This is a genomic window from Microcoleus sp. D3_18_C2 (assembly GCF_036702395.1).
GTDB lineage: Bacteria > Cyanobacteriota > Cyanobacteriia > Cyanobacteriales > Microcoleaceae > Microcoleus.
Genome location: NZ_JAUBTG010000028.1, coordinates 1 through 41,564, shown reverse-complemented (window position 1 = coordinate 41,564; position 41,564 = coordinate 1). Strand labels below are relative to the sequence as shown.

Below are 41,564 nucleotides of genomic sequence, written 5' to 3'. Positions count from 1 at the left end.
AGAAGAAAAATTTTCAATTCATGAGTCGTCTTTAGACGACTTTCGCTATTAGACAGGGAATTCATTCCCTGGCGGACTAGCTGGATGGTGAGAGGAATGGCGGACTGACAGCTTTCTCCTGAAACAAGCCTAAAGAACAAATAATCATTGGTTCCCGTTTGTCTTCGTCTTCATTGACTATACACAAACGGTCGTCCATCCGCAAACCCACGACTAATTCGGCTAATTGTCGATCGCCAATCCCGCTTTTTAACTGCCGATTTAACGTGTCAATTGCCGACTGGCGCAGGGGATAGCGGTAAATTTCATCGATTGCTTTTGACAATTCATCGGATGCAAATATTGTACCATTCATTTCCTTAAAGTAACTCTTCAAACGTTCGTATGTTCGGAACCTGGCCCCGGAAGGCCTGCCCAATTGTCCGCCCGCAGTTAACTCTTCTTCTGCTATCAACTCTGCACCTTTTGTGACTAATTCGTGATGCTGTTTGTCTCTGGGAATTGCTGGTGTCGCTTCCTCGCAGGCTGCAATTCTGAGGATGCCGAGTTGCGATTGACTAACGCTATTGCCATCGCGATCGACCCAAATTAACGAATCATTTCCCTCGGCGGTTTTCATGTACAATAAAACGCCTTCTGGTTGCAAGGGTGCGGGAGTATGATTGCGAGTTGAATAAACTACATTTGGCATTGACTCAATGGTTTTTTTCAAAATTGGGTTGTTGTCCGTGGCATTTTTCCAAATTTGAAAAGCTTCGGATGTTAAGTCAACTTCGGCATCTTCTTCGCCATCTAAAATTCCTGATTTTTCATTGTAAATATCGAGAATGACTTGAGGTGAGTCATCCTCAAAAAATGTCTCATCAGTTCCGACGACTTCGGCATTTTCTTGCAAGCGTCGGCGCAGTCTTTCGCGCAGATTGATAATGCGATCGACTCCTTCGTCTGGCAAAAACGAATAGCACAAAATGCGATCGGCTTTTTGACCGATTCTGTCCACTCTTCCCGCCCGCTGAATTAACCGAATAATTGCCCAAGGTAAGTCATAATTAACGATAATCGCACTGTCTTGTAAGTTGTGACCTTCACTCAGGATATCGGTGGCAATTAAGATTCGCAATTCTCGTTCTGGGGAGATTTTGTCACGCTTACCGTTGCTAGTCGGACTAAACCGAAATGTGAGTTCGGTGGGGTCTTTTGATTTACCTGTCACCGATGCGGCGCCCGCAATATTTAGCTTAGTTAAATTATCAGTTATATAGCGGACTGTATCGGCAAACTGAGTAAAAATTAATACTTTCTCATGGGGGTGAGTTTCTGTGAGCAATTTCACCAAAGCAGCTAACTTTTCATCGGGTTGAGAATGCCATTTACCGCAAGTTTGCAAGACTTCTATCAGACAGCGGGCATCTTCTAGCAAATCCCGTCTTAACTTCTTGGTATCAAAAAAGTCTGATTTGAGCCATTTAAACCTGCGTTGATAGCGCGTTTTATATTCTTGATAAACTACTTCGGCCCGCTGTTTAAAACTCTTTTCGCTTGACAGCAATTCTGCTTCAATATCTAAATTTTCGCCCGCATCATCTTCGATTTCTTCGCTTTCAAAACTGCTAACCACCACTGAATCAGCATCTTCATCGCTGTTGCGGGTATCCAACAATTCTGCATCCTGGGTGCCGATCGGAATATCGAAGTTTTGGTCGATCGCATATAAGTAGATAAAATTCCGCAGGATGTGGCGCTCGATCGACTGAATAAAGGCACTACCGCTGCTTTCTAGCCGTTTAAACAGGTTTGTCCGCGAAAATCCCATTAATCGGCGACCCCCACGGAATAAGGCATTTAACTGCCGCTGTTCTGCTTCAGTCGGCTGTTGTTTGGGTTTTTTGGCGATGTAATTTCCCAGCCCGTAACGCGGCAGATTTAGGGCATTGATGACTTCGACAATTTCCTCAAAGTCAAGCTGGGAGTTAGCTGCGGAGGTTTCCGAGGAAAACTTAATGGTTTTGGGAAGGCGATCGGGAAAATACGATCGCGTGCGATCTACAAATTCTAAATATTTGCGCTTCTTCTCTGCGTCAGTTTCCGCATAATTTTCTTTGATAAACGAGCGAGTGCGCCTCACCATGTAGTGCTTCATCAAATCTCGCCAATCATCAGGATGTTCGCTTTTTTCAAAAGCAGCCAAAGAGCGCACGGAACATTGATGCCGCTTAATAAATTCTAACTCTCCTTGACTGCCTCCGCCCAATTGATTGAGCAAAGCTTCGGGCCGCAATCCTAAATTTTGGTCTTCAGGAATAAACAGCCGCAACTGAGAAGATAAATCTAAATAGGTTTTGTTGTAGGGAGTTGCTGAAAGCAAAATACATTTACTTTCGTTGATTGCAATATATTCTTGAATCGCTCGATATCGCTTGCCTTCGCGGTTTCTGAGGTTGTGACTTTCATCAATTAACACAACTCGATAGCGGCGCAATTCTGGCAATTCTTGCTGTACCAGACTGATGGATAAGACTTTTGCCAGCAGGCGATATTTGTCTGCATACTCTTGCCACATTTTTACCAAGTTTTTGGGACAAATAATCAGGGTGTCAAAGAAACAGTCTTCTTGTAAAATTTTGGCGATCGCAGTTCCGACTAAAGTTTTACCCAACCCTACAACGTCGCCAATAATCACGCCTCCCCGTCTGGTAATGTGACGGGCGGCTAACTTAACGGCTTCTTCTTGAAATTTAAATAAACCCTTAAAATCGCGGGGAATCTGAAACTCAGCAATACCTGCGATCGCCTCGCGGGACAAATGATAGACTATGTTGAGATAGATGTGATAAGGTGGAATTAGTTCGGATCTCGCCCAACTGCGATCGATAATTTCTGCAAGTTCTTTAGAAATATCAACACAGCCGTATTCTTCCCAGCGATCGTCAAACCATTTTTGCAACTTATTACAAGCATCTGAATCTAAAATATCAATATTCAATTCCCCTTGTTTTGACAATCCCGATAAAGTCAGATTGCTGCTGCCCAAAAAACCGACGATCGGAGTGTTGGGATCGTGACGGTGAACGAGATAAAGCTTAGCGTGTAGGTGATAAGCTAAGAATAATTTAACAACAACTTTTCCAGTTTTAATCTGATAGCTTAACCTGCGTAATCCCTGCTCATCAATATCACTGGGAGCCCCTATCGTCAACTGGTGGCGGAATTCCTCAGCCATCCGTTTTTTGAGACGAATAATGGCATTATTGTCAATCCCCCCGTGATGGGAAATCAGGCTAAAACTAGCATTCAATTCATCGGCCGGCAAACTTTGCATTCCCACCAAAAGGCGACAGCAGGCTCCTTGGTTTCCCACATAAGCTTCGATTAAATCGCCAATTCTCCGCCATCCCCGAAGATTGAAATAGCCCACACAAAAATCTGCCCGATAGGAGAGTTTAATGGTGTCTCGCAATGCTGGTAGCAGCCGCAGTTCAATGTTGTCAAAAATGCGTGGCACTTGGTTTCCTCTGTGATGATTATTAGATCCCCGACTTCTTTAGGACTTACGAAAAAAACCCGGTTTCTTCCAAAAATTGTCGATTATTTCTACAAATATTCACGCAGAAACCGGGTTTTTTGCCCCCGCGCCCTTCCCAAATTGAGATGCACTCCAATTCACAATTCCGGTTCAATTCCAGCCGATCGCAATTGAGCGCGCAATTGCTCTAATTGGTCTTCGGCGCGATCGGCTCTTTCAGCCCCGGTTAACAACAGATTCCCTTGACTATCCCACCAGCGCAGCCAAGGTAACTCAACATTTTGATACCTTCCTTGCCAAATTCCCAATTCCACTCCTAACGGTGCGATCGGATAATGACCGCGATCGTTTGCAGCAACTAATTGATACCTATCTTCGATCAGGTGATAGACTTCAACGCTAGCCTTAGTTACTTCATAAATTCCGTAAAATGCCGGATGGATGACATTTTCATAAATCCAGAATTTACCCGGCTTAGTTTCCTGTTGACCCGATCGCAATAAAGGCGTTCTGTCCCGTTCTTCCGCACCATTCCCCGATACAAACTCTAACACAATTAACGGTGCTACAAATTCTTGCCACATCACATAAGAACGGCGCAATTGACCGTCAATAGTTGGCGGGACATTAGGCACATAAAACCAGTCTGGCGCTTCTGCACCCTTTTCTAACGGGTCAGTTAATCGCCAGTAAATGCCGCTATCTTGACCGATACAATAGTTACCGTCAGCGTGGATTCTCTGCAAAACGGGAGTAATTGAATCTGTTAACAGAATGCTTTGGGGATGTTCTTGAAAGTTTTTCACAAAAGTGCCGTCGGATTCTGGTAGTTGAGTATGATCCGGCCAGCCTGTGGGATTGTTTTCTACATCTAAGGTGAATTTCATAGTTTTATTGCGATTGCAGGCATTGTTGGAGCGAGATTGTGATTGTAGGCGAACTCGATACATCTAATACCAAATTCATAAAATAGCGCTACATATCTACCCCCCCCAACCCCCCCCTTATTAAGGGGGGGAGTAAAACTTTCTATGTAGCATAACTTTATGAAATTGGTATAACTCAGACCTCTATCTCCCAATCTTCCAGACGCAAACCCTCAACACGGCTGAACTCGCGGGTATTGTGAGTTACAAGAATTAGGTTGTTGGCGAGAGCAATAGAGGCAATCAAAAGGTCATTAGGGCCGATAGGTGTCCCAGATGCAGCTAATTGAGTGCGAATTTGACCGTAAATTAGGGCAGACTGGTCATCAAAAGGCAAACTTACAAACTCATTGAAAAAACGTTCTAGTCTAGCTAGATTGCTATCTTGACGAGAACTTTTAAAAGCACCCCAGTAAAGTTCTGCTTTAACTACAGAGCATATTGCTACATCACCTGACCGAATCATTGCTAGTCGGCGAGATACCGATGAGTTGCGGTCTGGATTTAACAAACGGATGCAAGTATTGGTGTCTAAAAGATAAATCACAGCAATTCTTCCCGGATTTCATATTCCAACTGATCGGGACGAACAAGCGGTTCTCCCTCCCAACTTCCTATTACCGTTTCAAAAAAACCGGGCGACCAGCCTAAATCTTCCGGTGTTTTAGCTTCAGTTGCCGGTGTTATGCGCTGGAAAACTACAATAACTTCTAAATCTGTATCTTTTATCCCAACCGGGACTTGCAAATGCAACATCCCGTCTGATCCGACGCGCGATCGTACTTTAATACTTTGCATAACTCTTGCCTCCTTAAGTTTGTAGTGAAATTCAATCTTGTCAGGAATTACTCATCTATGCCCAAGAAACCGGGTTTTTTACCGAATCTGTGGGTGAGTGCGAAAGATTTTCGTAAAAAAACCCGGTTTCTGACCACCCGTGCGTAATTCCTACTTGTAATAACCTCAATCTTCATCCCACTTATCTTTAACTTCTTTGCCTTTTATCTTGAGAAACTCAACTGACTGCAATACTTCTAATCCGGTCATTCAGGCTACCTCTATGTTAATGATAGCTATAACTTTTGCTCTCCATTCTAACTGATATCTTGCACCATTCTCAATTAGCTATTTATGAACAGGCTTTCCGGCCTGTTCCACAAGAACATTGAATTTTTGTGGAACAGGCCGGAAAGCCTGTTCTTGAGAATGGTGCAAGATATGAGTTCTAATCAATTTGCTCCTCGGTTGCTGCGCCAAACCGTATGGAAAAAAGGTCGATCGCACCCAGCCAACCCCAGCAACCTGAACCGCAGGTGAGGCAATCCCCCCGCAGCCCCCGCTTCTCGACGCGGTACAATAAATGCAATCATACTTAACGCTTATATTGAAAAAGTTACACACAACGCCACAGGAGACAACTGACGCATGGGTAAAGTAGTTGGCATTGACCTCGGAACAACAAACTCAGTAGTAGCCGTCATGGAAGGCGGCAAACCGGTTGTGATTGCCAATGCAGAAGGGATGCGGACAACTCCCTCGGTAGTCGCTTTCACAAAGGAAGGAGAACGCCTGGTGGGACAGATGGCCAGACGCCAGACTGTTCTCAATCCGCAAAACACCTTTTACGCCGTCAAGCGGTACATCGGACGCAAATATACCGAACTGACTCCAGAATCAAAGCGCGTCCCTTACACAACTCGCCGCGACGAAAACGGGAACATCAAAATCAAGTGTCCCCGCCTGAAAAAAGATTTTGCCCCAGAGGAAATTTCGGCGATGGTTTTGCGGAAACTGGCCGATGAAGCCAGCCGCTATCTGGGACAAGAGGTGACGGGGGCTGTAATTACTGTTCCCGCTTATTTCAACGACTCGCAGCGACAGGCGACGCGGGATGCTGGACGAATTGCCGGACTTGAAGTCAAACGGATTTTAAATGAGCCGACAGCGGCTTCTTTAGCTTACGGTTTGGAGAGGCGAGAAAGTCAAACTATTTTAGTGTTTGATTTGGGCGGCGGTACTTTTGATGTCTCTATCTTAGACGTGGGAGACGGAGTATTTGAAGTTAAAGCAACTAGCGGCGATACTCAATTAGGTGGCAATGATTTTGACTCCAAAATTGTTGATTGGTTGGCAGAACAATTCTTAGAAAAAGAAGGCATCGATCTGCGGAAAAATCGCCAAGCTTTGCAGCGCTTGATCGAAGCGGCAGAAAAAGCCAAGATTGAGCTGTCGGGAGTCGGTGTCACCGAGATTAATTTGCCGTTTATCGATGCGAACGAAGACGGGCCTTTGCATCTGGAAACGCGACTAACTCGTGGTCAATTTGAGGGGCTGTGCACAGATTTGGTGCAGCGGCTACGGCGTCCAGTCAAACAAGCTTTGGCTGATGCAAGTTTGAGTCCTTCTCGCATTGATGAAGTTGTGCTAGTCGGCGGTTCGACTCGCATTCCTTTGGTGCAGGAAGTTGTTCGCAACTTGATTGATAAAGAGCCGAATCAAAATGTCAATCCCGATGAAGTTGTGGCGGTGGGTGCGGCAATTCAGGCGGGTATTTTGGGTGGCGATGTCCGCGATGTGCTGCTGTTGGATGTGACGCCGCTGTCGCTGGGTTTGGAAACGATCGGCGGGGTGATGAAAAAACTGATTCCGAGGAATACTACTATTCCCGTCAGGCGATCGGACATTTTTTCGACTGCTGAAAACAACCAAACTGTGGTAGAAATTCACGTCATCCAAGGGGAACGGGAATTAGGCAGAGATAATAAGTCTTTGGGACGGTTTAAACTAACTGGAATTCCGCCGGCACCGCGAGGGATTCCGCAGGTGCAAGTAGCTTTTGATATTGATGCTAACGGGATGCTGTTGGTGACTGCTTTGGACAAAACTACCGGCAGGGAACAAAGCATTACTGTGCAAGGTGCTTCGACGCTGAGTCAGCAGGAAGTGAATCAAATGATTCGCGATGCGGAACAGTTTGCTCAAGCTGATAAGTTGCAGCGGGAAAGGGTAGAAAAACGCAATCGCGCTGAAGCTTTAGCTTATCAAGCCGAGCGGCAGTTGCGGGAAGTTGCGCTCGATCGCGGAATGCAGTTTGCTCAAAGAAGCCGCCAGCGAATTGAAACTTTAATTCGGGAATTGCGAGACAGTTTGGAACGCAATGATGAGCGGGGAGTTGACCAAGTTGGTTCGGATTTGCAGGATGCTCTTTACGATTTGAGCCGGGAAGTTTCGGCGTTTGCGATGGATGACGATGATGATGATTTCTTTGAGTCTGTGAAGCGGACTTTTACGGGCGACGGTACGAAGCGGCGCAGCGATGATAGCAGCTATTATACCAATGCTAAACCGTACAGGCGATCGACTGTCGATCCAATTCCCGATCGCCCCTACGATCGTATGGGCGATCGTATGGGCGATCGTATGGGCGATCGAATGGGCGATCGTATGGGCGATCGTAGAAGCAGTGCTAATCGCCCCACTCGCCCTTATCAAAATCAAAGCGACGATTGGGATGATGACGACGATTGGCTCTAATTAGTGGTTAGTCATTAGTCCCTAGTCATTAGTCCCTAGTTTGAAGCAGGGAAGCAGCATGACTAATGACTAATGACTAATAATTAATAACTCATGACTAATAACTAATGACTAATGACTAACTATGCAGAATTTTCGCAATTACTATCTAATTTTGGGAGTACCCAAAGATGCCACGGCTGATGAGATAAAAAAAGCCTATCGACGGCTAGCCAGACAGTTGCACCCTGACGTAAATCCAGGGGATAAATCTGCTGAAGATAGGTTTAAGGATATTAATGAAGCTTACGATATTCTTTCCGATATTGAGAAGCGAACTCAATACGATCAGTTTAGTAAATTCTGGAAACAAAAGGGATTTCAAGGCAAGCAAGGGGTGCGACTTCCCAATTTCAAAACTTGGGGAAACACTAAAACTACCCGGAAAAAACCGACCGAAGATGTCGATTTTAGTGATTACTCGGATTTTAATAAATTTCTCGATCAAGTGCTCGGAAGACGCCGGGAAGTGAGGATGGCGACAGCGAATGATACACAGGGAGTAGCCTCCTCTGAACCGTGGAATACGGCTTCTAAGAAAACGAGTTATGTGGCTAATTCTCGCCCACCTAGAAGGGATTTTGACGATCGCGAAATGCGACGGGAAACAGTCGATCGCGAAATGCGACGAGAAACAGTCGATCGCGAAATGCGACGAGAAACAGTCGATCGCGAAACCAGAAGGGATGTGGACGATCGCGAAATGCGACGAGAAACAGTCGATCGCGAAACGAGAAGGGACATTGAGGCCAGGCTAACTCTGCCTTTGGAAAGGGCTTATTCGGGCGGTACCGAGCGAATTCGTCTGGAAGATGGGCGAGCGATCGAGGTGACTCTGCCTCCTGCTATGGTATCAGGCCAGCGGATTCGCTTGCGAAATCAAGGTATGGGCGGCGGAGATTTATATTTGAAAATCACGGTTTCTCCCCATCCATTTTTTCGCTTGGAAATGTCGGATATTTGCTGCGAATTGCCACTGACTCCCAGCGAAGCGGTGTTGGGAGGAGATATTGAAGTACCGACGCTGGACGGCTTGGTAAAGATGAAATTGCCACCGGGAGTAACCTCTGGAAAGCGGTTGCGGCTGGCTAACAAAGGCTATCCAACAGGAAATGGCGATCGGGGCGATCAGTTGGTAGAAATTCAGGTGTTAATTCCCAAAGAAATTAGTGAAGAGGAACGAGAATTGTACGAGAAGTTGCGACAGGTTGAGTCTTTTAAACCGCGTCAGGATTTATCGGTTTAATATAGAGTACGCAATGCGCCAGTTTAATTTTGTAGGGGCGCAATAATGCGCGCCTTACTACTAATCGTGTACGAAAAATTAGGAGATGCTTGGCTAAATTTTACGGACATATCAGATTTAGCCACTTGGCTGTAAATAGACGATATCAAATGCGTGGGTATAGCAATTATTCATCTCTCTCTTCTCTTCCTCTGCGCCCTCTGCGGCCTCTGCGGTTTAATAATTCCGAAACAACCGTAAACGATAGGATTTGTCGCCAGAATAGCCGTTAGCGCAGCCCTCGAAGAGGATCGCACTTTCAGCCATCCTGGATCGCATAAGTAAAATTACTGTTGTGATTATTCCTGAACTAGCAGAGAATTAACAATAAGGTAATTTTCCCAAAATCAGGAGCAGTCTGCCGCCATGACTCAAATGCCCCCTCAATGCAACAATCTGCAAGAGCAAGTTGACTCCTTACTGCAACTGCTGCGTCAGGAATCTTCTTTGCGACAACAAGATATCACGGCGGTACAAGCTTCTCTGAAAAAGGCAATTTCTCCTGAGTTTGAAATTGTGTTTGCTGGCGCTTTCAGTGCGGGAAAATCCATGCTAATTAATGCTTTGCTGGAGCGAGAATTGCTCTACAGTGCAGAAGGACACGCGACAGGTACGGAATGTTATATCGCCTTTGCTGAGCCGGAAAAAGAGCGCGTTGTTCTCACTTTTTTGAGCGAGTTTGAGATTAGCCAGCAAGCTTCTGTGCTGTGCCATCAGTTAGGTTTAGCTACTGAACTTAATATTAATCAAACAGATGTAGTGTCGCTGTTGTCTCAGGGATGTAACATAATTATTGAAACGGAAGGCGGCGAAAATAAATCCGAGTTAGCCAAAAAAGCTAAGGCTTTGATGCTGCTGTTAGAAGGTTTTGAGGCAAATCGCGATCGCATCCAAACTCTCGAAAACGCTACCTACTCGATGGAACAGTTTAACTTTTCCAATCTCAAGGAAGCTGCTAGTTATGCCCGTCGCGGTAGTAACAGTGCTGTACTCAAGCGAGTTGAATATTACTGTTATCATCCGCTGCTGCAAGATGGCAATATTATTATCGATACGCCGGGAATTGATGCACCCGTGCAACGGGATGCAGAATTGACTTATGATAAGATTGAAAGCCCCGATACTTCGGCGGTTGTCTGCGTTTTGAAAGCAGCTTCGTCTGGGGAAATGACGACGGAAGAAACCGAGTTGATGGAAAAAACACGGGGAAATCCGGGAATTCGCGATCGACTGTTTTACATTTTCAACCGCATTGACGAAACTTGGTACAACACGCAACTGCGGCAGCGCTTAGAAAATCTGATTAATTCCGACTTTCGCGATACTGCGAGAGTTTATAAAACTAGCGGATTGTTGGGGTTTTACGGGAGTTTGATTCGAGGGACAACAGGGCGCGATCGCTTTGGTTTAAATACAATCTTTGCCACCAGTAAAGGGCGAGTTTTTGGAGATGATAAATTAGATTCAGATTTTTTTAGTAATAGTGAAGAGACTCCGCAATTTGTTAGTGAATTTAATCGCTACTGTGCGAATTCCGGCAAGCTATCTCCGAGCAAATTTCGGATTTCAGTTAACAGCTACGAAACACCAAATGAAAACTACGTGCGGATTCTTGCAGAGCAAGGACAACCATTAATTACTCAATTAATTCAAGATAGCGGCATCGAAGATTTTCGCACAGCCATCACCCGTTACCTCACAGAAGAAAAACGCCCGCAACTGTTCAAAAATCTCGCTGACGACTTAGAAGATTTGTGCATTCAACTGCGGAAACATTACCAAACAATTCAGCGGAATTTGGACAGCCAGCCCCGTGAAATTGAAGCAATGAAAGCACAGGAACTTTTGCGACTAAATCAAGAGTTGCAGCAAGTCGGACAGGATTTTCGGGAACATATCGCCGAAGAAGTCAATGAAATGATTATGAACAGATGCGATATTTTCGATATAGACTTTCGGCAACTGCAATCTCGGATGATCCGGCGCTTGGATGAATTGTTAGACGGATTTTCTGTTGAGGCGGCTTACGGACGTACTTTACGGAATCATCCCCGCAATGCTACAGCACCTTTAATTGCTGTTTTAGTTGAAGCACTTTATTATTTAGCGAATCAGTTGGAAGATATTTTAGTAGAGGCTACTAAATCACTGGTTGATAATTATTTCCAGTATTTGAAAGATAGCGTTCGCAAGTCAGAATACTATCGATTACTTTATCGGTTGTTGGGGAATGATGGGGGAATTGAACAGCAGTTAGAGGAGTTATCAAAGCGGGTTTCTGATGCTTTGGTAAATGCGGCGGGCGTTGAGTGCGATCGCTACGTGCGAGAAAGTCCCCGTTTTTACGACGAAGGCACATTTTCAATTTATCAATTCCGGGAAACATTGCAGCAAACTTCTCAAGGTTTCGACTGCGAAAACATGGTGGACGCCCAACCTGCAATTCGGCAATTATTGCGGCTAGATTTCGAGCCAAAAGTCTCTAGAACTATTCGGCAAACTTTCCGCCAAACTGTCAACCAAACCCTGAAAGAGCATTTGTTGCCGCTGGCCCAAAAGCAAGCTGATGATATTTTGCAGAAATACAGTCAAGCTCGCGATTATTTGGAGCAAACTTTGGCACAGGAGGCGGAGGAAAAGATTGCTGGGAATCTGCGGCGGCAAGCTGAGAATGAAGAAAAGATCAAAGAGTACGATCGGGCGGTTTCTGGGATTAATAGTTGTTTGCAGGCGATGAAGTTGCACGAGCATTTGTTGCCTGTAATTGGACAAAATGATAGTGTTTCGGTGGAGGGTGAATAATTGAAATCCGGGTGAATTATATTCACCTGGTTTCTTTACTGTGTTTATTGTGATATAATAGCCAACAAAGAGCGAGTTTAATTCTATGAACATTCGCCAAAAACTTCTAACAATAATCGAGCAACTTTCCGAGGATAAGTTAGCAACACTTCTCAACCTAGCCGTGTTCTTGACAAAAGGGAAAGAATCTGTTCCACCGCTGCTTGCATCCCAAGCTTATCAGGATTGGCTGAGTGCGGAAAATGACATTTATGACGAAATATTTGCAGACTGAGCCATCAAACATCCGCGTTCATTCGCGTTCATCTGCGGTTAAAATTCATGGCTAAAAAACCTATTAGGTTAGATATCAATATGGAAGATAAATTTGATTTTCACAACTGCGGTAATGAGGATGCTTTATCTTTCGGTAAGGCAATGCTTAAAGTAGAACAACTCAAGGAAACAGTAAATCGAGCTTTGCCTGAATATGTGTTAGGAGAGAGACTTAGTGAGACGTTAAGGCAACAGAATCTAAATATTGATATAGGTTTAACTACTAACCAACTACGTACTGCTTATGAGAAATGGTTTGGTGAAGGTATAGATTGTGAAATTCTCAGAGTGGGTGCTCAGGGCTGGAAGAAAGGAAAGATGAAGCTCAAACTCAATGTCACTATAGAATTTTGCCCAGATGAACCAGAAGTTGAAGAAACACCAGAAAACAACGAGTCAGAAGCTAGCCAACCAGAATCCCCCCTCGATGATTTGCGCCGCCAACTTCTCAATCAAGAAAACTCACCCAGCTAATCCATCAAACATCCGCGTTCATTCGCGTTCATCTGCGGTTAAAAATCATTATGTCTAAAACCCCTAGAATCCCCATTCCCCCAGAAGTCAGAAAATATGTATTTACTCGCAATAAATACCAGTGCCAAAGCTGCGGCCAAACCAAGCTAGAAACCCAACTGACGATCGATCATATCATCCCCCTAGCGCGCGGCGGCAGCAACGACATCAGCAACTTGCAAACCCTCTGCGGCACCTGCAACCAAAAGAAAACAGACAAACTAGACCCCCGCTTCCGCCGTCACTTTGACCTTTGATATTTAACAGTATTAGGACTTATGAACCGGACTCCAGAAACCGGGTTTTTTTACGAAAATACTTCGTTGCAAACCACAGATTTAGTAAAAAACCCGGTTTCTTCGATCGAAATGCGTCCCGGACTAAATTATTCATCTCTCTCTTCTCTTCCTCTGCGTCCTCTGTGCCCTCTGCGGTTAAAAAATCCTACCATCGATAATACCGATAAGGATCATCCCCCTTCTCAAAATCCGTTCTGTAATCCCAGTGATAAAACTCCAGACTCGAACCGTTAAACACAGATTCATCCGCCTTAAAACTAGCCCCTAAATTAGCCAAAATCTGAGCATTTGCCCTCGTTTGCCGCCAGCGAGTAAAACGCAAATAAGTCTTAGTATCAGCATTCAAACTGTCGGGTTCAATCTGAGAAAAAATCGCCACACCCTTGCCAACTTTTACCCGACTTAACAAACCGTCAGCACCGACTTCTCCCCCAGACTTAATCAACCAAGTATCATAAAAAGAGCGCGATCGCAAATCTGAAGCACTAACCCCCTTCACCTCATCCCAACTCGGAACCGCCAGCGAACCCCCAAAATCCTGCGCTTGCTGCAAACCCACGCCCAAACCCGCAGCAGGCACTTGACGCGGCAAGAAAAACGCCTTCCCACCAGCATTCAAATAAGCGCGTAAATCTGCATCTTTCAGATTCACTTCTCTCCCCACAATCACCAAACCAACATCATTAGAAAGCGAACTAGCGCGCTGATAAATTACCCCCAAACTGTCCAACTTTTGGGCATCTTCATCTCCCCCAATTAAAACCACTTGATCCGGCTTTCCAACCACCGGAGAATTCATCCCGTAACTCACAATTTGTTGCACTAGCTGCGCCGCCCCAGCATCTACAGAATAATGGTCTTCCAAATCCAACTCGTTTAAAATCAGCCGCCCTTTTCCGTAATCCAATTCCATCAGCGGCGAATAAGCTAAATCAAACTCAGATTCCAAAATTGGGCGCCAACCGCTGCGGTGCGGTTTCTCAATTGAAGCGCTGCTGACACCGCCACGATTTCCCCAACGCCAGCCGTACCAAGGTTTATTTGCCGGACTCAAATTAGGGCCAGTTTGGATCGTATCTGGATAAGCTTCAAGCAACGTGCTTTCCCCCACCCAATCCCGCAAATCTTCACTGTCTAAACCGCTAATTGCGGGATGGTTGCTGTCAACTGGATAAGCGCGGCGGCTGACGTGGGCAGCAACTCGGAAACCTGTATTTTCCAGCCATTCCCTGCGTTGAGGAAACACAATTGCTTTGCCGCCGTTTCGCACAAAACTTTCTAAACTTCCCGGCCAATTTTCCCCGCTAGAAAATGCTTCCCTACCGATAATTAATAGCGATGAAACTTGCGAACCATTCCACGGTACAAGCTGATAACCTAATTGTTTTAACATGGCCGATGTTTTGCCCGCTGGGTCGAAAATTGTCACCGCATCTTTGATGTTGGATTGTTTGGGAAAAACGCGGAAAGCAAATGTATCAGAATGCGATCGATCGCCCACTCGCGCAGTCAAGCGAATTTCGCCGTCAGCCTTGCTAGAAATGGTATTTGGCAATTTTACGTCAATTGGGAAAAACAGCGTTCCTGCCTGCTCAATCGTCCCTTTTTGCTCGCCTTTTTTAACTTCTTCCCCCCCCACCAAAACTCGCCAATTAAACGCAAATTCTTGCGGCGTCCGCGTATCGTTAATTAACACTACTTGCTTTGCCAGTTTTCCGCCCACAAACAAATTGTGATCTTTCGCAGTAAAAACCGGGCTAGCACCAGCAATCCAAGCCAAAGTCGAGCTATTATTCTTCATAATTGCCTCGCCCCCAGGATGAACAGTGTAAGCTTCTGGCTGCAAATAATTCAAAAGATTATTCGAGACTTGCTTCAAATAAACTCCCCGGCTACCCGGTTGAAATGCCCCAATATCCACCTTTTTTCTGCCCGCATCGGAAACTTCCCAACCATGTCCGTCATTCCAAGGAATCATCCCCCCAGAAATTCCCCAAGTCCGCCAACTCCGCCAAGTATTTGTACTGAATAAATGCTGCAACTTTTGAAAAGCTGGGGCAAAATCCAACTCTTTTTTACCATGCCAGCTTTGATACTCCTGACCCTTGACAAATTGCTCGCGAATTTTAGCTTTATAAGCGGCAGTTTCCAAATCGTAAGCCTGCTTGCCAAAATAAATTGCCGCAAACTCAGTCATCCAAGGTTCGCTGATAATTGCCTGACCAAAACCTTTGCGGGCCCGCATCATCGTTGCGTGCAGAGGAGTCCCCAACTCGACTGCCATGTAGGGCCTTTCCCCGGTTTTGCTCCACTCAGAAATCCACTCTTCTCGTTCTTGCAAGGGAATCAGATTTAAATAAGAATTCAGCGCATAAACATCGCCGAAGTGTGCGCCTTGGTGTACCATCACAGGTCTGGTTCGGTCGGCAGATTTAATCGTCGCTAAAGCGTCATTTCCTAGGGGAGTGTTGACCCGCAAACGCTGGTTTTCCGAGGGACTGAGAGTTCCTTCTACTTTGCTTTTGCCGATGCGACGGGGATTTAAATCGTCAGCGTTGCCGAAAAAATTAGGACTTGTCGCCCACATTAATACTGATGGATGATTGCGGTAGCGGCGCATTTCAATCACCATTCGGTCTTTCCAGCGGTTTTTCCACAGGGGGTTCTTCCACTTGCCGTTCCAAGCGATAGGACTAATGTCTAAAGCGGGAGCCATAATGGGAAAACCTTTGAGGTCTGCTCTTTCGGAAAATAACTCTCGGAAGTGCCATCTACCCCGTTCGTCGTGATTCCAAGGCCACATTTCTGTTATGTTAAAACCTGCTTTTACGTAGCCATCAATTAGGCTATCAGCAACTTCTACTGTGCCGCCTTGCCAAGTATCGGAGTGCAAGTTTGGTCGCAGCCGAAATTCAGTTCCGTTTAAGAAAAATTTGCGCCCTTCTATCCAAAATTCGCGGAAGCCAAAAGGTTGGTCGTATTGCGTGTCAATGCCGCTGCCTTTTACTTCTAATTGTAGGGTGTAAAGGTTTGGTTGCCCGACATCCCAAAGACGGGGATTTGGCCAATTCCACTGAACTTGGACGGTTTGAATAGGTTTAGCTTGAACCTTGGCCGTGCCAGTAAATTTTTGTTCTATTTTGCCTTTTTCGTCCAGCATTTGCGCTATTATTTCTACTTGACCGCTTTGGGCAACGTCTTTGAGTTCAATATCTAATTTAACTTGCTTTTTTCGGGTGGAAGTTTGGACGAATACGTCCCTAATTAACGGGCCTGGGGGAAGGCTCAGAAGCCTTACCTCGCCGATGATTCCCCGCGATTCCAATTTGGATTTTTCTGTGTAGATTTCTGTGGGGCCCATGATGACGGCTTTTTCCTTTTCATCGGATACTGCCACGACTAAAATAGATAGGGTGTTTTGACCTGGTTTTGCTGCTTTGGTAATTTCAATAGTGCCGTAGGGCCAGGGGATTTGACCGCAGTTAATGCCGTTGGCAAAGATGACTGCATCGGTGCTGACTCTGGCTAAGTCGAGAAAAATTCGGCGGTTTGTCCAGTCGCCGGGAATGTCTATTTTTCTCTGATACCAAGCTTTTGATAGTTGTTTACTGTTGAAGTTTTCCCAATCTTTGCCGCTGCCGCGAGTGATGATTCCAGGTACGGATTGGTTGTTTTCTTTTTGCCAGTCTCCGGGTACTTGGATGGATCCCCAATTTGGCGAGACGGGGGGGTTTTGGGGGTTGCCAACTGCGGGGACAAATTGCCAATTTCCGTTGAGATAGATTTGGGATCGTTTGTTGTCGATCGCCCCGGCGGCCGCGATGGTAAGATTGGGGAAGCCGATCGACATCGCTGAGCTGCTGGCGAAGTTGGGATTTTGAAGCGCATAACCGACGAATCCAAAGAGGGTGGCGGCTGCGAAAAATAATCCGATAATTTTGGCCAGCTTGTGATTCACTCGCTTATTTCTCCCAGAAATTAGATAATCTCATTTGTCCCTCGATCTATGATAGCAGTTGCTTCAGCAGCAATCCCGCAGCCAATCTATCTCTGGGAAGATGGCAAAGAGCCGACAAATGTGGTTTTGTATATAAAAAATAAATACTTAGTTTTAACTAAGTTTTAACAAGGTTGTTTCATCGACATAAGCAATAGTGCTATCGGCTAAACACTAAACAACACTGGACAACCCGTGCATTTGGTGAGAGATAGCCAGTCTCAGCAAATAGCTACGTTACTCCGGTCAAGACACCAAAAAGTGCTTTCCAGCTTTTTGCTCTGTCGTTCAACTTTAAACATCTGTATTTAGCTAAGGAAGTGAGTTGAGCCAAACAAGCCGGAGTAACTTTGACGAGGAAAAAATTACCTGAGCAATCAGAGTTTTAAATAAGATGTCCAACTTTGTCTTTGTTATTGACACCAACAAACGCCCCCTTAATCCTGTTCATCCAGGGTTAGCTCGTTTACTTCTTACCCAAAGAAAAGCTGCCGTTTTTCGTCACTTTCCTTTTACGATCATCTTAAAAACTGTATCAGCAGAAATAACTCAGCCTATCCAGTTAAAAATAGACCCGGGATCTAAAACTACTGGCCTAGCATTACTCTCGAATGATGCGGTTATCTGGGGTGCTGAATTAACCCATCGTGGGCAAGCGATCAAAGATTCATTGGAATCCCGCAGAGCCATTCGTCGTAATCGGCGGCATCGTAAAACTCGTTATCGTCAACCACGATTGCTCAATAGAACCCGTAAAAAAGGCTGGTTAGCTCCGACGCTAGATCATCGAGTGAAAACTACTCTAACTTGGGTGAATAGGCTCATAAAGTGGGCGCTTATTACGGGTATTTCTCAGGAGTTAGTACGGTTTGATACGCAAGCTTTGATGAACCCGGAAATCAGTGGTACAGAGTATCAAAGAGGCGAGTTAGCAGGGTTTGAAGTCAAGGAATATTTGTTGGCAAAATGGGGAAGGAAATGCGCTTACTGTGGAGTAGAAAATACTCGGTTAGAAATTGAGCATATTTTGGCGTCGAGCAAAGGGGGGACAAATCGGGTTAGCAACCTTACCTTGGCTTGCCATGATTGCAACCAGAAAAAAGGAAATGACCCAATTGAGAAATTCCTAAGTAAGAAACCTGATGTTCTCAGGCGGATTTTAGCCGCTTCAAAATTACCATTAAAAGATGCTGCTGCTGTTAACTCTACCCGATGGGCATTGTACCAAAGGCTTAAAGAAACTGGATTGCCAGTCGATCTTGGGACTGGTGGCCGAACCAAATTCAATCGCGTCAAATTAGGTGTTCAAAAGCGTCACTACTTAGACGCTGCTTGTGTTGGCGTGGTGGAAAAGTTGTCGATAAAAATTACCAAGCCCTTGCTGATAACTGCAAAAGGATGGGGAACTCGCCGAATGTGCACGACTAACAAATATGGGTTTCCCATCAGACATCGTACTAGACAGAAAGCTTTTTTTGGCTTTCAAACTGGCGATATAATTCATGCTATTTTGCCTACTGGGAAATTTGCCGGAACTCATGTTGGGCGCTTAAGTGTTCGCGCAACGGGGGTGTTTGAAATGGTTACACAGGTGGGCAAGGTTAGCCCCGTTAGGGCTAAATATTGCCTTGGGGTTCATAGAGTCGATGGATACAGTTATGCCGCATAATCCACTTTTGTCCACTGAATAAGCGATTAGATTTGATCCGATCGCGCCATCGCTACAGGTCAACCAAAATGAGTCGGTTTCAGGTCTTGCCCTTACCCATTAAATCTTACAGTATTGCTACATTTAGTGCCGGCACGGCTTTACTGCTGACAACTCTGTTACTTTTTTTCTTCGAGGAAGTTCCTGCAATCTTACTTTTTGCCGCTGCGGTTATCGCTTGGTATGCTGGCTTAAAGTTCGCAGAACCAGAAATAGAAATTGAACGTAATATTATTTCCAAAGTAATTGACACGACGGCTTGCTTAATTGTAGTCCTAGACAACCAAGGACGGATTGTGCGCTTTAACCAAGCTTGCGAAAAAATTACAGGCTACTCGACAGCAGAAGTGCTCAATAAATGTGTTTGGGATGTGTTCTTAATCTCCGAAGAAGTAGAGCCAGTTAAAACTGTTTTTACCAAGCTCAATGTCGAAAACTTTAACAGCGAGTATCAAAATTATTGGCGCACTAAAAATGGGGACAAGCGCTTAATTTCTTGGTCGAATACTGTGACCATAGATGGCGATGGTTTGGTAGAATATGTGATAGGAACTGGTATTGATATTACCGATCGCAAAGAAGCAGAAATAGCCCTAGCATTATCCTACACTAACCTAGAAACTCGCGTCAAAGAACGCACAGCAGAACTGACAGTAGCTAAAGAAGCGCTGCAAGCTCAAGAAGAACGATTTCGCTGTTTAAGTTCCTGTTCGCCTGTCGGCATTTTTATGGCCGATTCCCAGGGGCGCTACACCTATGCAAACCCACGCTGTCAGGCTATTTGCGGCTTGAGTTTGACAGAACTTTTAGGAGACGGTTGGGAGAAGTGCATTCACCCGGAAGACAGCGATCGCGTATTGAGCCGATGGCTGGATTATACTCGGCAAGGTGGGGAATATGCGATCGAGTATCGCCTGCAAACACCAGAGGGGATTGTGCGCTGGATTAACGTTTGTTCATCGCCGATGTTCTGCGACTCCGGCGAACTCATCGGATACGTGGGCACGGTGAGAGATGTCACGGAAAGACAACAAGCGCAAGCAGCTTTGGCAAATAGCGAACAGCAACTGAGAACACTGCTAGAAAATACGCCAGATATAATTATCCGCACTGACAAAGAGCTGCGTTATATTTATGTCAATCAAGCCGTTGAAAGAAGCCAAGGAAAACCAATTTCATTCTTCCTGGGTAAAACCAGTCAAGAAATAGGAATGCCGCCGGAAGTGTGCCAGATGTGGGATGAAACCCTGCACAAAGTGTTAGAAACAGGTCAAGAAGAAATTGTAGAATTTCAGGCTTTCTCAATCAACGGCATCCGAAGTTATCAATCCCGCGTAGTTCCAGAATTTGACAAAAATGGCGTACCAGAATCAGCCTTAATTGTCGCCCGCGATATCACAGAAATAAAACTTGCGGAAACTCAAAGATTGCAGTTAACAATTGAGCAAACAGCAAGGGAAAAAGCGGAAATAGAACAGCAGCGGTCGGCATTTTTAGCAGAAGTCAGCAAAATGCTGGCTGATGCGTTTGACGGGGAAACGGTGCTGCAAAAGGTAGCCGAATTAGCAATAAATTCGATCGCGGATGGGTGCTGCATTCATTTGACCGAAACGGGGTCAAAAGTGCGTCTAGTCGCTGTGGCTCACGCAGAACCCTCCACAGTTGAGACTATTAATAACTTCAGCATCCGCAGTTCGATCGCCGAAAATGCTGTTAACGGCTATCCGCTGGTAATCCGCTGCGGCAAATCCGAACTAATTGCCGAAGTGGATGAGGAGATTTTAGCAGCAGGAGCCGAAAATGCAGCAGAATTGGAAATATTGCGATCGCTCAATATCGGATCTCACGCTTGCGTACCGCTGAGAGCTCGCGGGCGGGTAATGGGTTCCATCACTTGCTTTACCTCAAAGTTTGGCCGCCGCTACAGTGCAGAAGACATGGCAATGCTAGAAGATTTAGCATACCGCGTGGCGATCGCCCTAGACAACGCCAGACTTTACGCAGAAGCGCAACAAGCACTATCTCAAACATCGCAATCCTTTGCCTTAATTGACGCGCTGTTAGAAGCATCTCCCCTAGCCATTTGCTTTCTGGATCGCGAAATGCGCTTCATCCGTATCAATAAAGTCTTAGCAGAACTCCACGGTTTGCCCGCCGAACAGCATATCGGCCAAGATTTCCGGCAATTGTTGCCAGAATCCGCCGCCAAATTTGCCCCGATTATTCAGCAAGTTTTAGACACCGGTCAGCCTGTTTTAAACATAGAATTTAGCGGCGAACCTGATGGAAAACCAGGATATTTCGGCTACTGGGTAGCCAACTACTACCCAGTGAAAAATGAAATGGGAGAAATAATCGGAGTTGGCCTAATTATCACAGATATTACCGCAGCAAAACAAACAGAATTAGCTTTGCGGGAAAGCGAAATGCGCTTCCGCAGTGTGGTAGAATCTAACATGATAGGCATCGGTTTCTGGGATGGCAACGGGGAAGTTACTGACGCTAACGACGCCTTGCTGGAAATGATCGGATATACGAGGGAAGACTTAGTTTCGGGACAGATCCGCTGGTTAGAACTAACGGCGCCAGAATATCTAGAACTCGATCGCATTGCCCTCGCGCAAGTCGAAGCATCAGGAAGTTGCGCGCCTTTTGAAAAAGAATACATCCGCAAAGACGGCACGCGGTTCCCAGTTTTAGTCGGCGGCGGAAACTTCCAAGGATGCACAGACAAAGGAGCATTCTTCGTACTAGATATCACCGATCGCAAACAAGCCCAAAATCAACTTCGAGAAAACGAAATACGCATTCGCCGCCAACTAGCAGAACTCGACTTAGTTTACAAAACCACACCAGTCGGACTGTGCTTTGTCGATACAAATTTGCGCTACATCCGCCTGAACGAATGCCTCGCTGCGATCAACGGTCGATCGATCGCAGAGCACATCGGGCGCACCGTTAGAGAAGTAATTCCCGAAATGGCAGATATGGTAGAGCGAATTTACCGCCAAGTGCTGGGGACACAAACCCCCGTGCTCGACTTGGAAATTAAGGCCGCAACCAAGCAACAGCCGGGAGTTTTGCGGGATTGGCAAATCAGCTTTTACCCCGTGAGTGATGAATCAGGAACACTGCTGGGAGTCAGCACCGTGATTGCCGAAATTACCGATCGCAAACAAGCAAAACGGGTAATGCAGCAAAGCGAAGCCATATTCCGGCGGCTGTTCGAGTCAAATATTTTTGGAGTCGCGATCGGCGATTTTAGCGGCCGCATCGCCTACGCCAACCAATCCCTGCTCAACATGGTCGGCTACACCCGCTCAGAGTTGCTCTCCGGTCAAATACGGTGGGACAAGATGACCCCCCCCGAATACCTGCACCTCGACGCCTTAGCGGCCCAAGAACTGCGGGCTCAGGGAGTCGCCACTCCTTTCAAGAAAGAGTACATCCGCAAAGATGGCAGCCGCGTGCCGATTCTGATAGGCGGAACCACTCTGTGCGCGGACAACCGCGAACCAGAGACGATCGTCGCATTCTACATCGACTTGACCGAGATATCGCGGGTGGAAGCAGAACTCAAACACAATCAACAACGGCTGCAAATCGCTCAGCAAGCAGGCAAAATCGGAAGTTTTGAATTGAACATCCAAACCAACGAGGTCGCCTGTACGCCGGAGTTAGAGGCTTTGTACGGGCTGCCTGCAGGCGGTATCGACAGCTATCAAACTTGGGTGGAAATGGTGCATCCAGACGATCGCACTGTTACCGAACAGCAGGTGCAAGCTGCGACAGCTTCCGGGGAGGAATTAAACATAGAGTTCCGCATTTGCCGCCCGGACAAAAGCGTGGGCTGGATTGCTTGCAGGGCTAAGGTGTTTCAGGACGATCGCGGTTTGCCTTTGCGGATGATCGGGGTGAACGTCGATATCAGCGATCGCAAAGAAGCAGAAGCAGCGCGATCGCACATCCATCAAACTTTAGAAGCCTTGATTCAGGCTTGTCCCCTAGCAATTACCGTTTTGGACTGCGACGACGGCACTGTGAAAATGTGGAACCCAGCCGCCGAGAGGATTTTTGGCTGGAATGAATCAGAAGCGGTAGGTCAATTTGTGCCCTGCGTTCCCGCAGACAAGCGGGAGGAATTCACGGCTAATTTGAAAAGAATTCGCGCTGGAAAGGCGATCGCGGGCATGGAAACCTACCGCCAAAGGAAAGACGGCAGCTCGATCGACATCAGTTTGTGGGCAACTCCAGTCCGCGACAGCAACGGCAATATCAACTGTATGTCGATCGTCGCCGACATCAGCGATCGCAAGCAAGTCGAGGCCGGGCGCGCTCAGTTGCTCGAGCGCGAACAAGCCGCGCGGGCGGAAGCAGAAGCTATCAGCCGCCGGAAAGACGAGTTTCTAGACTCTCTTTCCCACGAATTGCGAACGCCTTTAAATGTGATTCAGGGGTGGGCACAGATCCTGCGCGCCCACCCCAACAACCAAGATAAATTAGCTTCGGGTTTGGAAGCCATTGAGCGTCAGTCGAAGGTGCAGATCCAGCTAGTGGAAGATTTGCTCGATGTTTCCCGGATTATTCAAGGCAAACTGGTTCTGAAACCCGGCTGGTTCTACATGGTAAGGACGATCGAGGCGGCTAATAATTCAGTTCGTTTGGCAGCCGATGCCAAGTCTGTCACCGTTTCGTTAGAACTTGACCCCGCAGTCAGCTTGATGTGGGGCGACGCCCAGAGGTTGCAGCAGGTAGTGTGGAATTTGCTGACTAACGCCGTCAAGTTTACGCCTTCGGGGGGAAATGTGCAAGTGCGCTTGTCTGCGGTGGCTGTTAGCGATTCTTCATCACCCAATTACGTGCAAATTACTGTCAGCGATACCGGAAAGGGCATTCCTGCTGAGTTTCTGCCCTACGTGTTCGATCGCTTCCGACAAGCAGACGCCTCGAAAACTAGGGCTGACAGCGGTTTGGGACTGGGATTGGCGATCGTCGAGCACTTGGTGCAACTCCACGGGGGCACTGTGACTGCGGAAAGTCCCGGTAAAGACAAGGGTGCGACATTTACGGTGACACTGCCACTCAAACAGCCTCGGAGTAAGAAGGGGCAGTTGAGAGGAGTCGCCGCCGGATATTTTAGTCCGTGATATCGCTATGCTGGTTGAGGACGGCTACTCGCCGATCCGCACAGTGCGATCGTCCGCATCCGACAAAATCAAGCGCTTGCCGGCCGTGGCGCTGACAGCTTATGCTAGCGAACAAGACCGCGATCGGGCGATCGCCGCTGGTTACAACGAACACTTAACAAAGCCGATCGAACCCGCTCTCTTCGCCACCGTTTTAGCTGACATCTTGCAACAATATCAATAAGAGGATTTTTCGTGGGGTTGGGCGGGTTTATAGAACCTATTTGCAAGCTTTAAGGCTGTTGGCGAACCCGCCCCTACGGCTAATTGAGAATGGTGCAAGATATCAGTTTTAGCCAAGTTAACAAATTTGCATTAGGGCGATCGGGTGCGACGAACACACAAATAATATCATTTCCGTTTGATTCCGATTTGTATGATGTTAAATCTTGTAGGGGCGGGTTCACCAATAATAATTGCCCATAATCTACAATCTCATAAACCCGTCCCCGCTGGCTATCTGAGATGTTGCACCGGCCGTCAATAAAGGGTTTTTGGGTAGGTTGGGGTGGGTTTATTTAACCTGTCTGCAACTTTTCAAGCTATTGGCTCACGGGCCCCTACAGGTTCCACAGGAATGGTGCGACATCATAGATGCTACCGGACATAATATAACCTGTACATTTTGATTCGGATTTGTATGATATTAAATCTTGTAGTTATGTAGGGTGCGGATCTGCTCATGTTTAATGAAACTTGCAGATTGACTGGTGGCGACGCACCGATGCTTACGACAAGATTGTGTGTACCGCATATACATGGAATATGCTGTAATTGCCCAAAACCCACAATCTCGTAAACCCGCCCCCGCGCCACCATCAATCCCAATCTACGTCTTTTAAGATATAGCCTTTCTCAAAAAAAGTGAGGTATGCCCTATGCCCATGAGTACCTCCTATGAGAACTCAAAAGGCTATACTTCAACCACTAGAATAAATCCCTCTTTCTTGCAGTTGCTGCATAAAAAACTCTTCCAAACTAGGCTTAGCCAAATTCATCCCAATTAACTGCCCTCCCGTACCGCTCAGACTAGAAATAAACTCCTTCGGATCGCCCTGCAAATGACCGTACCACAAATCATTATCAACTTCCATATCCGGTATCCATTTTTGCAGGATATTCAAGTGGCCTCCCCTACCTTCAACCCGGTAAGTTTCAGTATTACCCAAAAGTTCATCGATCGCACCCATGCAGATTAATTCACCCTTAGCCAAAATTGCCACTCGATCGCAAATCTTCTCCACATCCGACAATATATGCGAATTAAAAAAAATTGTTTTTCCTTGATTTTTCAGCGATAAAATTATCTCCCGCATCTGATAGCGTCCCATCGGATCTAAACCAGACATCGGCTCATCTAAAAATACCACATCTGGATTGTTAATCAAAGCTTGAGCCATGCCGATCCGTTGCAGCATTCCCTTAGAATACTGGCGCAACTGTTTTTTAATTGCCGCCGATTGAGATAGCCCAACTAAGTCTAGCAAATTGGGAATTCGCTGTCGCTGAATCGAGGAGGGAATTTGAAATAACCCCGCCGCAAATTGCAAGAATTCCCAACCCGTGAGATAATCGTAAAAATAGGGATTTTCTGGCAAATAGCCGACTCGCTGCTTCACAGTGCGATCGCCCAAAGGCCTCCCCAACAGCAGCGCCCGGCCAGAAGTGGGCCGCACTATACCCAGCAAAGTTTTCAGCAGCGTAGTTTTCCCCGCTCCATTTTGCCCTAACAACCCAAAAGTTTCCCCCTCAGAGATAGTCAGAGTGCAATTTTTGAGCGATTCAATTTTTTCATTCATCCAGAAGCCAGTACGGTAGAACTTCCCCAGATTAAATGTTTCCACCACTGGGGTAGCTCTGGGCATCTCGGTGGGATTTGGCGCATCTATAAGAGGTTCCATTTTTGTCAGAGAAATAACTAGCACCTGATTATATTCTATTGCATAAGTTAAGTAATAATTGCTATTTTTAATGTTAAACTAATATTAGCTGTAGTTAAAATTTTCTCAATTATGGAACGTTCAAAACTTGTTGCTATTATCACTGGAGTGATTTCTATAGTTTTAGCAGTTGCCTACCTGCTCCTTGTTACCCTCCTTGACTTCCGAGGCGAAATGGTGCCCGCACCTCAAAGTCAGTTGCCAGTCTCCATGCCACTTCAGCAATTAGGCACTGTTAACCAGACTTTGCGAGTACATTAGTTATTGGTTATTAATCATTGCAATAACAACTAACAACCAACAACTGCTAACTGCCAACTAACTAATACACATGAATTGCTTTCATCATGTGATATGCAACCAGCAACTGCGTCAAAGCTAGCGGGTAACTTTGCAAAACTTCGCCAGTTGTGCCGATCAGTTTGCCAATTTCCGGGTTGCCTTGGGCGGAACAAAATCCCCGCAGGTGGGGCAACTCGCCGCACAACATCATTTCCAGTTCGTTTACTTGCTCGCTGGTAGCGTGGGAGTCTACTTCCAAAACGTCAACAGGTTTGCCCATATCCCGATCGAGTCCCAAGCGAATTGCAGGTTTAAAACTCTCGCTGCCTCGACCTAAAATTTCAGTAAAATCAGGGTGAGGAATTGTCGGTCTGAGCACTAAACGGACGCTCAAATTTGATTCATTTTCCGCTTCGGGCGGGTAAAAACTAACTACAACGTCGGCCGATTTGCGCTGAGGACGAATAAAGTCTTCAGAGTCTGGTTCCCGTTTTTTTATTTCTGCAAGCACCTGTTCTTCAGTATAACCGCGCTTCATGACATCGCGCTTAACTTTCCACTGAGTTCGCAACTCTTCGGGAGGAGCAAGATACACTTTTACGTCGTAAGAATCGCGGATTGTTCGGGTTGCGTAACCCAGCAAACCTTCAACTATGACAAATTTGCTGGGCTTGATATATTCCGGCGGGTCAAATGTACCTGTCGTGTGGTTGTAGATGGGTTTGAGAATTGCTTGTCCGGTACGCAGCAGGCTAAGGTGCTGCTGCATGATATCGAGATAATTGCAGTCGGGATGCAATGCTGTGATTCCGATTTCGGTCCGCTGCTTTCTGTCGTAGCGATGATAGTCGTCAGTGCAAATCACAGTGACATTTTCTGGTCCCAATACTTGGGCAATTCCCCGCGTCAGGGTGGTTTTGCCCGCTGCGCTGTCTCCGACAATACCGAGAATAATTGGTCGATCGCTCATTGTTTTTACCCGGACGCACAATAGCAAATTTTGTTGTCAATCTTCAATCTTATCAAAATTGTGTTCCATCCGATCGCTCGGTTTGACTTGCTCCCCCCGGAGTCTCCCCTCTGTGTAAAATTATTGTAAAATTTCTTAATAAAATTCAACAAAGCATACTCAGGGAACATCTCATTGAACGATCGTAATTACCCAATTCTCAATTCCCTGTTTGCCCAATTCCCTGTTTTGCCCATTACCAGTCATCGTTTCGTTTGTTGCTGTAAGTTTCCCAATCGTCTTGTTGTGGTGGCTGATACAAAGGTTCTGCTTCCAATTCGGCTGACATTTCTAATTCAGGTTCCGATTCCTGCTGATAAATGTTCAAAGGTTCGACAACGCGGGCGATCGCATCTTTGACAAATGCTTTGACAAACTCGTCCTTCCTATTTAACTGAAACTGCCTTTGTACAACTTCGGCGATGCCACCATCGCCCCAATCTTGGTCATGGCGGAAATATTCAATAAAACTTTTACCAGCAATTCTAGTTAAATAAGCCGCACTAACTGCTTGAATTGCTTTGCCAAGTACAAACCCCGCTACGCTTAATTGCAGCGCCCTTGACACTACTTGAATTACCCCTTCAACTATTCCCAAACTTGCTAGGGTTTTTGCTAGAGACAATGCCAATTCTTTCGCGCGATCGATATTTAATTCGCAGCCGTAAATCTTAGCAATTTCTACTACCATTTGAGCGTTAACTGCTGCTGTCGCTAACAAATCCACAACTGGCAAAGGCGTTACGGCAATTACTCCGGCTCCGATCCACTGAAATCGCTCTACTGCCTTATCAGCTTGCCGCCTTCTTTGAGCATCAATTAACTTGCGCGCTTGGTCTCCCAAGTGCTGAGATTGCAGCAAAATATTGTCCGCAATTAAGTCTTCGCCTTCGGCTCGCAAAATCGCAGCGACGCGCCGAATTAATGGCATAATATCCGGGTCTGGCTGAAAAATTGTGCCGTCTTCTAGGACAACTTTTTGCGGATTGGCGCTAATTGCTACTACATCCATTGCTGATACAAAACCTTTGACTCGCTGCCGCAGTTGATCGAGAATTTCATCTCTGTCGGTGTCGGGATAAAGGTCAACTTTATTAAAAACCACGATCGACCTTTTGCCAATTTCCGCCAAAGTCCGCAGCGGTTCGTACTCGGATTTGCGTAAATCACCGTCCAAAACAAATAAGATCAAATCTGCCCTCGCCGCCAACTGCCTCGCCAATTCCTCTCTGTAAGTCCCCGCAACTCCCGCTTCCAAGATGCCTGGAGTATCAGTAATTGCTAATTCTCGATCGATTCCTTTCAATTTCAGAGTGTAAGTTTCCCCAACTTCGGTAGTTCCCATCGGCGCACCCACCTGTCCCGCCATCCGCCCCACCAACGCATTCACAGCGGAAGTTTTGCCCGCAGAACCGGTGCCGAAAACAACTACTCGAACGCTGCCCCTCGCCATGCTAGCTTCAATTTCGCGGGCTCTCAACAGCAAAGCTTGCCGCGCTACTTCATCTTGAATGCGATCGACTTGTTGCCGAATTGCTTTAAGATTTTCCGAAGCAGCTTCACTTTTCACAACAGGAATCTTCGGAGTAATCGGCCGTTTTCCCTTAACTTTCTGGGGGCGTTGCAGCAGCCTAAAATAGTAAACCAGCGCAAAAATTAGGGTTCCCAAAAGTACAATTATCAGGAAAATCAGCAAATTAGCCAGCAGCGGAGAAGCAGACAACGCAACTTGACTGTAAAGCCCTGTTAAGGAACTCACCAGCCCAATAATCAGCCCCAGGGCGAGGCAGAAAGCAGCAATTAAGGTTAACAGGCGCGGCAAAGGCATGAGGGGAGTGGCAAATAAAAGGGTTATACTTTGATTTTTACATTACGCCGATCGTCATCAGTCATGGCAAATCTAAAATCTAAAATCTAAAATCTAAAATGGCCGAGCGCCCGATGGTACTGCGCGAACCCGCAAATCCCGATTCTGTCGCACTGCGGGCGCGATTTGCGGGGTTTTAGTGGTAGCGGGTGCAGATAAAGTGCGATCGCGCCCGCAGTCTGCAATTGTAGCTTGCACGAGAACTTAGGCTCGCGAATTAAATAACTTACAATTTTAATTGTTATTGTGGGATGGGCTCTTATAGCCCGTCATGAGTGGACGGGCTATAAGAGCCCATCCCACTTTCAAGAGTGGAAGTTATTTACAGCACTTTCCAGGTAAGTGAAGTACAGAGAAACCGGGTTTCTTGAATAAAACCGGTTTCTGGCGAGAAATCCAGAAGAAACCCGGTTTCTGGGGTGTACTTTATAAACCTGGAATCCGCTGTAATTCTCATTCCTTACTAAGTCGGTGGCAAAATTCGCCAGTATGTAACAAAAGATTAATTAGGGTGATTCGAGTTAAATTTAATAGGTTTTGTAAGGTTGTGTATGGTTTTTTCTTTACCTTCTACCCCATGAATTACCGCAGAAGCAAGCTCTAATTCCGAGTCAAATATTTCTCCTGCTAGTTCCTCTTTTTTGATCTGTTGCCGCTCCCTGCAAAGCAAATTTATTCCTTCTCAATCTCCATAACGATGCCACCGGACTTGATAGAAAAACTCATGCTAATTGCGGACAATTGGCAGAGTGAGATGTACCGTTGTTTCCTTTTTATAGATACTGGTAATTGAGAACTCTCCTCCTGCCAGTTCGACAATTTTCCTGACAATTTTTAAGCCGATACCGGTGCCCTGTTGCTCATACCTCTTGCGCTCAAACTGCATGAAGGCACCTATTTTAGCAATTTGCTCTTCTGTCATGCCCCGCCCGGAGTCATGTACAGATAAATGTAGCATCTCCCCTAGGACTTGACTACTAACTTTAATAGTTGTCTCTGGTGAGGAGAATTTCAGTGCATTATCAATTAATTCATGGAGAATAGTTGATAGATATCGGTCTGATAGAGCTATATCCGCTTCCTCAAGAGTGAACAACATATCGTTGCTACGGTTGACCTTCTGAGCCTGGTATGTCAACTCGGTTTCAATGGCGGAAGCTACAAATTGAGTCCGGGCAGATTCCATCTTGTGCTGTTGACTTGCGGATAGTTCTAATCCTAAATAAATCAGGAATTTTTTCGTTAATTTTTCTAGGCGACGGGCCGAGTCATGTGCCCAGCCTAATATCTCACGGATTTGGGCGATATCCATGTTTTCGATATCGTCCTTGAGCAACCCGATCGTGCCTAAGATGCCATTGAGGGGCGTATTTAGTTCGTGGGATAGAGTAGAAGCTAAGTTGCCACGCAGCTCATTGAGGGTGCTGTCCAAGACATTGAGCGTATTTTCTTGGATGTGGTATAAGTTCTGGATATTATCATACTGTTCCTTGATTCTGAGCATTGAATGCACGCGAGCACGCAGTTCAATAGCATTTACAGGTTTACTGATGAAGTCGTCAGCACCGGCAGTGAGACAATGGGCAAGGTCTGATTTTGAATTTAATGCTGTCACCATAATGATGGGAACGGCTTGCCATTTTGACATGGCTTTGATTTGCCGACAAATCTCGATGCCGTCTATTCCCGGCATCATCACATCCAGCAAAATAAGATCCGGATCAAATATGTCGAGGGATGCGATCGCTTCTTGCCCGCTGGCAGCATAATGCAATTGATAATCCTGCTCTGATAACAGGGTTTCAATCACATCAAAGTTATCCGGCTCATCATCAACAATTAAGATAGAAAATTGAGACATAATTGCCACCATTTCAATAAAGTAAAAATTTTATAATTTCATCTGATACTCGTCAGCTATGCGGCCAAAGTGATTTCAAAAATTGCTCCTTGTGGTTGGTTGTTTCTGACACAAATTTCGCCCCCATGTGCCTCAACGACCATTTTGCAGAAAGCTAAACCCAACCCTATTTGAGAGACATTAGACATCAGATTTCCAATCTCGTATTTCTCAAAAATTTTTTGTCGCAATGTATCAGGAACACCTGGGCCAGAGTCGATAACCTGAATTTTTGCCTTGCCAGATGTGAGGAATTCTACAGTCACTATGATTTGACTATTGGGTGGGGAAAACTTAATGGCATTCGAGAGGAGATTGTCCAGCATTCGATGTATCATCGTGGCATCAGCCGAGACTTTTATACTGTTTTGTCCTGGCAATTGAGCGACTATAAACTGATTTTTTTTAGCAGCGATTCCTTCAAAGTTTGAGATAGCAGATTCAATAAGGTCGCACAGATAAATATCAGTGTAATTGAGACGATTTTTACCGGATTCGAGTAAATAGATTTGCAATAAATCATCAATTAATAGCTGTATTGCTTGTGCTGACGAGTAAATTCGTTCCAGTTGCATTTGTTGTTGTTCTTTAGGATACTCTAAGCTTTTTAGGATTTCCAAGCCAAGCAAGATGCCAGCCAGGGGATTGCGTAAATCGTGGACTACCATTTTAACCATATCTTCGCGCAATTTGAGTAAGCTTTGCAGGTCGTCATACTGGTGCTTAATTCGCAGCATACAGTGAACTCTGGCACGTAGTTCAATAGCATTTACAGGTTTACTAATGAAGTCGTCAGCGCCCGCAGTGAGACAATGGGCAAGGTCGGATTTTGAGTTTAATGCTGTCACCATAATGATGGGAACGGCTTGCCATTTTGACATGGCTTTGATTTTCCGACAAACTTCGATGCCATCTATTCCTGGCATCATGACATCCAGCAAAATAAGATCCGGATCAAATATGTCGAGGGATGCGATCGCCTCTTGCCCGCTGGCAGCGTAATGCAATTGATAATCCTGCTCGTTCAAGAGAGTTTCAATCACATCAAAATTATCGGGTTCGTCGTCAACGATCAAAACAGATGGTACATTCATGAATTATCTTACCAGGGAATTTAAAAGGTGTTGAATAGTGCTTGCCAATTGCTTCAGCTTAACGGGTTTGGTGAGGTAATCATTGGCTCCGGCAGCAAGACAACGATCGCGATCGGCAGTCATGGCTAAGGCAGTTAAGGCAAGGATCGGCACATCGACTAACCTAGGATCGAGGCGAATCTGCTGCATAGCTTCTAGGCCATCCATACCAGGCATTTGAATGTCCATCAAAATTAGATTGGGGTTTTGTGACTTGGCCAGGGCGATCGCCTCCTCTCCATTCTTCGCCAAGAGAATGCGATAGCCTTTAGCTCTCAAGTAGCTCGACACCGTACTGATATTGGCTTCATTGTCTTCCGCCACCAAGATTAAGGGAGAGCCTCCCTGTTCGGGCCCGCTGGGTTCGATGGGGGGTTCTGTCTGGGATTCCAGGGCAACAGAGGATGGCGCACCTGTAGGGGCAGTGCCCCCGTGCCTGCCCTCGAATTCGATGCCCCCGTGCCTGCCCTCGAATTCAGTGCCCCCGTGCCTGCCCTCGAATTCAGTGCCCCCGTGCCTGCCCTCGAATTCAGTGCCCCCGTGCCTGCCCTCGAATTCGATCGTGAAGCAACTTCCTACACCCACAGTGCTGGTGAGCAACACCTGCCCGCCGTGGAGTTCGACAATACGTTTCACCAGGGCAAGCCCCAAGCCAGTGCCTGCATATTGACGATTCAGCGCGCCATCGATTTGGATAAAGGGCTGAAACAGTTTGTTGATATGTTCTGGGGCAATACCAATACCTGTATCGATGACGGAAATTTGCAGAGTTTCTTTGACCAAAAAATGGGGTGAGGAATCGGCAGAATCTGGGTCGGCCCGGGGCTGTTGACGGCTGACTTCTAGGGTGATGCGTCCTCCGTTAGGAGTGAATTTTACCGCGTTGTTGAGCAGGTTGATCAAGACTTGGCGCATCCGCCGTTCATCAATCAATAAGTCGGGCAGATTGAGTGGCACTTTAATCTCTAGCTGGATGCGTTTTTGCAGGGCTTGTTGTTTGATAAATGCCAGACTGGATTGACACAGATGATTGATTGAAACTGGGGTGCAATCGAGTTCCATTTGACCCGATTCAATTTTGGCGACATCCAAAATGTCGTTAATTAACTCTAGTAAGTGAGAGCTACTGCGATCGATGGTTTGTAAAGCTTTGATTTGTTGTTCATTGACGATACCAAAGACTTGCTCTTGTAGCCCCTCGCTCATGCCCAAAATGGCGTTGAGGGGGGTGCGGAGTTCGTGGCTCATGTTGGCGAGGAATTCGTCTTTGAGGCGGGTAGCACGGGCCAGTTCTTGGTTAGAGACTGCCAGTTGTTCGTTGCGCTCGGTGAGTTGCTGCTGGGCTTGTTGCCGTTCGGTGAGTTCTTGCTGCAACTGCTCAAATAGGCTAGCTTGTTGAACCGCGATCGCCAACTGGTTAGCAATTTGTTGCAGGAGTTGCGCTTCAGACTCTTGCCAGACTCGCTTTTCTCGGCAAGCATGGACGACTAAAACCCCCCAGAGCTTGTTGGTTGGGCCAGGGGCAACCCCTCTATGGCTTTGGCTGCTTCGGACTTCTTGCAGGATAGGTGCAACCATTTTGGACTTGACTTCACCAACGCTTGCGTATTCCACCAAGCAATTAGTCCCCATATCGGTCATTATATCCGGGACGATACGGGGCTTGCCCTGGGAATAGTGGTTGAGGATTTCTTGAGACCACAGTTGGTCGTCCCAGTGATGGTTTTTGAGCGCGGGAAACTCGGTCAACACAGATTCTTCAACTATTTGACTTCTGCCATTGCCAAATAGCCGGATGACGATGATTCGATCGCCTTGCAAGATTTCTTTGACTTGCTGTGTCACAGTCGCCAAAATTTCCTTAATATCCAACGATTCGCGAATTTGCTGGGCGATTTCTCCCAAAGTTCGCTGCCGTTGCAGTTGTAAAGCGATCGCCTTTTGTGTTTCCTTGCGGATAGCCAGCTCTGATTGCACCTGTTCGTAGAGGTAAGATTGCTGAATTGCGATCGCTAATTGGTTAGCAATTTGTTTAAGTAAATTGATTTCCCAGTCTTGCCATTGGCGCGGAATATCGCATTGATGAACAATCAGCAACCCCCAGAGGGTTTGATTCAGAATAATTGGAACTACGAGTTTAGCTCTGACCTGGATTTCTGCGAGGAATTCAACCAAGCAGGGTAAGATTGACTCATTTTCATCTTCCCTATCGTTGAGGGCATAAACTTTTCCTTGGATATAGCGATCGTAGTTCTCTTCGGGGAAAACCTCTTCTGGGAAGAGGATATCCAGAAGCTTAAGCCTATTTGGCGAAACTGATTCAGCAATGGCAGCCCCCGTCCCTTCAGGAAAAACCCGATAAACCAGCGTTCTGTCTGATTGCAATAGCTGATGGATTTCCTCAACAGTGCTATTGAGAATCTCGTCCAGATTCAGAGACGATCGCATCCGTTTAGTAATCGCTCCCAGCAAACGTTCCTGTTTTGCTTGTTGTTGCAATCTCAGTTCGGCTTCTTTGCGATGGGTGATATCCTGAAACGTGCCTACCAGACCAATAATATTACCTGAGCAGTCTCGCAGGGGAGCCTTGTGGGTTTCGAGAAATATTGGTTTACCATTGGGTAGGGTTAGCGTTTCTTCGATCCCTAATATAGCTTCACCCGTTTCGATTAACCGCCGATCCATCGCACAATACTCGTTCGCCTCGACTTCTTTCTGGCAAATATCTAAATCTCTTTTACCTATACTTTCGGTCGTAGATGGCAAGCCTAGAGTTTTGGCAAACTGCTGATTGCATCCTAAAAAAACCGACTCTCGATTCTTCCAAAACACCGAAAGCGGGATGGTATCGAGTACCGTTTGCAGAAACTGCTGAGATTCCTGCAAAGCCTTCTGGGCCTGTTTGCGATCGCTGATATCTACTAATACACAAATAGTTTGATCCTCTGAGCCTGGAAGAAGTGCGGATCCGATGAGCACAGAAATCCGGCTGCCATCCTTACGGTAGTATTCCTTTTCCAAGGAATCGATCGCGCCATCCTGCATCAGGCGCTCCATCGCTACAACATCAGCCTGGGCATATTCGGGCGGGGTCATAGCATCCCAATGAATCATCCCAGCATTTAGTTCCTCCCTAGTGTAGCCAATCATCTGTAAGAAGCGATCGTTGGCATCGATTATGTTCCCCTGAAAATCGGCAAACATCATGCCGCTCACACTGGACTCAAACACACGGCGGAAGCGGATTTCACTGCTTTCCCTGGCGAGTTCAGCTTGTTTGCGATCGCGGATATCCGATATAATTCCCTGGATACTAATCAATTCCCCTTCAGCATTGATAACAGGTCGGGCGCTGCTTCTCACCCAGACATAATTGCCATCTCGGTGGCGATGTCGGAACTCATAATCACTTGACTTTTTACCAAGTTTGACATTCTCCCGATAATCAGTAACCACCAAAGGACGATCGTCTAGATGCACCAGATATATAAACGGCTTACCAATCCATTCACTCTCGTCCCAGCCAAACATGGTCTTGAATTGCGGTGACAAATAAGTGAGCATCCCATCGGGTTCACATGACCAGATCAAATCATTAGCCCCTTCTACCAGCCGCCGGAATTTAGCTTCACTCTCTGCTAATTGGGCTTCGATTTGTTTGCGATCGCTGATATCGCGGCATACACAAATCAATAATCCATCCTCTGTGAGGGTGAGGGATAGCCCTTCGGCAAAGGTAGAGCCATCTTTGCGGGTGGCGATCGCCTCTCCCTCCCAAGCGCGATCGCGCCCCAGCACCGGCAAGACTTCCCGCTCAAACCGTTCTAACTCGTGTTGGGAATACAAAAGTTTCCAAGATTTGCCCACCAGTTCTTGGGGATGTTCGTAGCCAAACAATTCTAGATGGGCTTGATTCAAATAGAGGTAGGTATCTCCTTGCATAATCGCAATGCCGTCGATCGCCGCCTCAATTGCTGCCAGTTGTCGTTTTAGGGTTTCTTCGGTTTGTTTGACATCGCTAATATCTGCAAAATAGCCAACAATCTCGATTGGCGTGCCTTCTTCATCTCGCAGCAGACGCAGCTCATCCCGTAGCCAAACGTAGTGACCATCGCGATGCAAAAATCGATATTCATGCTGATGAGTGTTGTGTTCAAATAGAGCCGATAAATGTGTAAAAACTCTAGGGGCATCTTCTGGGTGAATATGGTTAGCCCAGAAGCCACATTCCGATAAAAATTCTTCTGGTTTGTAGCCCAAAATGGCTTCGATATTTTTGCTCATGAAGGTTGCTCCATAGTCGCCATAGGGCTTACAGCTATAGATCATGGCGGGGCTCGATGCCAGAAGAAATTCGAGGCGTTCTTTCAAAAGGCGATTTTCTAGCTCTGTCTGTTGGCGATCGGTAATGTCTTGGATCAGGCCAAGCACATAGAGATGTTCATCATCCATCAATAGGATAGAAGTGGAAAAGGAGATAGTGCGGCACTGTCCATCTGGGCGCCGGATTTCCCTTTCCACGGCGATTAAGTTGCCCCCTTGTCGTATCTTTTTCAGGTCGGCAATCGTCTGTTTTTGAGATTCTTGATTATTCAGGTACAAGCTGTGATACCACCCCAGACGGTTAATTTCTTCTAAGGTGTAACCCGTAATTGTTTGCATTTGCTGATTCCAGACTGTGAAGCGGACAAATGGAAACTCCTCAACTTCATAGAAAACGCACAGCCCTTCAGTCATGTTTTCTACAATTTGTTGACGGAAAGTATTTTCCTGCCGAAGCGTTGCTTCGGCAAACTTGCGATCGGTAATGTCGAAGCGAATGGCTAGATACTGAAAAGGTCGCCCGCCTTCGTCCAAAAAGGGGACAATGGTGCTAGCAACCCAGTACAGGCTACCGTTTTTTGCCTGGTTGCAAATTTCACCGCGCCAAACATGACCGCTAGTAATGGTCTGCCACAGGTCTTGGAAAAATGCAGGGGGATGATAGCCAGAGTTGACTAGGCGATGGGTTTTGCCCATGAGTTCATCGCGGGAGTAGCCAGAGATCGCACAGAAGGGATCGTTGACGTAGGAGATCACCCCTTGGCGATCGGTGATGACCACAATTGCAGACTGATCCAAGGCCTGTTTAAAGGCTGATAATTCTTGAATTAACTGCTGTCGTTGGAGTTCAGCCTGCTTGCCTCTGCTAATATCAAAGTTGACCCCAATCATGCTCTGGGGATTGCCTTGGGCGTCTGGCACGACGACACCATAGGCTTTAATAAAGTGGAGGCTACCATCGGGATGCAACACTCGAAACTCGGTATCAAATTCTGCTTGTCCTAAGAGGGCTTGTTGGAGCAATGTTTCGGTGGCGGTGCGGTCTTCGGGATGTAGTCGGTTTGCCCAAATGTCGTAAGGCAGAGGGGAATGAGATTGTTTTGTGACACCGTACAGTTCGTACATCCGCTCATCCCAAAAGACGGTGTTTTGTACAAGATCGAAGTCCCAACAACCGATCGCCCCTGATTTGAGCGCCAAAGCGAGGCGATCCGATACTGTCTGTAGTTCTGCTTCTGCACGTTTGCGATCGCTAATATCTTTGGCGATGCCTAAAAAGCCGATAATTTGTTGATTGACATCCTTGAGGGTGCTGATGGATAGCGACACAGGAAATCGAGAACCATCTTTACGGATATAGCTCCACTCTTCTTCGCTGACAATACCTTGGCGTACTTTGGCAACAAAAAGCTCAAAGCCGGGAGGAATATTTTGCCCTAGTTCAGCAGAGAGTGATGATGCCCGGTCAATTACCTCATTTGCATCGTGGATGAGTGCGGGCGTAGCTTTGCCGACCACTTCTGCTGCACTGTAACCCAGCATCCTTTCGGCTGCGGCATTAAAGGTCTGGATGATGCCAGTTGGGTCTACGGAGATGATGGAGTAATCAGCACAATCGAGGATGGCGCGTTGCAGGCTGTTGACTTGCCAAAGCTCTTGGGTGCGTTCTTCAACTTTTGCTTCTAGCTGTTGGTTTAGTTGGTAGAGTTGTCGCTCAGCCTGTTTGCGAGCCGTAACGTCTCGAATCATAAACAAGGCTTCATCTTCGCCACTCTTGACAACTCTGACCTCTTCATATTTCAGGCGTGGGCCAATGTGCACCTGCTGTTCATAAACTTGCAGTTCTCCTGTCCGTAAGGCTTGTTCTAGGTGGTGTAGATGTCGCGTCGCAATTTCTCCTGAGATCATATCCACCATCGCCACACCTGGGGTATCGAAATCTGTACCGCCGAGAAAGTCGAGCTGACGATTGGCTGTCACGCTCCCCCGATAAATACCATCGGCACCGATGCGAAACATGAAGTCGGGAACTGCTGCTAATATGGCTCGGCTGTGGGCTTCGCTCTGGATCAGGGCGGTTTCGGCAAGTTTGCGATCGCTAATGTCTGTAGTAGTTCCTACATAGCCGACTACTTGCCCGTCTGCATCCAGTTCGGGAACGGACTGCCCATATACCCAAGCCACAGCACCGTCGGGACGTTGAAAGCGGTATTCGAGTTGGAAAGAGCGATTTCCTTGAATGAATTGCTCCCATTCGGCGATGACCCGATCGCGATCGTCGGGGTGTAGCCCTTGTTGCCATCCTTCCCCGAAAGCGGTTTTTGGGGTGAGTCCGCTGATCTGAAACCAGCGATCGTTAACATAGATGCACTTACCCCTAGCATCGGCGCGGAAAATCCCCACTGGTACGGCTTCCACTAGGCTGGCGTAGCGTTCTTCGCTTTCTTGCAGGCGGACTTCAGTTCGTTTGCGATCGCTAATGTCGGTAATGGTGCCTATATAGCCGATCCGATGTCCATTGGCATCGAGTTCGGCGACGCACTGCCCATAAACCCACGTTACTTCACCGTCGGGACGTTGAAAGCGATATTCGAGTTCAAAAGAGTCGTTACCTTGAATGAATTGTTCCCATTGGGCAATTACCCAATCGCGATCGTCGGGGTGCACTCCTTGTTGCCATCCCTGTCCGATAGTGGCTCCTGTTGTGAGTCCGCTGATCTGAAAGTAGCGATCGTTGACATAGGTACATAGCCCCTCGGCATCGGTGCGAAAAATCCCCACCGGAGCGGCGGCGGCAAGGGAGGCGTAGCGTTGTTCGCTCTCGATCAGGGTGGCTTCGATCCGCTCTCGCTTTACCAGTTCATTCTGCAATTTTTGGTGGATCGTGGCTTGCCCAATGGCGATCGCCAGATGCGCTGATAAGGCTTGTATCAGTTCAACTTCTTCCGGTTGCCAGTCGCGGGGGTGCTGGCTTTCGCTGGCATTGAGCAAGCCCCATAACTCATCGCCACACAGTAGCGGCACCAAAATTTTGGCTTTTGTCTGGAGGCGGATCAGCATCTGCCGATGACAGTCTGATATGTTGGCTGTGGAGATATCTGGTACGACGCGAACATATCCCTGACGATAAATCTCAGGATTGTCTTGCTTATAGCAGGTCTCATTGACCCGTTGGCCCAACAGAGACAGGGACGAGTCGGTGGATTCCGCCACGACAATGATTTCCCGATCGGCTTCAAACCGCCAAATATTGACGCGATCGCAGCCGAGCACTTGCCGCACCTGCTGCACAGTCGTATCCAAAATCGTTTGCAGGCTTAGGGACGAGCGAATTTGGGTAGCCAAGTCTGCGACTAATTTCTCTCGTTGTACCTTGGTGTTGAGAGCGGCTGTCCGAGCTTCCACCTGTTGCTGGAGCTCAAGGTTGCGATTTGCCAGCAGCGCTACCTTTTGGGCCTCTAGCCGCACCACCTTCTCTTCCCACTTCTGGACCAGCTTGTATAGCTCCAGCGGGTTGAGGGCTTGCAGCAAACTGGTCTGGGTGACAATACCCAGTAACTCCCCTTGTTCCCCTGTCACCGCCAACCGACGGATCGATCGCTGCTCCACGATCTGCGGCACAGTCCAGAGCGACTCCTCTGGCTTGACCTTAAAAATCGGTGTACTCATCACCGCCTCAGCCCGACAGGTTTCCAGCTTCAACCCCAATGTCTGAAATTGCACAATATCCCGCTCGGTGATAATCCCCACTGGAATTTGTAGCGGTTCAGTAGAGATTCTGCCTGGGTGCACAATCATCACGGAACTGACGCGATGCTCTGCCATAAGTTGGACGATCGCCAGTAGGGAACTATCTGGCGCAGCACAAATCACTTCGCGGGTCATCACTTCTGCTACGATACGCAACCGCAGCAGGTCGATCGGTCGAGATATTTGGCGCAGAGTTTCGTGAGTGACTAGGCCCACTAGGCGATCGAGTTCGTCCACGATGGGCAAATGGCGAATGTGGTGCTGTTGGAGCAGATTAATCGCCAAAAATAAATCGGTGAAGGCGGACTCGCGGAGGGTGACGACGGGGTGTGCCATCACCTCCCGGAGCGCCAAATTCTCCAAGGAACGCTGCTGGGCACTCAGCCGCACCACGTCTCGCTCGGTCAGTACGCCGACCAATTGCTCGTTTTCCACTACCAACACGCAACTCGATCGCGCCTCCTTGTGGAGGTCGTCGAGTTGACCCTCGGCCGTTCTAGGGGTGTTGCAGAGCGATCGCACGCCACTCATTTGGGCGATCGCATCCATCACCGTCGTATCCGGCGAAACCACCAAGGGCTCTCGCACGATCGCAGTCCTGAGTTCTATGGGAGTGAGAGCAGTAGTACGAATGAACATGAGTTTATAGGGTTTTTTTGCTGATTATTTTTTTAACCATTTCGCCTTAAACACATGAGCTGATAGCGTAGCCCGGGGTCAGCCATAGTAACGAGAAGAGTTACGTAGCTGCACGACATTCTCTAAATATTATATTTACTTACAGTTCGCTTTTGCCGGAAATGACTTAGGGAATTTCTGCCACGCTAAGCTAACGCTTTTGCATCCTTTTCATGAGATGATAAAAACAGGAATTGCCCTCAACCCTTTACTGGATTAAGTGAAATCTCGGAGAAGGCGCTGTAACGATCAAATTTGTTGACTCTTGACGATTACTGGGAATTCTACAGTATACAGATCGCTATTCCCCCAAGTGAGAAGTTGTGATGCGTTTAATTACTTTCATCTGGGGCTTTTCTGATATTAAGCGTAAAACACTACCAGCCATATCTCGTGGAGTGGGATTAAGCCATGAACAAACACTCTTATTTCCTAAGCGAATTACTTGAAAATTAGAACGCTGGAGAGAGGCTAGGTTGGGAGCATCCCGGTTTTGCGCTTTTGATCATCAAACGGATATTGATCCGTTAAGGTAGGCGCACCGAAGCTTAAGCA

General features: G+C 46.8%; 23 protein-coding genes. 10 read left to right on the top strand and 13 right to left on the bottom strand.

What is annotated here, in order from left to right:
- Window positions 1-76 precede the first annotated feature (76 nt).
- The 5 genes from QUA88_RS17475 to QUA88_RS17455 form a co-directional block, all read right to left on the bottom strand.
- Window positions 77-3,502: a helicase-related protein gene (locus QUA88_RS17475; protein WP_333272872.1), complete on the bottom strand. Its 3,426-nt coding sequence runs from the start codon at window positions 3,500-3,502 to the stop codon at window positions 77-79.
- 158 nt (window positions 3,503-3,660) lie between these two features.
- Window positions 3,661-4,410 carry a Uma2 family endonuclease gene (locus tag QUA88_RS17470; protein WP_333233704.1) on the bottom strand — a complete coding sequence of 250 codons (750 nt, stop codon included), beginning with the start codon at window positions 4,408-4,410 and terminating at the stop codon, window positions 3,661-3,663.
- Between the two features lie 175 nt (window positions 4,411-4,585).
- Window positions 4,586-4,996 carry a type II toxin-antitoxin system tRNA(fMet)-specific endonuclease VapC gene (gene vapC, locus QUA88_RS17465; RefSeq protein ID WP_333056661.1) on the bottom strand — a complete coding sequence of 137 codons (411 nt, stop codon included), beginning with the start codon at window positions 4,994-4,996 and terminating at the stop codon, window positions 4,586-4,588.
- Window positions 4,993-5,247 (bottom strand): hypothetical protein, encoded by a 255-nt coding sequence (locus QUA88_RS17460; protein WP_333056660.1) that lies wholly within the window; start codon window positions 5,245-5,247, stop codon window positions 4,993-4,995. Before QUA88_RS17460 ends, vapC begins: the two co-directional genes overlap by 4 nt.
- A gap of 431 nt (window positions 5,248-5,678) precedes the next feature.
- Window positions 5,679-5,819: a hypothetical protein gene (locus QUA88_RS17455; protein ID WP_333056659.1), complete on the bottom strand. Its 141-nt coding sequence runs from the start codon at window positions 5,817-5,819 to the stop codon at window positions 5,679-5,681.
- A gap of 55 nt (window positions 5,820-5,874) precedes the next feature.
- Here QUA88_RS17455 and dnaK point away from each other — a divergent pair, with 55 nt between their 5' ends.
- The 6 genes from dnaK (at window position 5,875) to QUA88_RS17425 (ending at window position 13,194) form a co-directional block, all read left to right on the top strand.
- The gene (gene dnaK / locus QUA88_RS17450) at window positions 5,875-7,983 is read left to right on the top strand and encodes a molecular chaperone DnaK (protein WP_333056658.1); all 2,109 of its coding nucleotides are present in this window, start codon (window positions 5,875-5,877) and stop codon (window positions 7,981-7,983) included.
- Between the two features lie 124 nt (window positions 7,984-8,107).
- Window positions 8,108-9,268, top strand: coding sequence for a J domain-containing protein (locus QUA88_RS17445; protein ID WP_333272867.1), 1,161 nt, complete (start codon window positions 8,108-8,110; stop codon window positions 9,266-9,268).
- Window positions 9,269-9,673: 405 nt separating this feature from the next.
- Window positions 9,674-12,109 carry a dynamin-like GTPase family protein gene (locus tag QUA88_RS17440; protein ID WP_333272864.1) on the top strand — a complete coding sequence of 812 codons (2,436 nt, stop codon included), beginning with the start codon at window positions 9,674-9,676 and terminating at the stop codon, window positions 12,107-12,109.
- An 85-nt stretch (window positions 12,110-12,194) separates the two neighbouring features.
- Entirely contained in the window at window positions 12,195-12,383 is a 189-nt protein-coding gene (locus QUA88_RS17435; RefSeq protein ID WP_333154336.1) for a hypothetical protein, read from the top strand.
- Window positions 12,384-12,430: 47 nt separating this feature from the next.
- Window positions 12,431-12,898, top strand: a complete 468-nt coding sequence (locus QUA88_RS17430) for a KGK domain-containing protein (protein WP_333154338.1) — start codon at window positions 12,431-12,433, stop codon at window positions 12,896-12,898.
- A gap of 50 nt (window positions 12,899-12,948) precedes the next feature.
- On the top strand, window positions 12,949-13,194 hold the full coding sequence (locus tag QUA88_RS17425) for an HNH endonuclease (protein ID WP_015179287.1): 246 nt from the start codon (window positions 12,949-12,951) through the stop codon (window positions 13,192-13,194).
- A 187-nt stretch (window positions 13,195-13,381) separates the two neighbouring features.
- On the opposite strand, the gene QUA88_RS17420 is transcribed toward QUA88_RS17425, so the two are convergent.
- Window positions 13,382-17,194, bottom strand: coding sequence for a glycoside hydrolase family 2 TIM barrel-domain containing protein (locus QUA88_RS17420; RefSeq protein ID WP_333272861.1), 3,813 nt, complete (start codon window positions 17,192-17,194; stop codon window positions 13,382-13,384).
- Window positions 17,195-17,627: 433 nt separating this feature from the next.
- Here QUA88_RS17420 and iscB point away from each other — a divergent pair, with 433 nt between their 5' ends.
- The 3 genes from iscB to QUA88_RS17405 all read left to right on the top strand — a co-directional run bounded on the left by iscB (window position 17,628) and on the right by QUA88_RS17405 (window position 24,311).
- The gene (gene iscB, locus QUA88_RS17415) at window positions 17,628-18,902 is read left to right on the top strand and encodes an RNA-guided endonuclease IscB (protein WP_333208201.1); all 1,275 of its coding nucleotides are present in this window, start codon (window positions 17,628-17,630) and stop codon (window positions 18,900-18,902) included.
- 68 nt (window positions 18,903-18,970) lie between these two features.
- On the top strand, window positions 18,971-24,088 hold the full coding sequence (locus tag QUA88_RS17410) for a PAS domain S-box protein (protein ID WP_333272858.1): 5,118 nt from the start codon (window positions 18,971-18,973) through the stop codon (window positions 24,086-24,088).
- 7 nt (window positions 24,089-24,095) lie between these two features.
- Entirely contained in the window at window positions 24,096-24,311 is a 216-nt protein-coding gene (locus QUA88_RS17405) for a hypothetical protein (protein WP_333056651.1), read from the top strand.
- A 736-nt stretch (window positions 24,312-25,047) separates the two neighbouring features.
- On the opposite strand, the gene QUA88_RS17400 is transcribed toward QUA88_RS17405, so the two are convergent.
- The gene (locus QUA88_RS17400; protein ID WP_333056650.1) at window positions 25,048-26,028 is read right to left on the bottom strand and encodes an ABC transporter ATP-binding protein; all 981 of its coding nucleotides are present in this window, start codon (window positions 26,026-26,028) and stop codon (window positions 25,048-25,050) included.
- A 111-nt stretch (window positions 26,029-26,139) separates the two neighbouring features.
- Here QUA88_RS17400 and QUA88_RS17395 point away from each other — a divergent pair, with 111 nt between their 5' ends.
- The gene (locus tag QUA88_RS17395) at window positions 26,140-26,328 is read left to right on the top strand and encodes a hypothetical protein (protein WP_333056649.1); all 189 of its coding nucleotides are present in this window, start codon (window positions 26,140-26,142) and stop codon (window positions 26,326-26,328) included.
- Between the two features lie 61 nt (window positions 26,329-26,389).
- On the opposite strand, the gene QUA88_RS17390 is transcribed toward QUA88_RS17395, so the two are convergent.
- The 6 genes from QUA88_RS17390 to QUA88_RS17365 all read right to left on the bottom strand — a co-directional run bounded on the left by QUA88_RS17390 (window position 26,390) and on the right by QUA88_RS17365 (window position 40,970).
- Window positions 26,390-27,319, bottom strand: coding sequence for a phosphoribulokinase (locus QUA88_RS17390; RefSeq protein ID WP_333056648.1), 930 nt, complete (start codon window positions 27,317-27,319; stop codon window positions 26,390-26,392).
- 235 nt (window positions 27,320-27,554) lie between these two features.
- A complete protein-coding gene (locus tag QUA88_RS17385) occupies window positions 27,555-29,186 on the bottom strand; it encodes a GTP-binding protein (RefSeq protein WP_333056646.1) in 1,632 nt (543 codons plus the stop codon).
- A gap of 93 nt (window positions 29,187-29,279) precedes the next feature.
- Window positions 29,280-29,423 (bottom strand): hypothetical protein, encoded by a 144-nt coding sequence (locus tag QUA88_RS17380; RefSeq protein WP_333056645.1) that lies wholly within the window; start codon window positions 29,421-29,423, stop codon window positions 29,280-29,282.
- Between the two features lie 529 nt (window positions 29,424-29,952).
- Window positions 29,953-31,086 carry a hybrid sensor histidine kinase/response regulator gene (locus QUA88_RS17375; RefSeq protein WP_333272853.1) on the bottom strand — a complete coding sequence of 378 codons (1,134 nt, stop codon included), beginning with the start codon at window positions 31,084-31,086 and terminating at the stop codon, window positions 29,953-29,955.
- 56 nt (window positions 31,087-31,142) lie between these two features.
- Window positions 31,143-32,219, bottom strand: a complete 1,077-nt coding sequence (locus tag QUA88_RS17370) for a response regulator (RefSeq protein WP_333056641.1) — start codon at window positions 32,217-32,219, stop codon at window positions 31,143-31,145.
- A 3-nt stretch (window positions 32,220-32,222) separates the two neighbouring features.
- Window positions 32,223-40,970: a PAS domain S-box protein gene (locus tag QUA88_RS17365; RefSeq protein WP_333272850.1), complete on the bottom strand. Its 8,748-nt coding sequence runs from the start codon at window positions 40,968-40,970 to the stop codon at window positions 32,223-32,225.
- Window positions 40,971-41,564 lie beyond the last annotated feature (594 nt).

What these genes read in the sequence shown, in the direction of transcription:
- QUA88_RS17455 (WP_333056659.1), bottom strand. Translation starts at nt 5,819, where the DNA reads ATGATTGCATTTATTGTACCGCGTCGAGAAGCGGGGGCTGCGGGGGGA.
- QUA88_RS17405 (WP_333056651.1), top strand. Translation starts at nt 24,096, where the DNA reads ATGCTGGTTGAGGACGGCTACTCGCCGATCCGCACAGTGCGATCGTCC.
- QUA88_RS17440 (WP_333272864.1), top strand. Translation starts at nt 9,674, where the DNA reads ATGACTCAAATGCCCCCTCAATGCAACAATCTGCAAGAGCAAGTTGAC.
- QUA88_RS17395 (WP_333056649.1), top strand. Translation starts at nt 26,140, where the DNA reads ATGGAACGTTCAAAACTTGTTGCTATTATCACTGGAGTGATTTCTATA.
- QUA88_RS17445 (WP_333272867.1), top strand. Translation starts at nt 8,108, where the DNA reads ATGCAGAATTTTCGCAATTACTATCTAATTTTGGGAGTACCCAAAGAT.
- QUA88_RS17435 (WP_333154336.1), top strand. Translation starts at nt 12,195, where the DNA reads ATGAACATTCGCCAAAAACTTCTAACAATAATCGAGCAACTTTCCGAG.
- QUA88_RS17385 (WP_333056646.1), bottom strand. Translation starts at nt 29,186, where the DNA reads ATGCCTTTGCCGCGCCTGTTAACCTTAATTGCTGCTTTCTGCCTCGCC.
- QUA88_RS17375 (WP_333272853.1), bottom strand. Translation starts at nt 31,086, where the DNA reads ATGTCTCAATTTTCTATCTTAATTGTTGATGATGAGCCGGATAACTTT.
- dnaK (WP_333056658.1), top strand. Translation starts at nt 5,875, where the DNA reads ATGGGTAAAGTAGTTGGCATTGACCTCGGAACAACAAACTCAGTAGTA.
- QUA88_RS17400 (WP_333056650.1), bottom strand. Translation starts at nt 26,028, where the DNA reads ATGGAACCTCTTATAGATGCGCCAAATCCCACCGAGATGCCCAGAGCT.
- QUA88_RS17390 (WP_333056648.1), bottom strand. Translation starts at nt 27,319, where the DNA reads ATGAGCGATCGACCAATTATTCTCGGTATTGTCGGAGACAGCGCAGCG.
- QUA88_RS17460 (WP_333056660.1), bottom strand. Translation starts at nt 5,247, where the DNA reads ATGCAAAGTATTAAAGTACGATCGCGCGTCGGATCAGACGGGATGTTG.
- QUA88_RS17425 (WP_015179287.1), top strand. Translation starts at nt 12,949, where the DNA reads ATGTCTAAAACCCCTAGAATCCCCATTCCCCCAGAAGTCAGAAAATAT.
- QUA88_RS17430 (WP_333154338.1), top strand. Translation starts at nt 12,431, where the DNA reads ATGGCTAAAAAACCTATTAGGTTAGATATCAATATGGAAGATAAATTT.
- QUA88_RS17410 (WP_333272858.1), top strand. Translation starts at nt 18,971, where the DNA reads ATGAGTCGGTTTCAGGTCTTGCCCTTACCCATTAAATCTTACAGTATT.
- QUA88_RS17370 (WP_333056641.1), bottom strand. Translation starts at nt 32,219, where the DNA reads ATGAATGTACCATCTGTTTTGATCGTTGACGACGAACCCGATAATTTT.
- iscB (WP_333208201.1), top strand. Translation starts at nt 17,628, where the DNA reads ATGTCCAACTTTGTCTTTGTTATTGACACCAACAAACGCCCCCTTAAT.
- QUA88_RS17365 (WP_333272850.1), bottom strand. Translation starts at nt 40,970, where the DNA reads ATGTTCATTCGTACTACTGCTCTCACTCCCATAGAACTCAGGACTGCG.
- QUA88_RS17470 (WP_333233704.1), bottom strand. Translation starts at nt 4,410, where the DNA reads ATGAAATTCACCTTAGATGTAGAAAACAATCCCACAGGCTGGCCGGAT.